At 57.1% G+C, this 49,277-nt stretch carries 51 protein-coding genes; 30 read left to right on the top strand and 21 right to left on the bottom strand.

Going from position 1 to position 49,277, the window contains the following annotated elements; translation table 11 throughout:
* The first annotated feature begins 205 nt into the window (after positions 1–205).
* The 4 genes from Q1B15_RS01385 to Q1B15_RS01370 all read left to right on the top strand — a co-directional run bounded on the left by Q1B15_RS01385 (position 206) and on the right by Q1B15_RS01370 (position 3,050).
* Positions 206–685, top strand: coding sequence for a YbjN domain-containing protein (locus tag Q1B15_RS01385; RefSeq protein ID WP_299749021.1), 480 nt, complete (start codon positions 206–208; stop codon positions 683–685).
* 261 nt (positions 686–946) lie between these two features.
* Positions 947–1,759 (top strand): pyrroline-5-carboxylate reductase, encoded by an 813-nt coding sequence (proC, locus tag Q1B15_RS01380; RefSeq protein WP_299749006.1) that lies wholly within the window; start codon positions 947–949, stop codon positions 1,757–1,759.
* Positions 1,756–2,091: a tRNA-binding protein gene (locus Q1B15_RS01375; protein WP_299749003.1), complete on the top strand. Its 336-nt coding sequence runs from the start codon at positions 1,756–1,758 to the stop codon at positions 2,089–2,091. Before proC ends, Q1B15_RS01375 begins: the two co-directional genes overlap by 4 nt.
* Positions 2,091–3,050 (top strand): D-glycerate dehydrogenase, encoded by a 960-nt coding sequence (locus Q1B15_RS01370; protein ID WP_299749000.1) that lies wholly within the window; start codon positions 2,091–2,093, stop codon positions 3,048–3,050. The genes Q1B15_RS01375 and Q1B15_RS01370 overlap by 1 nt, the downstream gene beginning before the upstream one ends.
* Here Q1B15_RS01370 and Q1B15_RS01365 read toward each other — a convergent pair.
* From Q1B15_RS01365 to carB, 3 genes are all read right to left on the bottom strand, one after another.
* Positions 3,047–3,640, bottom strand: a complete 594-nt coding sequence (locus Q1B15_RS01365; RefSeq protein WP_299748997.1) for a thymidine kinase — start codon at positions 3,638–3,640, stop codon at positions 3,047–3,049. The two genes, Q1B15_RS01370 and Q1B15_RS01365, sit on opposite strands and share 4 nt — an antisense overlap.
* 53 nt (positions 3,641–3,693) lie before the next feature.
* Positions 3,694–4,836 carry a beta-ketoacyl-ACP synthase III gene (locus tag Q1B15_RS01360; RefSeq protein WP_299748994.1) on the bottom strand — a complete coding sequence of 381 codons (1,143 nt, stop codon included), beginning with the start codon at positions 4,834–4,836 and terminating at the stop codon, positions 3,694–3,696.
* A 271-nt stretch (positions 4,837–5,107) separates the two neighbouring features.
* Positions 5,108–8,440: a carbamoyl-phosphate synthase large subunit gene (carB, locus tag Q1B15_RS01355; RefSeq protein WP_299748991.1), complete on the bottom strand. Its 3,333-nt coding sequence runs from the start codon at positions 8,438–8,440 to the stop codon at positions 5,108–5,110.
* Between the two features lie 374 nt (positions 8,441–8,814).
* Between carB and Q1B15_RS01350 the strand changes: the two genes are divergently transcribed.
* The 3 genes from Q1B15_RS01350 (at position 8,815) to Q1B15_RS01340 (ending at position 12,152) form a co-directional block, all read left to right on the top strand.
* Positions 8,815–9,009 carry a hypothetical protein gene (locus Q1B15_RS01350; RefSeq protein ID WP_299748988.1) on the top strand — a complete coding sequence of 65 codons (195 nt, stop codon included), beginning with the start codon at positions 8,815–8,817 and terminating at the stop codon, positions 9,007–9,009.
* Between the two features lie 633 nt (positions 9,010–9,642).
* Positions 9,643–11,421 (top strand): aspartate--tRNA ligase, encoded by a 1,779-nt coding sequence (gene aspS, locus Q1B15_RS01345; protein ID WP_299748985.1) that lies wholly within the window; start codon positions 9,643–9,645, stop codon positions 11,419–11,421.
* A complete protein-coding gene (locus tag Q1B15_RS01340; RefSeq protein ID WP_299748982.1) occupies positions 11,421–12,152 on the top strand; it encodes a BglII/BstYI family type II restriction endonuclease in 732 nt (243 codons plus the stop codon). The genes aspS and Q1B15_RS01340 overlap by 1 nt, the downstream gene beginning before the upstream one ends.
* Here Q1B15_RS01340 and Q1B15_RS01335 read toward each other — a convergent pair whose 3' ends face one another.
* Complete coding sequence (locus Q1B15_RS01335) at positions 12,153–12,785, bottom strand: MT-A70 family methyltransferase (RefSeq protein WP_299749018.1); 633 nt, start codon at positions 12,783–12,785, stop codon at positions 12,153–12,155. It lies immediately after the preceding gene.
* Between the two features lie 119 nt (positions 12,786–12,904).
* Between Q1B15_RS01335 and Q1B15_RS01330 the strand changes: the two genes are divergently transcribed.
* On the top strand, positions 12,905–13,609 hold the full coding sequence (locus Q1B15_RS01330; protein ID WP_299748979.1) for a GNAT family protein: 705 nt from the start codon (positions 12,905–12,907) through the stop codon (positions 13,607–13,609).
* A 19-nt stretch (positions 13,610–13,628) separates the two neighbouring features.
* Here the strand turns inward: Q1B15_RS01330 and Q1B15_RS01325 are convergent, their stop codons facing one another.
* The gene (locus tag Q1B15_RS01325; RefSeq protein WP_299748977.1) at positions 13,629–14,306 is read right to left on the bottom strand and encodes a response regulator; all 678 of its coding nucleotides are present in this window, start codon (positions 14,304–14,306) and stop codon (positions 13,629–13,631) included.
* A gap of 191 nt (positions 14,307–14,497) precedes the next feature.
* On the opposite strand from Q1B15_RS01325, the gene mce reads away from it, so the two are divergent.
* Together mce and Q1B15_RS01315 are read left to right on the top strand one after the other, a co-directional pair.
* Complete coding sequence (gene mce, locus Q1B15_RS01320; RefSeq protein WP_299748974.1) at positions 14,498–14,902, top strand: methylmalonyl-CoA epimerase; 405 nt, start codon at positions 14,498–14,500, stop codon at positions 14,900–14,902.
* On the top strand, positions 14,902–15,183 hold the full coding sequence (locus Q1B15_RS01315) for a DUF1467 family protein (protein WP_299748971.1): 282 nt from the start codon (positions 14,902–14,904) through the stop codon (positions 15,181–15,183). The genes mce and Q1B15_RS01315 overlap by 1 nt, the downstream gene beginning before the upstream one ends.
* Here the strand turns inward: Q1B15_RS01315 and Q1B15_RS01310 are convergent.
* From Q1B15_RS01310 to Q1B15_RS01295, 4 genes are all read right to left on the bottom strand, one after another.
* Positions 15,180–15,866 carry an EI24 domain-containing protein gene (locus Q1B15_RS01310; protein WP_299748968.1) on the bottom strand — a complete coding sequence of 229 codons (687 nt, stop codon included), beginning with the start codon at positions 15,864–15,866 and terminating at the stop codon, positions 15,180–15,182. The genes Q1B15_RS01315 and Q1B15_RS01310 overlap by 4 nt on opposite strands.
* On the bottom strand, positions 15,863–16,435 hold the full coding sequence (locus tag Q1B15_RS01305) for a nitroreductase (RefSeq protein ID WP_299748965.1): 573 nt from the start codon (positions 16,433–16,435) through the stop codon (positions 15,863–15,865). Before Q1B15_RS01305 ends, Q1B15_RS01310 begins: the two co-directional genes overlap by 4 nt.
* Before the next feature lie 70 nt (positions 16,436–16,505).
* Positions 16,506–17,609 (bottom strand): class II histone deacetylase, encoded by a 1,104-nt coding sequence (locus tag Q1B15_RS01300; protein ID WP_299748962.1) that lies wholly within the window; start codon positions 17,607–17,609, stop codon positions 16,506–16,508.
* A gap of 22 nt (positions 17,610–17,631) precedes the next feature.
* Positions 17,632–17,877 (bottom strand): hypothetical protein, encoded by a 246-nt coding sequence (locus Q1B15_RS01295; protein ID WP_299749015.1) that lies wholly within the window; start codon positions 17,875–17,877, stop codon positions 17,632–17,634.
* A gap of 116 nt (positions 17,878–17,993) precedes the next feature.
* Between Q1B15_RS01295 and Q1B15_RS01290 the strand changes: the two genes are divergently transcribed.
* Positions 17,994–18,710: a M48 family metallopeptidase gene (locus Q1B15_RS01290; RefSeq protein ID WP_299748959.1), complete on the top strand. Its 717-nt coding sequence runs from the start codon at positions 17,994–17,996 to the stop codon at positions 18,708–18,710.
* 79 nt (positions 18,711–18,789) lie between these two features.
* On the top strand, positions 18,790–19,044 hold the full coding sequence (locus tag Q1B15_RS01285; protein WP_299748956.1) for a DUF6455 family protein: 255 nt from the start codon (positions 18,790–18,792) through the stop codon (positions 19,042–19,044).
* Between the two features lie 79 nt (positions 19,045–19,123).
* On the opposite strand, the gene rimO is transcribed toward Q1B15_RS01285, so the two are convergent.
* Positions 19,124–20,488 carry a 30S ribosomal protein S12 methylthiotransferase RimO gene (rimO, locus tag Q1B15_RS01280; protein ID WP_299748954.1) on the bottom strand — a complete coding sequence of 455 codons (1,365 nt, stop codon included), beginning with the start codon at positions 20,486–20,488 and terminating at the stop codon, positions 19,124–19,126.
* Positions 20,489–20,560: 72 nt separating this feature from the next.
* Complete coding sequence (locus Q1B15_RS01275; protein WP_299748951.1) at positions 20,561–21,013, bottom strand: DUF302 domain-containing protein; 453 nt, start codon at positions 21,011–21,013, stop codon at positions 20,561–20,563.
* A gap of 177 nt (positions 21,014–21,190) precedes the next feature.
* Between Q1B15_RS01275 and Q1B15_RS01270 the strand changes: the two genes are divergently transcribed.
* Both Q1B15_RS01270 and Q1B15_RS01265 read left to right on the top strand, forming a co-directional pair.
* Positions 21,191–22,291 (top strand): winged helix-turn-helix domain-containing protein, encoded by a 1,101-nt coding sequence (locus Q1B15_RS01270; protein WP_299748948.1) that lies wholly within the window; start codon positions 21,191–21,193, stop codon positions 22,289–22,291.
* 60 nt (positions 22,292–22,351) lie between these two features.
* Positions 22,352–22,615 (top strand): tetratricopeptide repeat protein, encoded by a 264-nt coding sequence (locus tag Q1B15_RS01265; protein WP_299748946.1) that lies wholly within the window; start codon positions 22,352–22,354, stop codon positions 22,613–22,615.
* A gap of 2 nt (positions 22,616–22,617) precedes the next feature.
* On the opposite strand, the gene Q1B15_RS01260 is transcribed toward Q1B15_RS01265, so the two are convergent.
* A complete protein-coding gene (locus Q1B15_RS01260; protein ID WP_299748944.1) occupies positions 22,618–23,169 on the bottom strand; it encodes a GcrA family cell cycle regulator in 552 nt (183 codons plus the stop codon).
* Between the two features lie 345 nt (positions 23,170–23,514).
* Here Q1B15_RS01260 and Q1B15_RS01255 point away from each other — a divergent pair, with 345 nt between their 5' ends.
* A complete protein-coding gene (locus Q1B15_RS01255; protein ID WP_299748941.1) occupies positions 23,515–24,678 on the top strand; it encodes an aspartate aminotransferase family protein in 1,164 nt (387 codons plus the stop codon).
* A gap of 84 nt (positions 24,679–24,762) precedes the next feature.
* Complete coding sequence (gene argF, locus Q1B15_RS01250) at positions 24,763–25,689, top strand: ornithine carbamoyltransferase (RefSeq protein WP_299748938.1); 927 nt, start codon at positions 24,763–24,765, stop codon at positions 25,687–25,689.
* Positions 25,690–25,758: 69 nt separating this feature from the next.
* Here the strand turns inward: argF and Q1B15_RS01245 are convergent, their stop codons facing one another.
* Both Q1B15_RS01245 and Q1B15_RS01240 read right to left on the bottom strand, forming a co-directional pair.
* On the bottom strand, positions 25,759–26,751 hold the full coding sequence (locus Q1B15_RS01245) for a sterol desaturase family protein (RefSeq protein ID WP_299748935.1): 993 nt from the start codon (positions 26,749–26,751) through the stop codon (positions 25,759–25,761).
* Between the two features lie 14 nt (positions 26,752–26,765).
* The gene (locus Q1B15_RS01240) at positions 26,766–27,014 is read right to left on the bottom strand and encodes a ParB N-terminal domain-containing protein (protein ID WP_299748932.1); all 249 of its coding nucleotides are present in this window, start codon (positions 27,012–27,014) and stop codon (positions 26,766–26,768) included.
* A gap of 286 nt (positions 27,015–27,300) precedes the next feature.
* Here Q1B15_RS01240 and Q1B15_RS01235 point away from each other — a divergent pair, with 286 nt between their 5' ends.
* Positions 27,301–27,609, top strand: a complete 309-nt coding sequence (locus tag Q1B15_RS01235; protein WP_299748929.1) for a DUF4389 domain-containing protein — start codon at positions 27,301–27,303, stop codon at positions 27,607–27,609.
* A 192-nt stretch (positions 27,610–27,801) separates the two neighbouring features.
* Positions 27,802–29,118 (top strand): cytochrome c peroxidase, encoded by a 1,317-nt coding sequence (locus Q1B15_RS01230; protein WP_299749012.1) that lies wholly within the window; start codon positions 27,802–27,804, stop codon positions 29,116–29,118.
* On the opposite strand, the gene Q1B15_RS01225 is transcribed toward Q1B15_RS01230, so the two are convergent.
* Both Q1B15_RS01225 and Q1B15_RS01220 read right to left on the bottom strand, forming a co-directional pair.
* Positions 29,115–30,653, bottom strand: a complete 1,539-nt coding sequence (locus Q1B15_RS01225) for a CRTAC1 family protein (protein ID WP_299748927.1) — start codon at positions 30,651–30,653, stop codon at positions 29,115–29,117. The two genes, Q1B15_RS01230 and Q1B15_RS01225, sit on opposite strands and share 4 nt — an antisense overlap.
* Positions 30,650–31,918 carry an ROK family protein gene (locus tag Q1B15_RS01220; protein WP_299748924.1) on the bottom strand — a complete coding sequence of 423 codons (1,269 nt, stop codon included), beginning with the start codon at positions 31,916–31,918 and terminating at the stop codon, positions 30,650–30,652. The genes Q1B15_RS01225 and Q1B15_RS01220 overlap by 4 nt, the downstream gene beginning before the upstream one ends.
* Positions 31,919–32,132: 214 nt before the next feature.
* On the opposite strand from Q1B15_RS01220, the gene Q1B15_RS01215 reads away from it, so the two are divergent.
* The 8 genes from Q1B15_RS01215 to lepA all read left to right on the top strand — a co-directional run bounded on the left by Q1B15_RS01215 (position 32,133) and on the right by lepA (position 41,357).
* Positions 32,133–33,158, top strand: coding sequence for a substrate-binding domain-containing protein (locus Q1B15_RS01215; protein ID WP_299748921.1), 1,026 nt, complete (start codon positions 32,133–32,135; stop codon positions 33,156–33,158).
* A 154-nt stretch (positions 33,159–33,312) separates the two neighbouring features.
* Positions 33,313–34,641, top strand: a complete 1,329-nt coding sequence (locus Q1B15_RS01210) for a sugar ABC transporter permease (RefSeq protein ID WP_299748918.1) — start codon at positions 33,313–33,315, stop codon at positions 34,639–34,641.
* Positions 34,642–34,652: 11 nt separating this feature from the next.
* Positions 34,653–35,411 carry an ATP-binding cassette domain-containing protein gene (locus Q1B15_RS01205; RefSeq protein WP_299748915.1) on the top strand — a complete coding sequence of 253 codons (759 nt, stop codon included), beginning with the start codon at positions 34,653–34,655 and terminating at the stop codon, positions 35,409–35,411.
* A complete protein-coding gene (gene xylB, locus Q1B15_RS01200; RefSeq protein ID WP_299748913.1) occupies positions 35,412–36,851 on the top strand; it encodes a xylulokinase in 1,440 nt (479 codons plus the stop codon).
* Positions 36,848–38,140 carry a xylose isomerase gene (xylA, locus tag Q1B15_RS01195; RefSeq protein WP_299748910.1) on the top strand — a complete coding sequence of 431 codons (1,293 nt, stop codon included), beginning with the start codon at positions 36,848–36,850 and terminating at the stop codon, positions 38,138–38,140. Before xylB ends, xylA begins: the two co-directional genes overlap by 4 nt.
* Before the next feature lie 274 nt (positions 38,141–38,414).
* Entirely contained in the window at positions 38,415–38,936 is a 522-nt protein-coding gene (locus Q1B15_RS01190; protein ID WP_299748907.1) for a hypothetical protein, read from the top strand.
* Positions 38,937–39,078: 142 nt separating this feature from the next.
* A complete protein-coding gene (locus Q1B15_RS01185; RefSeq protein ID WP_299748904.1) occupies positions 39,079–39,342 on the top strand; it encodes a hypothetical protein in 264 nt (87 codons plus the stop codon).
* A gap of 215 nt (positions 39,343–39,557) precedes the next feature.
* Positions 39,558–41,357: a translation elongation factor 4 gene (lepA, locus tag Q1B15_RS01180; protein ID WP_299749009.1), complete on the top strand. Its 1,800-nt coding sequence runs from the start codon at positions 39,558–39,560 to the stop codon at positions 41,355–41,357.
* A gap of 167 nt (positions 41,358–41,524) precedes the next feature.
* Here the strand turns inward: lepA and Q1B15_RS01175 are convergent, their stop codons facing one another.
* From Q1B15_RS01175 to Q1B15_RS01165, 3 genes are all read right to left on the bottom strand, one after another.
* Entirely contained in the window at positions 41,525–42,283 is a 759-nt protein-coding gene (locus Q1B15_RS01175; RefSeq protein WP_299748901.1) for an SDR family oxidoreductase, read from the bottom strand.
* Positions 42,284–42,495: 212 nt separating this feature from the next.
* Complete coding sequence (locus Q1B15_RS01170; RefSeq protein ID WP_299748898.1) at positions 42,496–42,759, bottom strand: hypothetical protein; 264 nt, start codon at positions 42,757–42,759, stop codon at positions 42,496–42,498.
* Between the two features lie 24 nt (positions 42,760–42,783).
* Complete coding sequence (locus tag Q1B15_RS01165; protein ID WP_299748895.1) at positions 42,784–43,419, bottom strand: hypothetical protein; 636 nt, start codon at positions 43,417–43,419, stop codon at positions 42,784–42,786.
* 507 nt (positions 43,420–43,926) lie between these two features.
* On the opposite strand from Q1B15_RS01165, the gene Q1B15_RS01160 reads away from it, so the two are divergent.
* The gene (locus Q1B15_RS01160; RefSeq protein WP_299748893.1) at positions 43,927–44,115 is read left to right on the top strand and encodes a CTP synthetase; all 189 of its coding nucleotides are present in this window, start codon (positions 43,927–43,929) and stop codon (positions 44,113–44,115) included.
* A gap of 595 nt (positions 44,116–44,710) precedes the next feature.
* Entirely contained in the window at positions 44,711–45,064 is a 354-nt protein-coding gene (locus Q1B15_RS01155) for a hypothetical protein (protein ID WP_299748890.1), read from the top strand.
* A gap of 10 nt (positions 45,065–45,074) precedes the next feature.
* Here the strand turns inward: Q1B15_RS01155 and Q1B15_RS01150 are convergent, their stop codons facing one another.
* The gene (locus tag Q1B15_RS01150) at positions 45,075–45,215 is read right to left on the bottom strand and encodes a hypothetical protein (RefSeq protein ID WP_299748887.1); all 141 of its coding nucleotides are present in this window, start codon (positions 45,213–45,215) and stop codon (positions 45,075–45,077) included.
* Between the two features lie 145 nt (positions 45,216–45,360).
* Here Q1B15_RS01150 and Q1B15_RS01145 point away from each other — a divergent pair, with 145 nt between their 5' ends.
* Entirely contained in the window at positions 45,361–46,308 is a 948-nt protein-coding gene (locus Q1B15_RS01145) for a lipid A-modifier LpxR family protein (protein ID WP_299748885.1), read from the top strand.
* Between the two features lie 191 nt (positions 46,309–46,499).
* Positions 46,500–47,120: a 30S ribosomal protein S4 gene (rpsD, locus tag Q1B15_RS01140; protein WP_299748882.1), complete on the top strand. Its 621-nt coding sequence runs from the start codon at positions 46,500–46,502 to the stop codon at positions 47,118–47,120.
* 108 nt (positions 47,121–47,228) lie between these two features.
* Here rpsD and Q1B15_RS01135 read toward each other — a convergent pair.
* Positions 47,229–49,277 (bottom strand): 3-hydroxyacyl-CoA dehydrogenase NAD-binding domain-containing protein (locus tag Q1B15_RS01135; protein ID WP_299748879.1); only part of this gene is annotated, 2,049 nt, incomplete at its 5' end.

The raw sequence follows: 49,277 nt of genomic DNA, 5'->3' as shown, positions 1-49,277 counted from the left end.
GAGACTGATGCGGCAAGTGCCTGGCAAGCTTCCTGAGATAAGTCTCCTCGATTTCAATCTGGTTGGGCGTTTCTGGAAGGCCTGCGCGGACGGGATAGTAACCGTAGTAGGCGGATATCCGATCTGTTCGGAGCAGACTTGTTACGGTTACTTCGTTGTTCTATGGCCGGAGCCTTTCCCTAACCCCTACGCCGACAGACAGCCAATCTGGGGGGATGTGGGATATGAGCATGTTGTCGAGCATCTTGCCGAGCACCACGAATGGGATTTCGACAGGGTCGCTGATGATCAGATCGCGATGGCGGTCGAAGGGCAGTGGCGGACCTATTCCATTACCCTAGCGTGGTCGTCGCATGACGAGACCTTGCGCCTCATTTGCACATTCGAGATGGATCCACCGAAAGAGAAGCTGGGCGCACTCTATGAAACTTTGAACGCCACCAACGATATGTGTTGGGCGGGTGCGTTCTCGTACTGGGCGGCGCAAAAGCTTATGGTTTGGCGATATGGCCTTGTCCTTGCAGGTGGACAGATTGCCGGAGCAGAGCAGATCGATACTATGATCCGGGCGGCTGTCTTGTCGGCAGAACGCTTCTATCCGGCCTTTCAACTTGTTGCTTGGGGCGATGAAACACCCGCCGAAGCGATGAATATGGCAATTGCCGAGGCTTACGGCACGGCTTGAAAAGACCTCAAGGTTAGCTTGATTCTGTGTGTTAATCGGCTGATCCCCCCGGCCAGCAGGTCAAGCAAGAAAACCGGGTCGCCAGTGCGGCCCGGTTTTTTCTTTGGTCTGCGGCGACAGCGACAAGCCTGGATACAAGCCTCCTAATAAATGTGAGCGCGACGTGCGCTTGAGTGGGGCAGCTTGCGCGTCGGAGTTTGAAACGAGGTTGTCCCTACCGGAGCGTTTACCGTATTCAGGGTCAAACGGGAGAATATTGACATGGATTTCGGCGACATACCTCAACGGGGATTGGTTCTGCTAGGTTGCGGCAAGATGGGTGGCGCTATGCTTGAAGGCTGGTTGTCGCAAGGTCTTCCGGCGTCGGCAGTCCATGTAATTGATCCGAATGCGCCGGACTGGGTTGCGGCGCGCGGCGTAAGCGTGAACCACACGCTGCCTTCCAATCCAGCGATTATGGTGGTTGCGGTCAAGCCGCAAATGATGGGCGACGCGCTGCCGTCTATTCAAGGTTATGGGAACGGTGAAACCGTCCTTTTATCAATTGCCGCGGGAACGAAAATAGCTGCTTTTGAAGCAGTCTTTGGCCTAAAGACACCTATCGTACGCGCAATGCCCAATACGCCAGCGGCAATTGCACAAGGGATCACCGCATATTGTCGGAATGCGCATGTCAGTGACGAGCGTCTGGAATTGGCGCGCGCCCTATTGTGCGCCGTAGGCAAAACGGTTGAATTGGAGAGTGAAGCCCAGATCGACGCTGTGACAGGTGTCTCTGGCTCGGGGCCAGCGTACGTCTTTCACATGATCGAATGCATGGCAGATGCTGGTGTTGCGCAAGGTTTACCGCGTGAAATGGCGATGGAATTGGCGGTCGCAACTGTGGCCGGGGCGGGGGCATTGGCGGCTGCGTCCGAGGAGAGCGCCACGCAACTGCGGATCAACGTGACAAGCCCCAATGGCACTACGGGAGCTGCGTTGGAGGTTTTAATGGATGCCGAGAATGGGTTTCCTGCTTTGCTTAATCGTGCAGTGGCCGCGGCGGCAGACCGTAGTCGGGAGCTTGGGGCATGACGCTTGAATTTGAGGACTTCCTGAAGGTCGATATCCGCGTTGGCCAAATCCTTCGCGCCGAGCCGTTCCCCGAGGCGCGCAAGCCTGCAATCAAGTTGTACCTCGATTTCGGGCCAAAGATCGGTGAGCGCAAGAGCTCGGCTCAGATCGTGCGACACTATGATGTTGAAACCCTACCCGGCCGAAAGGTTCTGGCCGTCGTGAACCTTGCGCCGCGCCAGATCGGAAAGTTCAGATCCGAGGTTTTGGTGCTTGGGGTGCCGGACGCGGATGGCGAAGTTGTGTTGCTGAAACCAGATAAGGACGTGCCGCTTGGCGCGCAGATGTTTTGATGCCGAAACTTTTGATCACGCGCCCGCTGCCTGAAGCTGTTCTGCAGGCGGTTGATGCGGGGTTTGATGTTAGCGTGAGGCAAGAAACGCGCCCTCTTCCACCTGCCGAGATGGTCGACGCCTTGGGTCGGTATGATGCTATCTTGCCGACGCTGGGTGATCCGCTTTCAGCGACTGTCATTGGCCAAGCATCTGACATGAAATGCAAAATACTCGCCAATTTTGGTGTGGGCTATAATCATATCGATGTGACTGCCGCGCGCACCTCGGGAATAGCGGTCACCAATACGCCTGGCGCTGTCACAGACGCTACGGCTGATATTGCAATGACGCTTATCTTGATGACCTGTCGACGCGCGGGTGAAGGCGAGCGTGCTGTACGGGCCAGTGCATGGGAAGGGTGGCATCCGACCCAGTTTCTTGGGGTTCATGTCACGGGCAAGACTATTGGCATCATCGGGATGGGGCGGATTGGCAAAGCGATTGCGAAGCGCGCGGGTCTTGGTTTCGATATGAACGTTGTCTTTTACAACCGGTCAAAAGTGAAGGATGCTGGCGTTCCGGCGCGGCAATTGGATACTTTGAGCGAGCTGTGTGCGACGGCGGATATCGTTGTCCTGGCGGTGCCGGCGACCCCGGAAACACATCATCTTATGGGCGCTGACTTGTTGAGAAAGATGCAGCCGCACAGCGTCCTGGTGAACATCGCGCGGGGCGATGTGGTTGACGAGGCTGCTCTCATTTCAGCGTTGCAAGCGGGCCAGATTTCTGGCGCAGGGCTTGATGTTTACGAGCAAGAGCCGATTGTGCCGGAAGCGCTGAAAGCTATGGAAAACGTTACCCTGCTCCCACATCTTGGCACCGCGGCACTTGAAGTTCGGGTTGATATGGGGCTGATGGCGGTGGACAATCTGAACGCTTGGATTGATGGGAAAACACTGCCAAATCCTGTGGGCTAGGGCGTGGGCGGTCGCTCGCCCATTGCTTCGCGCCAATGCCTGCGACACAGGGAAACATAAGCGTCATTGCCGCCGATTTGCACTTGGGCTCCGTCAGCAAGGGGATGGCCGTCTTCGTCCTGGCGGACGACCATCGTCGCCTTCTTGCCGCAAAAACAGATCGTGCGCGCCTCGCGCATTTCGTCGGCCAAAGCAAGAAGTGCCGCCGAGCCGGGGAAAAGCTCTCCCCGAAAATCGACCCGCAGACCGTAACACATCACGGGCAGCTTCAGGTCGTCGACCGCGCGTGCCAATTGCCAAACTTGATCTTTGGTCAGAAACTGCGCTTCGTCGATGAAAACACATGCGATCGGGCCACTTTTCTGACGCCGCTGAAGCATGTCGAACAGGTTCGACTTTGTGTCGTATGTGTCGGCTCTGGCGCTAATTCCTATGCGGCTGCCAATCAGGCCATCGCCAGTGCGCCCATCTATCTCGGCCGTCAAAAGATACGTCTGCATCCCGCGTTCACGATAGTTATACGACGCCTGCAAAAGTAGGGTCGATTTCCCTGCATTCATTGTGGAATAATTAAAATAGAGTTTGGCCATTCATTTTGCCTAGCGCGGGTCAAGCGCTTGAACAAGAGGGCTTGGGCGGCTGTTTACCCATTTTTTGTTAACGGAGTGTGACGTGCGCGCTTCGGAATGGATCCGACCCGCTCCAAGACGGCAGAGCCGACGGAATACCCTGCGCCGAACGAGCAAAGAAGACCGAGATCGCCCGCCTCAAGGTCTTGCGAAAACTTGGAGGATGCGATGATGGAGCCGGTGGACGACGTATTTGCGCAGTCTTGTAGAATATTGGGTTGCTCGCCTTCGGTCGGTTCGCGGCCCAGGACTTTTTTGCCGATATAGTCGTTCATTGTCTTGTTGGCCTGATGTAGCCAAAGGCGCTTGAGGTCATTTGCATCAAGGCTTTCATCGTGGAGATGGCCGGTGATATGGTGGGCTACCATGGGTAGGACTTCTTTGAAAACCTTGCGGCCTTCCTGCATGAACTGCATGTCGCGTCGGTCTTCCATCTGGTCGTGTGCGCGGCGCAAGTAACCGTCATTGTTGCGGATATTGTTTGAAAACTTAGTCGCGCAGCGGGTTGAGAGAACACGAAAACCCGCCATGCCGTCGGCTTCGGGTTCGATCAGAATTGCTGTAGCAACGTCGCCGAAGATGAAATGACAATCGCGATCGCGCCATTCGAGGTGGGCGGAGCAGACCTCTGGGCTGACAACGACGGCGCATTTGACGGACCCTGTACGCACCATGTCGGCGGCGGTTTGCAGTACAAAAGTTGCAGAGGAACAGGCGACGTTCATGTCATAGGCGAAACCGCTCGCGCCCAGAAGCTGCTGCATTTCCACAGCAATTGCGGGGTATGCGCGTTCGTGGTTTGAGGCGGCGCAAAGGATGAGGTCTATACCTGCAGGATCGCGACCAGCTTGTGCCAAGGCTTTGTGAATGGCATCGATGCCCATTTCAGCCTTCAGGGACGGCGCATCATCTGGCCGCGTGTTTAGACGAGGTGTCATGCGGGTAGGGTCAAGAATGCGCTCTTTATCAATCACATAGCGTTGCTCGATCCCGCTGGCATCACGAATGAAATCAGCGTTGGAATGCGTCTTTGCGGCGATGTCGCCTTTGACGATCTCTTCTTCGTGGGCGGCGTTGAAGCTTACGACCAATTCGGCGTTGGTGATGACGTTCTCGGGCGTGAAGACGCCGCTGCCGGTGATGATGGGCGTGTGCATTTGGATCTCGTCATGTGATCGGTTTACGTAACGGGAACAAAAGCTTGAGGGCAAGGGTGACGCTGGGTTGCCGGTATCTTAACGCATGGTCGTGCTGGCGCGCGTCACATGTCGCGGCCAATTCCGAACCAACATGTTAACCCCTTGAAATGGTTGAAGGCGGGACGTCTTTGTCACGTCCCTGCATGCGGTTGCTGTCGCGCGTTCGCACCCCGGACCTGGAGCATTTGTTTCCATGTCTTAACAGCGCAATACGAAAGCCAGGCGCGTTTTAAGCGCCTTGCAAACTGCGAACTTCGATCTCGCCGTCGCGCCGGGCGACCATCGCAAGGGCTGCTGCATGGGCCGCGGCGGCGGTGGTGTAGTAGGGGATTTTGTCCATCAGTGCGACGTTGCGCATTGAGCGCGAGTCCTCGACTGCCTGCGCGCCCTCAGTGGTGTTCATCACCAGCGAAATTTCCCCGTCCTTCATCACATCGACGATTGTGCGTCCGCCTTCATAGGCTTTGTTCACTACGTCGGAAGGGATACCGTTTTCGGTGAGGAAGCTGGCCGTGCCTCGCGTTGCGAGGATGGAGAGACCCAACTCGCGCAGCATGCGAGCCGTTTCAATAAGCTCGTCGGATTTATCGTCGTCCTTGATTGAGAAGAAGACCGTGCCGGACGTTGGAAAGTCAACGCCTGCGCCCATCTGTGCTTTCAGGAATGCGCGGGCGAAAGAGCGATCCCAGCCCATGACTTCGCCGGTTGAGCGCATCTCGGGACCGAGAAGCGTATCGACACCTGGGAAGCGGGCGAAGGGCAGGACGGCTTCCTTGACGGAGAACCATGGCGTGCGGAAATCGGCCAATTGCATCGGGTCGCCCGTTGGGATCACAACATCGTCGGAGACAGGCGCATGGGGCGGCTTCATCGGGAAGGCATCGAGCTTTTCCCCGGCCATGAGACGCGCCGCAATAGAGGCGATGGCGCTGTCAGTGGCTTTGGCGACAAATGGCACGGTGCGCGAAGCGCGGGGATTTACCTCGATAAGGTAAATCTCGTCGTTCTTGATGGCGAACTGGACGTTCATCAGGCCTACGACTTTAAGCTCTTTTGCAAGTGCCACCGTCTGTTCGATCAGGCGTGCGATGATATCATCTGAGAGCGTGTGCGGTGGGAGCGAGCAGGCGCTGTCGCCGGAATGGACGCCGGCTTCCTCGATGTGCTGCATAATGCCGGCGACGTGCACGTTTTCGCCGTCTGCGAGAGCATCCACATCAACTTCGACGGCCCCGCCAAGGTAGCGGTCGAGAAGAACGGGGCTGTCGCCGGAGACGACGACCGCGTCGCGGATGTAGCGTTCAAGTTGCGCTGTGTCGCGCACAATTTCCATGGCCCGGCCACCAAGGACGTAGGACGGACGGATAACCAGAGGAAAGCCGATTTTTTCAGCTGCCAGCATCGCCTGTGCGTCGGTGGAAGCGATAGCGTTAACTGGTTGTTTGAGGTCGAGGCGGTTCACAAGTTCCTGAAAGCGCTCGCGATCTTCGGCGAGATCGATTGCGTCTGGCGTTGTGCCAAGGATAGGGATTCCGGCGTCGTGAAGGGCGTTTGCAAGCTTCAACGGGGTCTGGCCGCCAAACTGGACGATCACGCCGTGAAGCGTGCCGTTATCCTGCTCGACGCGCAGGATTTCCATCACGTGTTCGTAGGTGAGCGGCTCGAAATAGAGGCGGTCCGAGGTGTCGTAATCGGTGGAGACCGTCTCGGGGTTACAGTTGATCATGATGGTTTCGTAGCCCTGATCTGACAGGGCGTAACAGGCGTGGCAGCAGCAGTAGTCGAATTCGATGCCTTGTCCGATGCGGTTCGGACCACCGCCGAGAATAACGACTTTTTTTGCGTTCGAGGGCCGGGCTTCGCATTCGACCTCACCCATGACAGGGGCTTCGTAGGTTGAGTACATGTAAGGTGTTTGCGCCTCGAATTCGGCGGCGCAGGTGTCGATGCGTTTGAAGACAGCTATGACGCCAAGGTTATGGCGGGCGTTGCGGACGTTGGTTTCGGTGCGGCCTGTCAGGATGGCAAGCCGCGCATCGGTGAAGCCAAACATTTTGAGGGCGCGCAATCCGTGTTCGGTGAGGGGCAGGCCGTCTTTGCGAATCCTGGCTTCGGCCTCGATGATCTCGCGGATACGGGCAAGGAACCAAGGGTCGAAGGATGTGACTATTTGGATGTCTTCGTCGGTCAGACCTTCGCGCATGGCTTGGGCGATGACGCGGATACGGTCAGGGGTTCGCTTCGAAAGGGCCGCGGTGATGGCTGCACGATCTGGCGCGCCCGGAATGTCGATTTCATCAAAGCCAGTGAGGCCGGTTTCCAATGAGGCGAGCGCTTTTTGCATCGACTCGTGGAAGGTGCGGCCAATGGCCATGGCTTCGCCAACGGATTTCATCGCGGTGGTAAGGCTGGGTTCAGAGCCTGGAAATTTCTCGAAGGCAAAGCGTGGGATCTTGGTGACCACATAGTCAATGGTTGGCTCGAAGCTTGCTGGGGTGACTTTGGTGATGTCGTTGTCGAGCTCGTCCAGAGTGTAGCCGATGGCAAGTTTCGCCGCAATTTTTGCAATCGGGAAGCCGGTGGCTTTTGAGGCGAGAGCGGACGAACGCGACACGCGCGGGTTCATTTCGATCACGACCATGCGGCCATCAGCAGGGTTCACGGCCCACTGGACGTTCGAGCCTCCGGTTTCTACGCCGATCTCGCGCAGGACCGCAATCGAGGCCGAGCGCATCATTTGGTATTCTTTGTCCGTGAGAGTGAGGGCGGGCGCGACGGTGATCGAGTCGCCGGTATGGACGCCCATTGGATCGACGTTTTCAATGGCGCAGACGATGATGGCGTTGTCGGCTTTGTCGCGGACGACCTCCATCTCGAATTCTTTCCAGCCAAGCAGGCTTTCGTCGATCAGGATTTGCGCGACGGGCGAGGCCTCAAGCCCACGGCGACAAATCTCGAAGTATTCGTCGCGGTTGTAGGCGATGCCGCCGCCGGTACCGCCAAGGGTGAAGGCTGGGCGGATGACGGCGGGCAGGCCCACGTAATCAATGGCGGCCATCGCGTCTTCGAGGCCTTTTGGGACGTCGTAGCGTCCATTTTCGGCTTTCGGGGCGGCGACGATGGTGGCTTTCGGGTTTTCGAGGCCGATGCGCTCCATCGCTTCGCGGAACAGTTTGCGGTCTTCGGCCATTTCGATGGCATCGCGCGTCGCGCCGATCATTTCGACGCCGAACTTTTCGAGGACGCCCATTTCTTCGAGCGCTAGAGATGTGTTCAGGCCGGTTTGGCCGCCCATCGTCGGCAAAAGCGCGTCCGGGCGTTCTTTTTCGATGATTTTGGCGACAACTTCGGGGGTGATGGGTTCGATGTAGGTTGCGTCGGCCAATCCGGGATCGGTCATGATCGTCGCGGGGTTCGAGTTGACGAGGATGACGCGGAAACCTTCCTCGCGCAGGGCTTTGCAGGCCTGGGCGCCGGAGTAGTCAAATTCGCAGGCCTGTCCGATAACGATGGGGCCCGCGCCAATAATCATGATCGACTTGATGTCGGTTCTTTTAGGCATCGGCCATCCCCTAGGTCACGCAAATTGTCGTGGGTTATAGGGGTTGGCTCGTAGTACGCAAGGGCGGTTTCAACGCTGATTGGCGTATGGTCCATAGAAAGACGAGACCCATCCAGACCATAGCCCCGCCCATCACGGGGTATGCGAGAGTTTTTACTGCGGGCAAAGATAGGGTTAGTACAAAGAACGCGGAGCTGGTGACGAGCGCGGGAACTGACATTGCGTAGATGCCGCGTTTCCATCCAAGGCGCGCAACAAGCGCCGGAAGGAAGGCAAAAGCCGTTAGATAATGATAAAGCCAACTTAACGGCAGGACTCAGGCCAATGCGACGAAGATGGCGGGCCAGACCAATGGGTCGGCAAGGCGGTTTCGGATGGCGAAAACGGTCAAAAGCGAAATGGGCGTGAGTTGTACAATGACGTTCATCCCCTGCCAAAGCGCGGGCTTTGCGAAGATACGCCATGACGTTTCGCCACCTGTTGCTTTTGTTGTGATGCGTTCTGTGCTGGCAGGACCAAGAACGAAACGATTATCCGTGGCTGATTTTCGTTTAACGGAAGTTTTATGACGAGACAGCCCAAAACAAAGACAAGAAACAGCGTCACTGCCATGAATGCCATTCGTGTCATCATACCCCGCGCCATTTTTGACGCCAGATAGAAGCACCCGCACATCATCAGTGCGTACACAATTGCCATGATGCCACGAAATTTGTCCACGTCACAACGTGGTGCCTGATCCATGCCCAAAGCGGCGGATAGATGAAGGGGTAGGCCGTGCGCTCGACGCCCTCGTTCAGAAAGGGGATTATCCAAGAGTCCGGAGGCACCATGCGACAGTAATCCCCAGAGGACGCATAGATCGAGCCTGCCTCGCCGTCAAAAAAAGACCTGCCATCCAAAGCGCCCGCAGGTCGTCGGATGGCGGCAAAGGGTTCTCTAGACGGATCGGCACAAAAAACAGCGCAAGGAGAACTATTTATATCAGTCGGCCTTGGGTCTCTGACAGTTTTGGCATCAAGGTCCCGAATTCACTTTGAGACAACGTCTTAGAAATGGCTTGGCGGATACAAGCGATTAGAAAAAAGGCCGTCTTTTTGGATTGTAGTGGCGGTTGTGCGACAGGCTCGGCGCTTGACTTCCGCGCCCTCAGGATGTGTATCGGCCCGAACCGGAAAACCCGTTGCCAAAGGGGCAAACACATGCACGCCTATCGCAGCCATACCTGCGCCGAACTGAATGCCTCGAACGTGGGCGAGACCGTCCGACTTTCCGGGTGGGTCCATCGTATCCGTGACCACGGCGGTATTTTGTTTGTCGACCTTCGCGACCACTATGGCATCACGCAGGTGCTTTGTGATCCCGACAGTCCGGTTTTCAAAGAGATGGAAAAGGTGCGGTCGGAGTGGTGCATCCGTATTGACGGTAATGTTAAGGCGCGCGATGCGTCGCTGGTGAACTCGAAAATCCCGACCGGCGAGGTCGAGGTTTTTGTGCGTGCTCTTGAGGTTCTGGGATCGTCTGAAGAGCTGCCCTTGATCGTTTTCGGCGATCAGGAGTATCCCGAAGAGACGCGTCTAAAATACCGTTTTCTTGATCTGCGTCGTGAGGCGATGCAGGACAATATGAAGATGCGGTCGGACGTGGTGTCGTCGATCCGCAAGCGCATGTGGGGGTTGAATTTCCGCGAATTCCAAACGCCTATTCTCACGGCGTCCTCGCCCGAAGGCGCGCGTGACTTTCTTGTGCCGTCGCGCCTGCATCCCGGCAAATTCTACGCGCTTCCGCAGGCCCCGCAACAATTTAAGCAGTTGTTGATGGTTTCGGGGTTCGACAAGTATTTCCAAATAGCGCCGTGTTTTCGCGATGAAGACCCGCGCGCGGATCGCTCGCCGACGGATTTCTATCAGCTTGATCTGGAGATGTCTTTCGTCAGCCAGCAGGACGTATTCGATACAATCCAGCCGGTTTTGCAGGGTGTGTTCGAGGAATTTGGTGGCGGGCGTAAAGTTGATGCGGAGTGGCCGCAGATTTCGTATCGTGATGCTGCTCTTTGGTATGGTTCGGACAAGCCGGACCTTCGCAACCCGATCAAGATGCAGGATGTGTCCGAGCATTTCCGCGGCTCGGGTTTTGCGATCTTTGCGAAAATTCTGGAGCAGGACAGCACTGAAGTTCGCGCCATTCCGGCACCAAATGGTGGCTCGCGCAAGTTCTGTGACCGGATGAATGCGTTTGCTCAGAAGGAGGGTCTGCCGGGGATGGGGTATATCTTCTGGCGCGATCAGGGTGAGGGCATGGAAGCGGCCGGACCTTTGGCGAAAAACATCGGCCCGGAGCGTACTGAGGCAATCCGTCAACAGTTGGACCTTGGCGTCGGAGACGCGGCGTTCTTCCTTGGTGGCAGAGCGAAGGCGTTTGAAACCGTGGCCGGCAAGGCGCGCGTTGCGATCGGTGACGAATTGGGTTTGACCGACAAGGACCGCTTTGCGTTCGCCTGGATCGTGGACTTCCCGATCTACGAGAAGGACGAGGAAACCGGGGCAATTGATTTCGAGCATAACCCGTTTTCGATGCCGCAAGGTGGGATGGAGGCGCTGAATGGCGATCCATTGGACGTGCTGGGGTATCAGTACGATCTGGCCTGTAACGGCTATGAATTGGTGTCGGGCGCGATCCGGAACCACCGGCCTGAGATCATGTTCAAGGCGTTCGAGATTGCCGGATATGGCGAGGACGAGGTGAAGAAGCGTTTTGGCGGGATGGTGAATGCGTTCCGATATGGCGCTCCGCCGCACGGGGGCTGTGCTGCTGGGATCGACCGAATTGTGATGCTTTTGGCGGACGAACAAAACATCCGCGAAGTGATCTTGTTCCCGATGAATCAGCGCGCTGAAGATCTGATGATGGATGCGCCAAGCGCGCCGACCAACGAGCAGCTGCGCGATTTGCATTTGCGGATACTACCGTCGGAGGACTGATGCTGGAGACGCTTGTCTCTAAGGGGTTTGATGTCAGAACGCGCAACCATGCGAGCGCGATCCTATCGGTCGATTTCCCGGATGAGACGGCGGAACTGGTCGCAGCTTTGGCTGATTTTCAGATCGAGATCACCGAGCTGATAGGCGGCGGTGGCGGCGAGGCGGTATTCACGCAGCGGCTGCGTCGCAGATTGTACGATCTGGGCTGGCCGAAGCACACCTTTCGCGTGGCCACATCCGTTGATGGCGTGCAGCGAATAGGCATTGGCCACGAGGTTGATCACGTGATGCGGGCGGAAGCCGGGACATTGGCTTTGGAGATTGAATGGAACAACAAGGATCCGTTTTACGATCGGGATCTTGAGAGCTTTCAACGGCTTCACGTGCAATCCGCTGTGAGTGTCGGGATCATTGTGACGCGGGGCGCGTCGCTGCAATCGGCGTTTGTGCGGCGGATCGGGGATCGGCTTTATCGGGATGGCGTGACGTCGGAAGCGGATTTTGTGGCCTATGGCGTGACAGAGCGGACGGCGGCCCAACGTCGGTCGGTCGCAACCATGATGGAAAACGGCGCGTCTTTTATCGAGGCGTTCACACAGACGTTTGTTGCCAGCAAATACGGGCAATCCACGACGCATTGGCGCAAGCTTGAAGAACGGCTTGAGCGAGGGGTGGGCAACCCCTGTCCATTGTTGTTGATCGGTTTGCCGGAGAGCTGTCTGACGGGCTGATTATTCGGCCGCGACGCCGGAATTGTAGGCGTAGGTCTTCCATCCCGGTTTGTAGTCGGCATCGGCCTGATTGCCCCAAACGGTCCAGCCTTCGCGCACACCACGTCCGAACAATTCCAGATATGGCCCCCACGAGCAGCCTTCAATCAAATCGTATTGTTCGTCGGGTTTGCGCGAATGCTCGCGTTTGCGGGTTTGCATCATGTTCACCTGACGCCGTCCCGGCGCAAGGGTGCGCGCGTTTTTCCCGCGTGTGCCGAAAAGCAGGACCTCAGTCACATTGCGGAAATAGAAGCCGACACCGCGTCCGTCTGACCCGCCGTCTTTGCGAATTTTATGCCAAATGATGTTGGATTTATACTCGAATCCCCAGGCATTCAGAACGCGCAATCCATCGGGCAACAACGCGTTTGGCACCCACATGTAACAATGTGCGCGGTCTTCCATATGGGCAGCCACCGGAAGGGCGCAGATCTCGTCCAACGTCATGGTGGGATAGCGCGACAGGCGCTTGTGTTCGGGTGCAACTTTGCCTGTGCGATTGGTGAATCGCCACGGCGGATCGGCCATCACGCAGCCGAATCGATCATCGCCCAAAAAGTTGGACAGGTCTTGTGTCGGAGAGCTTCTCATGGCCAACATTGTGCGATGACCTCCCATGATTTGCAATGTGCGATGTGGCACGCAGGCCTAAGAACATTCGTAGAACAAGATTGACAAAACCTGAACCAAAAAAATGAAAGACGGGCCCGATGAATGAACGATCTCTTGTTGACTGGGCCCCACCTGGTTTGCCAGCTCGCGCTGTTCTTGAAGGGCGTTATGCGCGGCTTGAGCCATTGTCACGGGCACACATCGCGGGCTTGCGCGACGCTCATCGCGAGGATCAGAGCGGCGCCATATGGACCTACCTGCCAGTAGGTCCGTTTGACGACGCGGGGTATGCGGCCTGGGTAGACGCCAGCCGTGTGCTTCATGATCCGCTTCATTTTGCGGTGCGGATGGCGGATGGACGGCTTGGGGGCACGCTTAGCCTCATGCGGATGGCACCATTGGCGGGCACGATTGAAACGGGGTGGCTGACCTTTGCGCCACGGCTTCAGCGAAGCCGTGAGGCGACGGAAGCGGTGTATTTATTGATGAAATGGGCGTTCGAGGTGGGGTATCGGCGATTTGAATGGAAATGCGATGCCGCAAACCGGAAATCCCGGCAGGCAGCTGAACGGTTTGGGTTCAGCTTTGAAGGGGTTTTTAGGCAAGCCAGCATCGTGAAGGGGCGCAATCGCGACACCGCTTGGTTTGCGGCGATTGACGGGGAATGGCCCGCGTTGCGCGCGGCGTTTGAGACGTGGTTGGCGCCAGAAAACTTTGATGTCGATGGCCAGCAGAAATACCGATTGGGTGATTTGACGCGGCCTGTTCTTGCCGCTCGCGATCCAGCTTTATCCGAAAACTAGGCGGATTGGTCCAGCCGGATTAGACCATCTGCTCTGTCTCGAGGCGGTCTTCGATTGCGGTTCTGAGCCTTTGGAGGCGGTCGGCTGATGGCGGGCCGTTGCTACAGGCGCGTTCCACATCTCGGGCGACATCCGCGAGCCCCGGATCATCTGCTCTATTGGCCAGACCAATCAAAAAGTCGGTGACGTCGTTGAGCGTGTCTACGTCCGCATCGGATGCAAGAAGGTCTGCGGCAAGCGAAAGGTCGTCGCGATAGGTGATGCGGTCAGGAACAATGGCGTCGCCGGAAGCCGGGCGCACCCTTGCAGGGCGCGCGTCTTTTGGTAGTTCGGCGAGACGTGTTGCCTGAAACGCCGAGACGGATTTGATCGGTTTGGCGATGAAGGTATCTGCGCCTGCGGCCAAGGCAACATCTGCGAAAGTGTCTTCGCCGGACATGGCGCGAACGACGCCTATGCGCGCTTCGGAACGTGACAACTCGCGGATCAAGGCAAGAGTTGACCCATCGGGCAGCCCGACGTCAATTAAAACGATGCCCGGTCGGAAGGTGCGCAAATGGCGTGCCGCAAATTCCAGGCTGTCGGCCCGTCTGAGGCGCGCGCCCGATCGTTGGCACATGATGCGAAGTGCTTCGCATGCAAAGCGGCTATCTTCCACTGCCAGGAAGGTCTGCCCACTCAGCGGCCTCTTGGCCATGGGGCGCGTGTATTAGAAAATCTTCAAGAGATTCTGGCATCGCGTGACCTCCCGGTTGCTTCAATCGACCTGAGCTTTCTATTAAGATCTTGACCTAAATAGCATTTATTGCCTGCGAGATGCGTCGGACTGTCTTCTTGTGGCGGGGGGGCGAAAAGCTGATAACGCGTCTTGAAACAACGGAGCGGACAATGATTGGACGTTTGAACCATGTGGCGATCGCGGTGCCAAATCTTGGGGTAGCCTCTGCACAGTACCGCGATATGTTGGGTGCTGATGTGGGCGCGCCGCAGGACGAGCCTGATCACGGCGTAACAGTGGTGTTTATTGAGCTGCCCAATACCAAGATCGAACTGCTGTCTCCTTTGGGCGAGGGATCGCCGATAAATGGATTTCTTGAGAAAAATCCGTCTGGCGGCATTCACCATGTTTGCTACGAGGTCGACGACATTTATGCAGCCTCGGCGCAGCTTGTTGAGAAAGGGGCACGAGTGTTGGGCGGGGGCGAACCGAAAATAGGGGCGCATGGCAAGCCGGTGTTGTTCCTTCATCCCAAAGACTTCAACGGCACCCTGATCGAGCTGGAGCAGGTCTGATGTCGATTGTTTCGGGGATCGTTTTGTTTGCAGTTATTTGGTTCATGGTGTTGTTCATCATTCTGCCAATCCGGGTTCAGTCACAGGCAGAGGCCGGCGAGCGGGTCGCGGGGACTCCGGCCGGTGCGCCATCGTCCGCTTTTTCGATGAAGCGCAAATGCGTGACGACCACGTGGATTTCGGCGATCACTTTTGCGGTGATTGTTTCGGTGATCATTTGGGGCGGGATCACGGTTGAGGATCTAGATTTCTTTAACCGTTTGGAGCGGCGTGAGGGCTAAGCTTTCGCGTCCAGCCGGTGATAGAGGTGGGTGAAAGCCGCAGCGCCGACGACGGGCACCAGCAGGTTCAGAACCGGGATTGTCAAAGGCACAGCCATTAGCGCGCCGGCCGACCAGATCGTGAGAAGATTGGCACGGAAGGCTTTCTTTGCGGCGGTGCGACCAATCCGGCGGACAGCGATGAGCCGGAAATATTCACGCCCCAGAAGGAAGCCGTTCAGGCCGTAGAAGACGAACGGAGCGAGCGGTGTAAAGTACAAAACAAGCGCTGCAATATTGGCGAGGATCAGAACTAGTAGGAAGGCGAGGCCTTCTCGCAGCCCCTCGGACAGGCCGATGCGTGGCGCTGCGGCAAGATGCGGGTAGTGACGGTCTTCTACGGCGTCAGCGACGTCATCAAGGAACAGGCCCGTAAACGCTGATGCGACGGGGACCATCAAGAAGACCGACAGGATCAGCATCAAAAGCACGGAGGCCCAGGACAAGAGGGTTTCGACGAAGGTGATTTCCCCGATGAACGGAAGCGAAATGCTATCTGGGAGAAGCCATTGGATGCCAAAGAAAATTACGGCGTAGGCCCCGATGAGTAAGCCGAGTGTCAGGCCGACGCCTTTGACCAGGACGCTGCGGAAACGCGCGTCGGACAGTTGCGCAATTGCGTCTGCGATGGCAGAAAAGATCATGTCTCGACCCAGGTGACGATGCTTGAAAGGTCGGGGCGGGGGCGTTCTGGTGGGGTCATTCGTTCGGTGCCGATATGGATGAAGCCTGCGATCCACTCGGTTGGAGCGAGCCCAAGGGTGTCTTCACGCCATTTCCGGTCGTGACTGATCCAGCCGGACAGCCAGTTCGCGCCCCATCCCGCCGCAAGTGCTGCCGACAGAAGGTTCATTGCGACGGCCCCGGCAGACAGAGTTTGTTCGATTTCGGGGATTTTGTCGGATGGCTTTGGGCTTGCTATCACGGCTACCGCGAGATCAGCGTTGGCAAACTGCGCGACCAGTTTTGCGGTTTTTTCCGGGTCAATGTCCCTGCAATACATTGGAATGGTATCGGCCAGCCGTTTCAGCGCGGCAGTTTCGAGGACGATAAAGCGCCATGGTTCAAGTTTGCCGTGGTCGGGGGTGCGGGCTGCGACGGTCAGCAGATCCTCAAGGACCGCGCGATCTGGGACCGGAGTCGTCAGTGTTTTTGCGGGCCGCGAGCGGCGGCTTGCGAGGAATGACAACGCAGCTGGGTTTGCCTCGGGCATTGGATCGGCTCCTTATTTGCCCAGCACAGGTATTCGTGCGCGCCGGGAATTTCCAGAGGGGCACGCGGGATCAGGGGAGCGCCTCGGCCATTTCGCCGATAAGACCGCTGGCAAAGCCTTCGAAAGCTGCGCCGGGTTGGCGGATCTGGAGGGCTGCGGCAAAGGGATCGGGGGCGTCGATGGACGACCCTGCCATCTCCTGCAGCGTTGCGTGGCCGCAAAACGGCACATACATTTCAGAATAGCCACCTTCGTGCGCCATGACGAGCCGTCCGGCGCATGTGATGTCAGCGAGATCAAGCACGCGGCGGGTCATCTGGCGGAAAGTGTCGGCAGAACAAAGCATCCGCCCCAACGGATCAAACGCAGCGGCGTCAAAGCCACAGGCGATCACGATGACGTCTGGTTTGAACGATTGGATCGCAGGGATCGCAAGGCGGTCGAGGGCTTCCAGCCAAGTGTTGTGGCCCGCACCGGGGGGCAGGGGGATGTTCAGGTTGGTTCCGTAGCCCTGGCCTTCGCCACGGTCTGAAAAATCTCCTTTATCCAGAGGGTAGTTGTGTTCCTGATGCATCGAGATCGTCAGCACTTCGGCGCGGTCATAGAATATCGCTTCCGTGCCATTGCCGTGGTGGACGTCCCAATCAAGGACGGCGACACGGTCTGCTTTGCCTTCGGCGAGGGCTGCTTCGACCGCAATGGCGATGTTGGCGAGAAGGCAAAAGCCGTTCTGCCAGTCGCGCAGGCAATGGTGTCCGGGCGGCCGGGTGAGGGCGTAGGCATTTCGGTATTGCCCGTCCAGAACGGAAAAGAGCGCGCTTTTGGCCTGACCGGCGGAGAGGGCAGCAAGTTCGTATCCGCCCGGACCATAGGGCGCGCGCAGTCCGGTTTCGCCGCCGCCTGCGTCCGACGTGGTTTTGAAGGTGGTGAGGAAGTCACCAGTGTGGACTCGGATCAGGTCAATCTGTGACGCCGGTTCGGCGCGCACGACGCTGAGGTCGTCCATCAAACGCGTAACATTCATCAGATTCACAAGACGACGCTTGGTTTCGGGGTTTTCTGGCAAGCCGCCGGTTGCGGCCGGCTGTACGAAACCTCCGACTGGGGCCATGAAGGAGTAGTTCCCGCCTGAATGCCAGAAGCTTTGCTCGTCGTAGAAAAACGCTGTGGTCATTGGATGTGCTCGTCTGAATGGATCACGACGGGGTGTCGGGGTGATTGCGGAGGTAGACGCCTTCGGGGAGGTTCAGGGACGCTGTCAGGTCGGCAAGTTGTGCGAGCGACAGCGTTATTTTCTGAACCCGGTCCTGCCGGGCATCGAGTTGTTCTATCGTCACACAATCATCGAAAGCTGTGATGGTGATGTCGTCTTGACGGTGCGCTGCGGCATCATCGACAAGGGTGACGACGGTTGCGTCAAATTCGTGCTCGATCGTAAACATGTGTGCCAGCGTGACCGCATCGGCGGGTCTTCGCAAGGGCGTCTGCTTGAGAGTGGCGGCCTTTTCGCTATCGTGCCAAACAACGGTGACTTGGAATTTATCTGGGAGTGTTGGCGGTGCGTTCAGTTTGTTTGTCTCTTGTGGCCGTTTTAGGGTTATCGGCTTGCGATGTGCAGGTCGGTGCGCAGCGGTCACCCGGAGCGTCCTCGCAGGTGTTGCCGCCTGTTTCACAGTCGCGGACCGGTGGTCCTCAGTCGTTGGCCGATTTCCGGGCGGTTGTTCAGCGGGTCGAGCCGATTGCCGAGCGCACTTGTAGGGAGATACGACCAGGCCTGAATTGTGATTTCCGGATTTTCATCGACGACCGACAAGGCCTGCCACCGAATGCGTATCAGACGTTGGACAAGAACGGGCGGCCGCTGATCGGCTTCACGCCCGCGTTGTTTGAAGAAATGCGCAACCGGGACGAATTGGCGTTCGCCCTGGCGCATGAAGCCGCGCATCACATTGAAGGACATATTCCGCAGACACAGAACTCGGCGACGGCGGGGGCCATTTTGGGGTCCCTCATTGGCTCGCTTGCAGGACTGGATGCGGCTGGCGTTGAAACTGCACAGAACATTGGCGGTACCATTGGCGCACGTCGCTACTCAAAGGGGTTCGAGCTTGAGGCAGACTCGCTTGGGGCGCGGATTACGCAACGATCCGGATATGATCCTTTGCGCGGCGTGCTGTACTTCTCGCGCGCATCTGACCCGGGCGATCAGTTTCTGGGCACTCACCCGCCGAATGCCGACAGAATCACCACAGTGCGGCGCGCAATCGGCGGCTAAGGCGGAAAATTGATCTGGATCAGAGCTTGGGTTGGCGCCGTTGGGCAATGATGTGCTTATCGTACAGGAGGTACTGACGATGAGTATGACGTCCAAGAGCTCTCACCGCGAGGTGCTGATGGATCGCATGGCCACCCGGAATGGCGCAGATTTAGATCTGGCGCGGCAATCCGGGGTTGTGAGCGGCACCGAGATGGTCGAAGCATTGGTGTCTTGTCTGGGCTGTAGCGACGCTGGTGATTGCGAGGCGCGGCTTGATAGCGACACTGAAGGTCTGCCTGACTATTGCCGCAATGGGTTGCTTATTGCGCGGGTTAAAGCGCTGACGCTTTAGACCGATTTACCTGTCAGGGTTGGTAAGCCGAAGGGGGCTCCCCTCCGGATTTTTCTGTGATGTTTCTCCCACGCCGGGTTTAGGGCCGTATTTGGCCCCAGAGATCGTATTCGCTGGCCTCGTCAACATCGACGTTGACGATATCGCCTGTTGCGAGAGCCTCGGTGCCTTCGTCAATAAACAGATTGCCATCGATTTCGGGCGCGTCGGCCGTTGTGCGGCATGTGGCGATGCCGTCTTCGTCAATATCGTCAACGATCACCGGCAGTGTGGTGCCGACTTTGGCGGCGAGTTTGGCTGCCGAGATGCTTTGCGCTTTTTCCATGAAGCGGTTCCAGCGATCTTGTTTTATTTCGTAAGGGATGTGGTCTGGAAGCACGTTTGAGCGTGCGCCTTTGACGTTTTCATATTTGAAGCAGCCGATGCGGTCGAGCTGCGCTTCGTCCATCCAGTCGAGAAGAGTTTGGAATTCGGCTTCGGTTTCACCGGGGTAGCCGACGATGAACGTTGAGCGCAGAGTGATATCCGGACAGATGTCGCGCCAGGCTTCAATTTCGTCCAGCGTGCGGGCTGAGGCTGCGGGGCGGGCCATGCGTTTCAGCACGTCAGGGTGCGCATGTTGAAAGGGGATATCGAGATAGGGCAGGATTTTACCCTCGGCCATCAGCGGGATGAGGTCGCGTACGTGGGGGTAGGGGTAAACATAGTGGAAGCGGACCCAGGCCCCTAGCGTGCCAAGTTCGCGGGCAAGATCGAGGATTGGCGCTTTGGATCCGCGATCTTTCCAGTCGGTGCCATAGGCCGAGGTGTCCTGGCTGATAACGAGGAGTTCTTTAACGCCGTTTTCGACCAGCTTTTCAGCTTCACGCATCACGGCTTTCAAAGGGCGGGAGGCGAGGCGGCCTCGCATGTCGGGGATGATGCAGAACTTGCATTTATGGTTACAGCCCTCGGAAATCTTCAGGTAGCTGTAGTGGCGCGGGGTGAGTTTGACGCCTTGTGCAGGCATTAAGTCGATGAATGGATCGGGGCTTGGCGGGACGGCGATGTGGACCGCGTCGAGCACCTGTTCGTATTGGTGCGGCCCGGTGACGGCGAGCACTTTGGGATGTGCACCAGTGATGTATTCCGGGTCGGCGCCTAAACATCCCGTCACGATCACGCGGCCGTTTTCTGTTAGCGCTTCGCCTATTGCGTCGAGGCTTTCGGCCTTGGCGCTGTCGAGGAAGCCGCAGGTGTTAACGATGACCGCATCCGCGCCGCTGTAGTCAGGGCTAATCGCGTAGCCTTCGGCGCGCAGGCGCGTCAGAATGCGTTCGCTGTCGACCAAGGCTTTGGGGCAGCCAAGCGACACCATACCAATAGTTGGCTGACCGGGACGTGCGGCGTCGGGGACGCGTGCGCGGGCAAGGTCGGGGCGAAGGTTTGGTGGGTTCTGGGTCATGGGCCGGGGCTATAGCTGGTTCGGGGGGGATGGGAAAGCACGACGAATGCTCCGCCTGCCGAATTTGGGCGCCTACTGACCGGTTGCGATCGTCGCGAAGCGATCAAGTGCACCCTGCATCTGCAAGATGGCCCGGTTGTTCGCAGCTAGGCCATGGGAGGGCGCGACGCTCGCTGGATCGTTGTATGTGGCCCAAGTCTGACCGTTTTTGTCCTCGAAGAACAGGATGCGCAGCGGCAGAAAGAGCGCCATGGTCTGGCCTTCCTGTAGGGCGGTTGAGCCGATCTTGGGGGTGCCGAAAATAACGACGGTTGTTGGGCGCAGATCTTCACCGACCGATTTTGCACCTTGTTGAAAGTCGACGGTGGTAAACACGCGCGCACCAGCGGCTTTAACTGCGTTTGTGAGGCGCTCGACCGAGGTCGCCACTGAGGCATTGCTGGTCATGTTGATACGTTCTGCCATGGCTGCACCTGCTGTAAAGGTGATGACGAGGGCGGATGCCAATAAGTTGAAGGGTTTCATGTTGTCCTCTTGGTTGGGTTTACCCCTTGGTCTTTGCAAACGGCGGCTTCTGATGCTTGAGTGTTTTTGGGGGATCGTGTGGATGGCAGACCGGCGGGACGAGCTGATTGCGGTGTGGAGGTTCGGGGAATTCTTACTGGATATGCGTTCCCTTGAACTGACGCGTGGCAACACGCGGTGCGTATCGAGCCTCAAAGCCTCAAAATTCTTGAATTTCTGCTGCAATCGCGTGACCGCGTGGTGTCCAAAGACGACCTTGTGGCGCACATCTGGGAGGGCCGCGCAGTTAGTGACTGGACGGTTTCCAGCGCGATAAAGGCTTTGCGTGCTGCTCTGGGGGACGTTGGGCGCACGCGATCTTTTGTTCAGACGCTTCACGGGCGCGGATATCGGTTTGTGCAAGCGGTGTCCGAAGTGCTGGATGATCGTGACCTCGATCTGGTCGAGGCGCCTCCCTTCGTGCTTGTGCGCGTGTTTCGGGCGAATCCAGATGGCAAAAACCTGACTTATCTGGCGGACGGGCTGAGCGAAGATTTAATCACTCATCTGTCGCGCCAGTCTGATATTTCGGCGCTGTCCTACACCGCGAGCCAGGCCTTGAGCACAAGAGCCCCGCCGCCAGAATTGAATGTGACACGTATTGTTGACGGCAGTATTCGCGATCTGGGTGGTGCGTTTCGGATCACCGCGGCTGTTCTGGATGCCAATGCTCAGCAACAGCTATGGGCCGAGCGATTTGATATTGCGAAGGACAGCTTACTTTCTGGGCTGGATCAGGTCTGCGGACGTATTGCGGATGCGCTCGCGCCGGGTCGCCTTCATAGCCCGGCGGCGCGGATCGGGACATCGGTTCCAGCGGCCTACGAGATGTATCTGAGGGGCCGACATGCCTATTATCGGTATGAACCGGCGGCGTTTGCGCAGGCGCTTGCAAGCTTTGAACAGGCGGCAGCTTTGGACACTGACTTTGCCGAGGCTTTTGCGCAGCAAGCCTACTGTCGCACGACGCTTTATGTGTTCGGCGTAGCCGGGAGTGATAGGACACTTGATCGGGCCGAGGCATTGGCGCGGCGAGCGATTGCTCTGAATGCGACCTCTGCTTTGGGTCATGCCCGGCTCGGATGGGTTTTGGGGTATACGGGACGCGCAGACGAAACGGTGGCGGCTTTTGAGGCGGCACTGGTACGCGATGAGCAAAACTCAGAAGTGCTGCTTGCCTATGGTGAGACGATGAACCGGCTGGCCGAGCCTAGGCGTGCCGATCAATTGCTGACGTGAGCCTTTGGGGCGGAGGCTTTTCACCCCCCGAGTTGGGACTTTGCGCGTGGACATTCAGCCGTGTTGCGTCGCGATTATGACACCGCTATCCGCCATTTCACTGCTGTTCTTGAACGGGTTGGTGGGTTCGTGCCCGCAGCGGTCCAGCTTGCCCGTGCGTATTGGGAAACTGGCGATCCTGATGCTGCTCGCCAGACGCGCGCTCTCATTGGTCGCATTGCGCCGAAGTATAGCCTTGGCCATGCGGTGCGTATGTTTCCCTACCCCTCAACGAAAGAGCGCGCCCGATTATCGGACGCGCTGCAGGGGTCAGGACTGGCCTAAGCTTAGCGACGGCGGTCGCGACGGCTGCTCATTGGCTGGAAGGCAACGGTGACGTGCGCTTCGCAATAGGGCTTGCCCTGCTGCACCGACAGTCCACAAAACCAGAAGTCCTCGGTCGCTGGGTCCCCGATTGGCCATTTGCAGGTCCGTTCGGTCAGATCCATCAAGCCAATGCGCTTTGCCGTCTTTTCAACTTCACGCACATTGGCGAGGGCTTCCTGGCTGATCTCGTTCGCAGACGGCTGCGGTGGGAGAGGCTGCCCGGCTGGTACAATCGGCTTGCGCGGTGTCACCGTGACGGAGATGACCTTGTCTTGCGGCGCGACCTTTGCGGCTGGCTTCGGGGCAGGTGACGCACCGTCCGCCTTGGCAGTTTTACGCTCCGGCGCGGGTGTCGATGAAGCGCCAGCACGGTTTGACAGACCTAGCCGATGCACCTTGCCTATGACAGCATTTCGGGTCACGCCGCCAAGCTCTTTGGCAATCTGGCTGGCCGACTGGCCCTCGCCCCACATTTTTTTGAGGGTATCTACCCGCTCGTCGGTCCACGACATGCTCTGTTCCTCGGCCTCGAATGTTGAAGGCATATACTATGCATGCCGGCACCCGGTCACAAGACGCGTGGACGATGAAATGTCGGGGTTCTGCGTTTAAAAGCGGGTCATGACGCAGAGATGCACCGGTTTTGGACTTGTGTGGGCGACATCCCTCTCGACAAATCGTCGTGGCTCCCCTAGTCGAGCGTCATGACGAACTACGGACATATGGCGCTTCGACGCCGACGCTGACAGTTTCCAGCCCCGCACGCGCTTGTGCGTCCTTTCGTTATGCTTTCCAAAATGTTGACACGCCCGCGCGCCACTGGCACGTCTCAGGCTTCTGAAAAAAGGTTTAGTCCGATGATCCCATCGATCCTGCCCACCTATAACCGCGCGCCCATGTCTTTTGTGGCCGGGGAAGGCGCTTGGCTGATCGAGGAAGACGGGCGCCGATACCTCGACTTTGGGGCGGGGATTGCGGTGAACGTGCTGGGGCATGCGAACCCCGCTCTTGTGGACGCACTGACTGAACAGGCGGGCAAGCTTTGGCATACGTCGAACCTGTACGGTATTCCTGGACAACAGGAATTGGCGGACAGGCTTGTCGATGCGACCTTTGCGGACACGGCGTTTTTCACGAACTCGGGAACCGAAGCTTGTGAGCTTGCAGTGAAGATGGCGCGTAAATACTGGTATGAGAAGGGCGAGGATCGCTCGGAGATCATTGCGTTCACCGGCTCGTTTCACGGCCGGTCATCTGCAGGCATTGCCGCGGCTGGGTCGGACAAAATGACCCTGGGGTTCGGCCCGCTTCTGCCGGGCTTTACGCATGTGGCGTTCGCCGATCACGAAGCGTTGGCGGCGGCTTTGTCAGACAAGACAGCGGCCGTTATGATCGAGCCGATTCAAGGCGAGGGTGGAATTATTCCAGTCCCGGATCAGTGCCTTAAGGGACTGCGTGATGCTTGCGATGAGGTCGGCGCCTTGCTTATCTTTGACGAGGTCCAGTGCGGTGTCGGGCGCACGGGAAAGCTATTTGCCCATGAATGGTCCGGGATCACGCCGGACATCATGATGGTTGCCAAGGGCATTGGCGGTGGCTTCCCTCTTGGAGCGGTTCTTGCGACGGAAGCTGCGGCAGTCGGCATGACGGCGGGCAGTCACGGAACGACCTATGGCGGTAATCCTTTGGCGATGGCGGTTGGCAATGCCGTGATGAAGATCGTGGCAACCGACGATTTTCTTACTGAGGTCAGCCGTAAGGCGGGCGCTTTGCGGCAAGGTCTTGAGGGGCTGGTGGCAAGCCATCCGGATGTCTTTGAAAGCGTGCGGGGAACTGGATTGATGCTGGGCCTGAAGTGCAGGGCTCTTAACGCTGATGTTGTGAAGGCCGGATATGACGCGCTTCTTCTGACTGTCCCTGCGGCGGACAACGTAGTGCGCATCCTGCCACCTTTGAATATCAGCGATGAGGAGATTTCCGAGGCCGTGCGTCGGCTTGATCAGGCGGCGGTGAGCCTCTGATTTCTTTTTGGCAAAAATACTCCGGGGAGCGCGCAAAGCGAGCGGGACACAGCCCCCAATCCCGGCATCGAAAGTGACACTGACATGACCCATTTCCTAGATATCCACAAAACCGACCCGGTCGCGCTGCGTTCTATTCTGACATCAGCGGCCGATATGAAGTCTGCACGCGTTGGCCGCACGCGCGGGGCGAAAGACGACGATCTTGCCCTGGATGGCCGGATAGTGGCCTTGATATTCGAAAAACCGTCGACGCGGACGCGTGTTTCGTTTGACGTTGGTGTGCGCCAGATGGGCGGCGACGTATTGGTTCTGTCGGGTAAGGAAATGCAACTAGGCAGTGGCGAGACGATTGCCGATACCGCGCGCGTTCTGAGCCGATATGTCGATTTGATTATGATCCGGACGTTTGAAGAAGAAGCCCTGTTGGAGCTTGCCGAACATGCCAACGTCCCGGTTATCAACGGTTTAACGAACCGTACCCATCCGTGCCAGATCATGGCGGATGTCCTTACATTTGAAGAACATCGCGGGCCGATAAAGGGTCGGAAAGTCACTTGGGTCGGAGATGGCAACAACGTGAGCGCAAGCCTTGCCCACGCGGCTGGGCAGTTTGGGTTTGATCTGACGTTTACCGGGCCGCCGACGCTTGATCCGGAGCCTGAATTCCTCGCGCTAGCACGCTCGCAAGGTGTGAGTGTTGAAATCGTGCGCGACCCGGTCGCGGCGGTGGCCGGCGCCGATCTGGTTGTGACGGACACTTGGGTGTCGATGCATGACAGTCAGACCACAAAAGAACGCCGGCATAACCAATTGCGTCCCTACCAGGTCAACGAAGCGCTGATGTCGCACGCCAAAAGCGATGCGTTGTTCATGCATTGCTTGCCCGCGCATCGCGACGATGAAGTCACAAGTGCCGTGATGGATGGCCCACATTCCGTGATCTTCGATGAAGCCGAGAATCGGCTTCATGCGCAAAAGGCAATCATGCGTTGGTGTTTGGGAGTCTAGGCCTTAGTCCCGGGTCAGGGGCTGGCCGTCTTTGAAGGCGGCCAGCGCATTCCAAACGACGGAGTTGCTCTACGCGCGGTCGCGGCTTCTGCGGGTGCGGAAGTGCGAGTCGGCTTCTGGGGTGCCATCGTGGAAACTGCCGAACCATTTGTCCAGCGGGACCGCGCTCTCGCCGAAGTTGACCGTGTGGTAACGGTGGTGGAGATAGTGCATCAGCTTTTCTTTCTTCAGGGCAGTCTCATCCCCGAAGACAAGCTCGTCAAAACCGGAATGGCTGACACCGGGGCCAAGTGCTGTGGTGAGGCCGTTGAACATCATGTGCAGCGGGTGAGACGGCACGACAAGATGGATCAGCATGCAGCTGAAATAAAGGATGTGTTCGATTGGATGCATCGCCATCCCTGACCAGGGTCCGACGTTGACGTTCTTGTGATGCAGATAATGGATGGTCCGGTAAAGCGGTGGCCAGTGGATCAGGCGGTGGATCCAGTAAAAATGGAAGTTCCGCCAGAATGGCATAAGGATCATCCACAGCACGAACCAGACCGGGTTGGCGCTGTAGGGCAGAACGCCGTTGGCGTAGCCCCACCAGAGGCCGATTTCATAGAGCGACCAGACAAGCGTGCCGATCATGCTCCAGACTACGTTGTCGAAGACCTGGTTGTGGAACAGGAAGCGGCGGTCGTTTTTGGCCATCCAGTTGCCGTTGTACTTGGTCTTTCGCCCCTGCCCGCGGACCCGGTAAAGCCAAAGGTGTAAGCCGCCGGTGAAGATCGTTATCAGGGCGATATTTCGCAGCAATATCAGAAGTACCCACTCCAGCGCGAGCGTCTCCATCCGCGTTAATTCTGGAGTGAACACGAAATAGGCGAGGCAGGTCAGAGCCACGTAGACGGCGTACCAAGGCGCGAAGAAGCCGGGAACGCCGAAGAACCATTTGGCAACGGCGGCGGGCCTTTGCGGCCAGTCAAGCAACGGCATGAAGCCGGCAGGTTTTTTGGGGCGCCATTCACCGCGCCGGTCCCGTGCTTGTCCGTGTTCGTCTGTTTGGGCGCTGCTCATATCGTTGGCTTGTATCAGTGCAGGCGGGCGTGGACGATGTAGGCGTCTACGGTGTCTTCGCCCAGGGCGCGCAGGGCTTCGAGACGGTGATACCCTTCGATCAGGACGAAGCGTTCGCCGTCTTTTCTGACCCGAATTGCAGTCATCTGACCGTTCTCAAGGATGTCGTTGGCGATGGTCTCGACCTTTTCGGGGTCGAGGGTTTTTGCACGCTTTACAGGTACGTGGATGGCGTCGATCGCGAGGGATTCTTTCTTCAACATAGACGGAACGCTAGCATGAAGTTACGACGGTGTAATGAATTTTAGCAACGTGCGGTTGCGGGGGGTGCTTCGCCACGAAAACGCAAGGGTTAACGCATGAAATCCAGAGGTTTTGTGGTGAATTGGCGCGTCGGTTTCGCGTCGGTGCACGGTGTGGTGTGCGGCGGTCGGACGACGAGATATGGTGCGTCCGTTAAGAGAGATGAACGATTGTGCCCTGCAGGGGTGTCGACCTTTGCCACGGAAAGGTTCTATGCTTGGGCCAACATCAGGACGAAGGTGCGATATGGCGAATTCAGACGACGATAAAATCGAGGGCCGTTTGAGCGGCGAGCAGATTGAGCCGAAGGAAGAGGACAACTTGTTCCTGCGACTGGTCTATATGATCATAATTGCCATCATGATTTCAATTGCGCAGACTGTGCTTGGATTTATGACGGTGGTGCAGTTCGTGGTCATGTTGATTAACAACAAAGAGCCAAACGAGCGGATTGCCGAGTTTGGCACCGACCTTGGTATCTGGATTGCCAAGGCCGCGCGGTTCCAAACCGCCGCAAGTCAGGTGAAGCCATGGCCCTGGACAGAGCTCGACTGATTTAGGTTGTGCTTGATGCGCGGTGACGGCTGTGTGGGTTCTGCAGTGAGGCGACATGAACGCTGGACTGTTGGATTTGCATACTGACCGGGAGCAGATCAATCTTTGAAAGCGTGCATCGTAGAACCCAAGGCCGCGATTTTCCGTTTGTATGGGGGAGCGAGTTCGCACAATAACAGCTGCATGGGAAAACTGAAATTCTTTAGTGTCGCCTTTGCATTGCTGTTTGCGTTACCTGCTCTTGGGGAAATTCCGCAGCCCGTCCGCGATGATGACTATTCCCCCATCAACATGGCAGAAGCAAAACTCGGCCAGCTCTTGTTTTGGGATCCGGTCCTGTCGGGTAACCGCAATATATCCTGCGCGACCTGTCATCATCCGCGCTTCGCCACCGGCGATGGCGTGGCGCTCGCTTTGGGTGAGGGTGGTATTGGTCTGGGCCCGGATCGCAAACCTGATCCGTCAAACATGCCCGAACAGCGCATTCCCCGTAACGCGCCGGCATTATTCAATTTGGGCGCGCGCGAGTTTACCACCCTGTTTCACGATGGCCGGATTGAAGTTGATGCAACCCGCCCTTCTGGCCTGCGCACGCCGCTGGACGAAGATATGATGACGGGGTTCGCATCGGTGTTGTCTGCGCAAACCATGTTTCCGGTGCTGAGCGGCGACGAAATGGCTGGGCACTATAGTGAAAATGATGTCTCCAAAGCGGTGCGCCGTGGCATCATCACTGGACCGGGTGGGGCATGGGATATCATCGCGAAACGGGTTTCGGATATTCCAGCCTACGATGAAAATTTTGGCTCGGTTTACCCCGAGATTGCTGCGGGGCGTGAGATTGCATTTACAGATATTTCTAACGCCATAGCGGCGTTCGTTGCGTTTGAATGGCGTTCTGATGACAGTAGGTTTGATCAGCACTTGCGCGGCGAAGAGCCATTGAATGGGGATGCGCTGGACGGGATGATGCTGTTTTATGGCGACGGTGGCTGTTCCACATGTCACTCCGGGCCATTCCAGACGGATCACGATTTTCACGCAATGGGCGTGCCGCAAATCGGTCCCGGCAAGGCGGCAAGATTTGAAGCTGGCGCAAGTGACGAGGGGCGTAGGCGGGTCACCGGGCGCGCAGAGGATGCATACGCATTTCGCACCCCAAGTCTGAGGAACGTAACGGCGACGGGGCCGTATGGTCACGATGGGGCCTATGCAAGTCTGGTTGCGTTTTTGGCGTCGCACGTCGCGCCTGCACGCGCGCTTGAAGACTATGACCGTGCTCAGGTTGACTTGATCGACCTCGCTGGGGCTGCCGATTGGATTGCACTGGATGATCCAATCGAAGTTGCGGCCATCTCGCAGGCCGTTACAACGCAGCCTGTTTCGCTGTCAGATGTGGATCTGGCGAAGATATTGGCGTTCTTGCAAAACCTGACGGATGGGGTGGCGGTGGCGGGTCGTCTGGGTATTCCTCAATCGGTGCCAAGCGGGCTATCAATTGATCGCTAGTTGTCGCTGAGCGACAATTTGGTGCCGTCGCGCCATACATCCAGATACTGATTGCCGGGGATATCCACCCAATCGGACGCTACACCATCGGGCCAGATTACACGAATTTCTGCCGCGTCGGCTTTTCCCAAACCGAAATGTACTGGCCCGAGTTGTCCGCCCGCATGACCACCGCCGATCGTGAGTTCTTTCACTACAATCGTTTCATTGGTCTTTCGCAATTCGATCCAGCTGCCGATTGCAAATCCATTCACCGCCTTCTGGTGCAGTGTCACACCCACCCAATTACCAGTCGCAGCGCTGACATTGCGGTAAAGTTCTATTGGTGCTCGGCGGTTCACGACCACCAGGTCAAGTAGTCCATCGCGATCAAAATCAGCCAGCGCGGCGCCGCGCGAGCGTTCCAGGGTTGCAACGCCTGCCACATCGGCTACTTCCCGAAAGGTGCCATCAGCGGATTGCATCAGCAGGTTGTTGGGGTCTTTCATCGCACTTCCCGGCATTTGATCGACATTGCCTTTGGCGATGAATAAATCTGCCAGCCCGTCGTTGTCCACGTCACCGAATTCAGCGTGCCATCCCGTTGACGGGCGTCCATCATCACCAATGAACGGGCGATGCGCATAGGTCCCAATGCCAAACGGCGCGGCCTGATACCCATCCGGTGTGGCGATCTGCATCAATTGATCGCCCATAGATGTCAGCACGACGTCAGGACGTCGATCGCCTGTGATGTCCTGACTGGCTATGCCCATTCCCCAGATTGAGATGAGGGTCCAGCCATCTTCTGGACCGAGCAGGCGAAGCTGTTCGATATCCCACATCTGTTCTGAGCCGCCGCGCACGTAATAGTGGCGGTCATTGGAGACACGCAGACCGGCCTGACCTGAACCTTGCCAATCCGAAAATAGCATCGACAGGGCGCAATAACCGGGCGTTAGGAGCTTGGCGGGCATGTAGGTTTTGCCATTGGGGCGGTAGAGCTGATTCTCGTCACAGGCTTCAAACGGTCCCTCGGGATCAGATCGGTCGACATAGTTGCCGATGGCCATGGTGGGCAGTTGGTTGGCGCCCTCCCAAGTGGCCGAAAACGCGGTGGACCAGCGGTTATCTGAGGTGAATTCAAGCGCGCTGTCGAAGTCTTCAAACCGGCAATCGCCCGTCCCACGCAACAGTCGGTTTTCGCCGACGCGCAGCAGCATGAGATCGATGATCCCGTCGCCGTCTACGTCCAAGGGGTAGGCCCCGCTAACGCCCGTAATCGGTTCGATCGGACCGCGTGAAAATGCCCACCCGTCAAGTCCGATCTGATTGACCCACAGTGATGCCGGGTTCTGACCACCAGCCGCGAAAATATCGGGACGGTCGTCGCCATTGCAATCGAAAACCGCCGTGCCGCCACCGACATAAAACTCCCAGTCGCCGCCATAAATATGTGTGCCGGGCAGAGTGGCGGACTGATCAAGGAAGCGCGGTTCGCCGGCGTTCAACAGCATCGGAAACGCCGCCGCCAATATTGCCAGGCTCCGTATCATCCGCCGCTTCTGGCCATCGCGACATCCGTCGCGACTTGTAGCGCCAACGCGGCGGCCCCTTGCGCCCATAGCAAATCGCCCCAGGCGTGGATCTCGACTTTTGGCGGTTTGCGCCCTGACAGCAGAGTCAGATTTGCCATTTCGTTCAATACCTCTTCAGCATATAGGTAGTCGTATTGCATCCTCTCGCCAGACAGCAAGATGAGCGAGGGGTCAAACAGGTTCACTATATTGGCCAGACCCAGCGCCAGATAGCGCCCTGCGCGGTGAAAGATCGTTTGCGCCGCGATATTTCCGGCCTTTGCATGATCATAAAGGCTTTCCAGTATAATATGCGGTTCAGTCGCGCGCTGGCGATCCCAGTTCAGCGCGGTCGAAGCCTCGCGTACCAACGCGTAGTCAGCCACGTAAGCCTCCAGGCAGCCGCGTTGCCCGCAACGGCACAGCGCGCCGTCCAACTGCACTTTGGTATGGCCGATTTCCGTTCCCAGCCCCTGTGAGCCGCGATAGAGGCGGTGGTTCAGAACCAGCCCCATACCGATGCCGTGTTCAATAGTAACAACCACGAAGTCAGAAAGGGCCCGGCCCGCGCCGAACCACATTTCGGCGAGTGTCACCAAATTGGCGTCGTTATCAATTGCAACTGGTCGGCCGATGCGTTCCTGAAGGGCGGCCTGCATTGGAAAGTCTCTTTCTGACACAAGCGGTGACCACAGGACGATACCGGTTTCGTTATCGACCACGCCGGGCATGCCAAGGCCTACGTAATTCAGATCAGTCAGGCTTAGCCCGGATCGCTCCAGTGCATTCATCAACACTGCTTCTGAGGCATCTACGGTTTGGGCGAAGCTTTGATGCACGATTTTTCTGGGCATGACCGCATCTGCAACGCGGTTGCCTGCAAAATCCAATATGACGGCAGCATGGGCCTGATCGGAGAGCTTGATCCCGGCAACGTACCCGGCCTCTGGGCGCACACCAAGTGCGACGGGCGGGCGTCCCCGGCTGCTGTCGGCGTCGCGTCGGGGGGCAGTGGATTCCTGAATGAACCCTTCGCCTATCAGTTCGGCGGTCAATGCGGTTACTGATCCGGGGCTTATTGCAAGGTCTTTAGCCACATCTACGCGGGCAATTAGCCCTGTGGCGCGCACGTATTCAAATATCTGTTGACGCAACGAACGGACATTCACTCCACCCGGCGGGCGAAGCGGGCCACATCCCAGCGATTCTGCCTGGTTGGCGTCTAAGTTTTCAACCAAAGTCAATTAATTTACCTTCTGAATTAAATTGGATCCAATTGGTTGCCTTTTCGGAGTCCATTCGTGCATGCTAACCCCAGATCGACAAAAAACTAGCCATTTTTTGTCTCAAAGGCAAAATTAAATTTGACAGATGAATTTAATGTGTCAAAATCCCACTGTTCCGGCGGATACCGCCGAGCACCCCGCGTTGGGGTAAAAAAATTTGGGAGGATACAATATGCGTAATGCAATTCTGTTGGCGATTATCGCCGCCACTGGATTTTCTTCAGCGGCCATCGCTGAGGGCAAAAAAATCGGTGTTTCCTGGGCCAGCTTTCAGGAAGAGCGCTGGAAAATCGACGAAGCGGCTATGGTCGCAGCGATCGAAGCCGCAGGTGATACATATATTTCGGCTGACGCGCAGTCGTCTTCAGCAAAGCAGCTGACAGACATCGAAGCGCTGATCACACAAGGCGCTGATGCACTTATCATCAACGCTTGGGACAAAGACGCCATCGGCCCAGCAATCGAAAAAGCTGCAAACGAAGGCATCCCGGTTATTGGCTATGACCGTCTGATCGAAGATGCGCGCACATTTTACCTGACATTTGACAACAAAGGCGTGGGCAGCATCATCGCTGAAACCGTGGTTGGCGTTCAGGGTGGCGGTAATTACGCGATCATCAAAGGCGATCCTGGTGATCCAAACGCAGCATTCCTGCTGGAAGGCATGATGGAAGTCATCGGTGACGACGTTGCATCTGGCAAAATCAAAATCGTTGGCGAAGCATTCTCCGACGGTTGGAAGCCAGAAAATGCTCAGAAAAACATGGAGCAAATCCTGACTGCAAACAACAACAACGTTGATGCTGTACTGTCTGAAAATGACGGCATGGCTGGTGGTGTTGTGGCTGCTTTGGCGGCGCAGGGTCTTGTGATCCCAGTGGGTGGCCAAGATGGCGACCATGCCGCGATCAACCGTGTTGCGCGTGGAACGCAAACCGTTTCGGTTTGGAAAGATGCGCGTCAACTGGGTAAAGCAGCCGGTGAAATCGCAGCGGCCCTTGCGGCAGGTACCGACATGGGTGCAATCGAAGGCGCGTCGATTTTTGATGGTGGAGCAAACGGCGTTGAAATGAACGCTATCCTGCTTTCACCGACACCAATCACACGCGAAACACTGAATGTTGCAATCGATGCGGGCCACATCTCGAAAGAGGCGGCATGTGCAGGCGCAATAGCAGGCGTTGCTGCTTGCGAATAATCGCTTGACGATTTCCGGCGTCAGCAATCGCGCTGACGCCGGAGATTTTCTGATCACTTAGTTGCTTGTTGCAGCACGAACCAAGGTTTCCTTTGGCTTCCGGCTCTTCACAGCGCCAAGCCCCACACAATCAACAACTCAGGCTGGATAGATTATGGCTGACGCACCGCCCACCACCTCCGACACCCCTAGCGAAGATCAGAACCTAAGTCCGATCGCCCGATTCCTGCGCGGGACTGAAATTGACACCCGCCTTCTTGGCATGATCGGTGCGCTGATGCTGATCTGGTTTGGGTTTCATTTTTATGGAGTCCTTGTGAATGGGGAGGGGTTCTTTCTGACACCGCGAAACTTGTGGAATTTGTCAGTCCAGACATCTTCTATTGGGATTATGGCGACTGGCATGGTTCTTGTGATTGTGACGCGGAACATTGATCTGTCGGTCGGCGCGCTTGTCGGTGTGACGGCGATGGTTATGGGGATTTTGCAGGTCGAAATTCTGCCTCAGTACTTAGGCCTTGGTCACGGTGCAATCTGGATTGTCACAGTGATTGTTGGGATGACGCTGGGGGCCTGTATCGGAGCGTTTCACGGCTGGTTGATTGCCTATCGCGGCATCCCGGCCTTTATCGTCACGCTTGGTGGTTTGCTGATCTGGCGCGGAAGCGCATTTTTGGCGGCTGGTGGTAAGACGATATCCCCGGTTGATCCGACCTTCGCCCTTCTTGGTGGCGGACCCTACGGAGCCATCGGAGCGACAGGCAGCTGGATCGTTGGAATTCTCGCGTGTGCGGGTGTGATGTGGTTGCTTTACTCAGGTCGAAAAAACCGACGCCACCATGATTTCAAGCTGCGGCCAATGTGGGCTGAAACGTTTCTTGGGGCGCTTGGGTGTGGCGTGATCCTCGGCGCGGTTCTTTTGGTGAACGCTTATCCCTGGCCGAGAGGCATCATCAAGCAATATGCGGCAAAGAATAACATCGAAGTTCCGGCAGAGGGCATGTTCATCAGCCACGGCTTTGCAATTCCGGTATTGATCTTGATCGTCGTTGGTATCCTGATGACAATCCTGATGACGCGTACGCGGTTTGGGCGCTACGTTTTTGCCATCGGGGGCAATCCCGAGGCGGCAGCACTGGCCGGGATCAACACCCGCTGGATGGTCCTTAAGATTTTCGCACTGATGGGGATGCTGGCCGGCCTGGCCGGTGTCGTTGCCTCAGCGCGACTGAATTCCGCAACCAATGCACTCGGTCTGCTAGACGAGCTTTATGTGATTGCGGCAGCGGTCATTGGCGGCACGTCGTTGGCGGGCGGGGTTGGAACGATCTACGGAGCCATTCTTGGCGCGCTGGTGATGCAGAGTTTGCAGTCCGGCATGGTCTTGATTGGGTTTGACACTGCAATCCAGCAGATCGTTGTAGGTATGGTTCTGGTTTTTGCCGTCTACCTCGACAATCTTTATCGCAGCAAATCGAAGTGAAGGGGAACACCATGAGCAATACAGGAACACCTTTGGTCGAAATGCGCAATTTTTCGATCTCTTTCGGCGGCATCAAAGCCGTGGACCACGTAACCGTCGATCTACATGCCGGTGAAGTTGTGGGCCTTCTGGGCCACAACGGGGCTGGAAAATCGACCCTGATCAAGTGCCTTTCAGGCGCCTATCAGGCCGATGCTGGCGAAGTTTTTATCAACGGCGAAAAGGTTGAGATTAAAAACCCGCGAGACGCACGTGCACAAAACATCGAGACGATCTATCAGACCCTCGCGTTAGCCGATAACCTTGATGCGGCATCAAACCTGTTTCTTGGGCGTGAACTGGTCAATTCAATGGGGTTCGTGGACGAGTCCAAGATGGAGGCCGAGACCCGTAAGATCATGCATCGCCTCAATCCGAACTTTCAAAAGTTCAATGTGCCGGTCTCCGCGCTTTCTGGTGGGCAACGGCAATCAGTTGCGATTGCTCGAGCGGTTTATTTCAATGCCAAAATCTTGATCATGGACGAGCCTACGGCGGCACTTGGTCCACAGGAGACGCAAATGGTGGCCGAGCTGATTGAAGAGCTGAAAAAGCAGGGGCTTGGTATTTTCCTGATCGAGCATGACATTCACAATGTGATGAAACTTTGCGATCGTGCGTCAGTTATGAAGAACGGCAAATTGGTTGGCACCGTCAACGTCGACGAGGTCACTGACGAGGAAATCCTTGGCATGATCATTCTTGGGAAGCCGTCAGCAAAGGCTGCCTAAATGTACGTCGGACTAGATCTGGGAACCTCTGGCCTGAAGGGGATCCTGATTGACGATGATCAGGAGATCCTGGCTGAAGCAAGCGCGCCGCTGAATACATCTCGTCTCCATAGCGGCTGGAGCGAACAGGCCCCTTCCGACTGGCTTGGGGCCTGCGAAGCTGTATTGGGGGCACTCGCTGAAGGGGGCAGGCTTGGCGCGGTTAGAGGCATCGGGCTATCGGGCCACATGCACGGCGCGACGTTGTTGGATGGTGCTGATCAGGTGTTGCGACCCTGTATTTTGTGGAATGACACCCGCAGCCATATCGAAGCTGCCCGGCTTGACAGCGATCCTCAGTTTAGGGCCATCACTGGGAATATTGTGTTCCCGGGCTTCACGGCCCCCAAAGTTGATTGGGTGAGGGAGCACGAAGCCTCAATTTTTGCAAAAATGCGGAAGGTTCTATTGCCTAAGGACTATCTGCGACTTTGGCTGACGGGCGAGCATGTGGCTGAGATGTCGGATGCGGCCGGGACGAGCTGGTTGGATACAGGAAAGCGTGATTGGTCTGACGCATTGCTTGCGGCGACTGAAATGTCGCGCGATCACATGCCACGCCTTGTCGAAGGGTCTCAGGTGTCTGGCACACTGCGTGATGAACTGGCGATGCGATGGGGGCTGCCAAAAGGTGTCGTCGTTGCAGGCGGCGGTGGAGATAATGCCGCATCCGCAATTGGTGTTGGGGTCGTGAAGGCTGGGCAGGCGTTTGTCTCGCTCGGCACATCTGGGGTCTTGTTCGCGGCCAACGACCGATATCAGCCTGACCCGGCGACGGCTGTGCATACATTCTGTCACGCATTGCCGGATACATGGCATCAGATGGGTGTAATCCTTGCTGCCACAGATGCGCTGAATTGGTTTGCGGGCCTGACCGGAAAATCGAGCGCTGATCTGACAAGCGGGCTTGGGGCGCTGAAACCTCCGGGGAAAACCCGGTTCCTGCCCTACCTTGGCGGTGAACGCACGCCCCTGAATGACGCGGCCATTCGTGGCGCCTTTATCGGGCTTGAGCATTCGACTGACACCGAAGCGGCCACGCGAGCTGTCCTTGAGGGCGTTGCATTTGCATTTCGCGATTGCCGGGACGCATTGGCTGCAACAGGAACCCAAATCGAACAGCTGCTTGCCGTCGGTGGTGGGAGTAATTCTGCGTATTGGCTGTCTGCGATAGCGACAGCGCTTGATAGGCCAATCGATTTGCCAATTGCGCGCGACTTCGGCGGTGCGTTTGGGGCTGCAAGGCTGGGCATGATGGCGGCAACCGGAGCCGGCGCAGAAATTGCCGGCCAACCAAAAATAGCGCGGACGATTGAGCCTGATACAGCCTTCACTGAGGCGTTTGATGCTGGCCACCGTGCCTATACCGAGGCTCGAGATGCGATTAGGGGACTGACATGACTGACTTTTTCAAAGGTATTTCGAAGCTAAAATTTGCGGATTTGGAGACAGACGATGAGTTTTGTTTTCATCACTACGACGCCGATGAAATGGTCGCGGGCAAGCGGATGGAGGATCATCTTCGATTTTCCGTGGCTTACTGGCATTCGTTTGCCTGGCCCGGAGGGGACCCTTTTGGTGGGCAAACTTTCGAGCGACCCTGGTTTTCCGATGACATGGCGGGCGCGCGGTTAAAGGCGGACGTCGCGTTCGAGATGTTCGAGATACTCGGCACACCCTATTTTTGTTTTCACGATGCTGATGTGCGCCCAGAGGGTTCGAATTTTGCGGAAAGTGAAGACCGGCTGAAAGAGATCACGGACATCTTCGCGGCGAAAATGGAGGCGACGGGGGTAAAGCTTCTTTGGGGGACGGCGAACCTGTTTTCAAACAGGCGCTTCATGTCTGGGGCGGCGACGAACCCGGATCCGGACATCTATGCCTATTCGGCGGCGACGGTAAAATCCTGCATGGATGCGACCAAGGCGCTGGGCGGCGAAAATTATGTCCTTTGGGGCGGTCGTGAGGGATATGAGACGCTGCTGAATACGGATTTGGCGCAAGAGCGGGCGCAGGCTGGCGCGTTTCTAAGCCGTGTCGTCGAATACAAGCACAAGATCGGTTTTAAGGGCGCAATATTGATTGAACCAAAGCCGCAGGAGCCGACAAAGCATCAATACGATTACGATGTGGCCACGGTTTATGGGTTCCTGAAAGAGTACGGGCTGGAAAAGGAAGTTCAGGTTAACCTTGAGCAGGGGCATGCGATTTTGGCGGGGCACAGTTTTGAGCACGAGCTTGCGATGGCGTCGGCTTTGGGGATCTTCGGGTCGATTGACATGAACCGCAATGACTATCAGTCGGGATGGGATACGGATCAGTTCCCTGATAATCCGCGTGAGGTTGCGCTGGCGTACTACGAGGTTTTGCGTGCCGGTGGGTTCACGACAGGTGGAACGAACTTTGATGCGAAGTTGCGGCGCCAGTCGCTTGATCCTGAAGATCTGATCCTGTCGCATGTTGGCGCGATGGATGTGTGCGCGCGTGGTTTCAAGGCGGCTCATGCAATGTTGGAAGACGGTGGTCTCGAAAACGCACGGAGCGCGCGTTATGCTGGTTGGCACGGCAATGATTTAGCATCACGTGACTTGGGGAGCATCCACAGTGAGGTACGCGGGCAAGCCGTTCCGCCGGGGCCGAAGTCCGGACGACAGGAACGGTTGGAGAACTATGTGAGCCGGTTTACTTGAGCCGTTAGACCACGAAAGAAAAGGATCGTAGGGGGATTTAGCTGGAGGGGTTCACTTGAGCCCTTTGCTTGGGTTTTTCGGGCAATTGTGTGGGCTTTCTAGGGCGTCAGTAAGCGTGTTAATCGGGCGTCTGGGCCATTGGGGTTGTTGTAGGTCGCATTTCTCGCGGCTTCGGGCGAGCCAAGCGCACGCCTCATCCATTTCACGGTAGACGAGACGCAAGCGGTCGGGCCTTTGCTGCCCGGTTTTGCGCTTCCCCCCGGTATGGTCGGGCATGGGGCAAGGGGACGATGGCACGGTTTATATTGCCGTTTCTAACCATGATGAGGTTGCGGGAAATGTTGCAATTTTCGCGCTGGATCCGGGTACAGACCGGATACGGCTTTTGGGGGATCTGAAGTTGGTTTCTACGGCCGCCGGCAATTGGCGGAACGGCGAGAGCCACTACAAAGTCCACACTTTCCTGCAAAAGGCTTCGGATGGACTGATCTACTTTGCGACCATGGGGTCGGGCCGACCAAAGAGAGATCGCGGCGCCCACGTTTATGCGCTTGATCCGAGGATCGAAGAAATTCCCGACGTACGTTTGGCCGCGCCGTTTTCGATTGCGAGCACCCGCAAGGTCGGTCCGGGCAGCGGCGTTGTGGTCCAACAGCTTGGGATCAAAGGAATGGGGCTGCAGCCTGACTTTGCAGACGTGTTGTACCTGATGACCTGGGGGGCATGGCGGACTGCTTCGGTACGACTTGCGCATGGGATTTTTCACGGCATGGGCCATTCGGCGCGTGTTCCTTAGGTATTTCACGTGGATGGAGAGGGGGGATGTTTATTCCCCTGGCGGTCCACCGAACGAACCGCAGCCTTTCCTTTTCTACGATGTACAGACGGGAGAGGCCTCCGCTCTGGTATAGGGATTTGCCGAAGACGAAGAGGTTGGGATGATTGCGCCGACGGCCAATCCCGATATGCTTCTGGTGCTTCTGGTGCTTCTGGTGCTTCTGGTGCTTCTGGTGCTTCTGGTGAAGTCGAAAGATGTGTTTCTGATCCACACTGTGAACGAACGTCGATTGTGTGGCGGGACGTCGTGCGGTCAAGACTGTTGGCGGTTGTTCAATATGGCGGTGTCGCCTGATGGCACGGGTGTGTTTTTGTGTCGAGCTACAGCCACTCGGCGTTCTGGAGCGCGCCGGTGGGCGGCGTAAAGTGCATCGACGTGCTTGATATGGACAGCTTTCTTGATACGCGAAACGTTGCATTTGGCGGGTAGAACATCTGGGTTCGACAGAGGTTTTACCCGCCGGTCTGCACCCATGAGGGGAGCAATGACCTTGCGATTCCAGAGGTGACGGTGACGTAGGCGACGGCGGGCCAAATGCCGCTACTTGCCAACCTCATCAAACCCCTACATATCAGCGTTATGACCGATCTCGCACATATCCGTAACTTCTCGATCGTGGCCCATATTGACCACGGAAAATCCACTTTGGCGGACCGGCTTATCCAGCTGACGGGCACTGTCGCGCAACGCGATATGAAAGCTCAGATGCTTGATAGCATGGACATCGAGCGCGAGCGTGGGATCACGATCAAGGCGAACACCGTGCGGATCGAGTATCCGGCGAAGGATGGTATCACCTATATCTTGAACCTGATCGACACGCCGGGGCACGTGGACTTTGCCTATGAAGTGTCGCGGTCGATGCAGGCGGTTGAGGGGTCTTTGCTTGTGGTTGATGCCTCTCAGGGGTTCGAGGCGCAGACGCTGGCGAATGTGTATCAGGCGATTGATGCAGGCCACGAGATCGTGCCGGTTCTCAATAAGATCGACCTGCCTGCGGCGGATGTTGATCGCGTGTCGGAGCAGATTGAGGACGTGATCGGGATTGATGCATCGAATGCAGTGCAAATCTCGGCAAAGACGGGCGTCGGTATCCCGGAAGTGCTTGAGGCGATTGTGGCGCGGCTTCCGGCCCCGAAGGGCGACCGCGATGCGCCTTTGAAGGCGATGCTGGTCGATAGCTGGTATGACGCCTATCTGGGCGTTGTGGTGATGATCCGGGTGATTGACGGATTGGTCCGCAAAGGCGATCAGATCAAGATGATGCAGACCGGCGCGAAATACGGGATCGACAAGCTGTCGGTGCTGAAGCCGCAGATGGTTGACATCGCAGAGCTTGGACCGGGCGAGATCGGGATTTTCACCGCGTCGATCAAGCAGGTGCGCGACACCAAGGTTGGCGATACGATCACCCACGAGAAAAAGCCAACGGCCGAGGCTTTGCCGGGCTTTGCGCCGTCGGTGCCGGTGGTGTTCTGTGGGTTGTTCCCGGTGGATACGAACGACTTCGAGGACCTGCGCGACGCGATTGATAAGCTTGCGCTGAATGACGCGTCGTTCACGTTTGAGATGGAAACGTCTGCGGCTCTTGGCTTTGGCTTTCGGTGCGGATTCCTGGGACTTTTGCACCTTGAGGTGATCCGCGACCGGATCGAGCGGGAGTATGACATTGACCTGATCACCACGGCGCCAAGCGTGATTTACAACGTCTTCATGCGCGACGGCACGATGGTTGAGCTGCATAACCCTGCCGATATGCCGGATATGACCTACGTTGAGCACATCGAGGAGCCTCGCATTAAGGCGACGATTTTGGTGCCGGACGAATACCTTGGGGACATTCTGAAGCTGTGTCAGGATCGGCGCGGGGTTCAGATGGATCTGACCTATGCGGGCAGCCGTGCGATGGTGGTGTATGATCTGCCGCTCAACGAGGTGGTGTTTGATTTCTATGACCGGCTGAAGTCTGTGACGAAGGGCTATGCGTCGTTTGACTACCAGATGCTTGGCTATACCGAGGACGCTTTGGTGAAGATGTCGATCCTTGTGAACGACGAGCCTGTGGATGCGCTTTCGATGATGGTGCACCGGGACCGGGCGGATATGCGGGGCCGGGCGATGGTGGAAAAGTTGAAAGAGCTGATCCCCCGCCACATGTTCAAAATCCCAATCCAGGCGGCGATTGGTGGCCGGGTGATTGCCCGCGAAACGCTTTCAGCGATGCGCAAAGACGTAACGGCGAAGTGTTACGGTGGCGATGCATCGCGTAAGCGGAAGCTGCTGGATAAGCAGAAGGCTGGTAAGAAGAAGATGCGGCAATTCGGAAAAGTGGAGATCCCGCAGGAAGCATTTATCAATGCGCTGAAGATGGATGGCTAGAGCACGCGACGCGACGCGCTGGACTGGTTCAGAAGTTCTTTTGCAACGTCCAGACTGCGCTCAAAGCGCAGATGGCTGGCGAGGATAGGCCTTGGTCTACGCTCCATCTTTCCTAAAAGACTAAAGTGTTGCGTTGATCCGTTGAGACTTTCGCCAATAGCGGGTGTTCAGATTGATCCAGCCTCGACCATGTAGTTGTTTGCAGAGCACATTGCAGCATCGGCCGATGCAAGAAAGAGCACCATGCGGGCAACGTAGACCGGATCGATCAGGTCGGGCAGACATTGACGGTCTTGATGTTTTTCCAGCGCTTCCGGTGTCGCCCAGAGTGTCTTTTGACGCTCGGTCATGATCCAACCAGGGACCACGGTATTCACGCGGATACGGTGTTGGCCCAGATCGCGCGCCATTGTGCGGGTCAGCCCGTGGACCGCAGCTTTGGCAGTCGCATATGCAGGAAACCCGCCACCGGCCTCCCACCAGGAATTTGAACCCATGTTGATGATTGAACCGCCGCCGGCTGCTATCATATCGGGCGCCACCGCCTGAATCGAAAAGAACATGTGCCGAAGGTTGGTATGCATCCGCTCGTCCCAAATGTCGGGCGTCACATCAGCCCAGTCATGGCGATCGTCACGGGCGGCGTTGTTGATAAGGACGGAAGCAGGGCCGATCCGCGATTTAAGATTGCCGAGGCCGGAGCGCAGCGCATCAACATCCTTGAGATCGCATATCTCGTAAGTGATATCGCCGGGGGTTGCGTCCGTAAGCGCGGCGCTGGCCTTTTGGTCTATATCCAGGAAGCCAACCCGGCTTCCTTGCGAAGCGAAGGCCGCAACTATTTCTGCCCCAATCCCAGAGGCACCGCCAGAAATGAACACTGTTTTTCCCGAAAGACTGGGATAGCTCGCGAAGTCTTGGCGCATGTCTTTGACTCTTCAAATTGTTGTCTTTGTTTTTGAAAACCGGTTTTGCCGGAGCGGGGCGTCTTCATAGGGTCCGCATATGACTAAACACAGCCCTTAGAGATACCTCAAGGCTCGCCCGACATCATTCTACTTTGACCAGTCAATCAAGACTACCCGAAAATGGTGTGCAGGATGTCGGCTTGGAGCCTCTTTTGGTCAGGGCCTGCCACTCACCCAATCGCAATGACTTCGATGCTCGTTAGTTCAGGTTCACCGCCCCTAGCGCCGCTGCCTGCCGCGATCCATAATTTTCCATCATGCACGCAGCAATTGGTGCCATGTCGCGCGCGATTGAGCGGCGCTCCCATCGACCATTTACCCGCTGTTGGCTCAAAGATTTGCATCTCACTAAAGGCTTCCATCCGGCCCGCTTCGCCGCCCACGTAATGGATCTTTCCGTTTAAGACGCCGGTTCCGCCTGCTGCAGTCTGCACAGGCAATTGCTCGGCATGGACTGACTATTCCTTTGTGGCGAAATTGAACACATCAACATCCCCGATCGTAGCAAAAAACAGTGCGTTGTAATCCGTACCGTTGTGGCGGCCTGTCTCGCGCCCTCCGAAGAAAAAAAGATTGTCGCCGACAATCGCGCAGGGCGCATGGTCGCGCTTTTTGGGCGCGTCTGGCAAGATTTGCCACTCGCCGGTCTCGGGATTAATCCGGTCAAACCAGGCTTGGGTGTCTGCGTGATGCCCGTCCACAATGCCACCTACGACATAAATCCAGCCATCACTATGCAGGGCACAGCCCGATGCACCGCGCCGTCGCGCCTGTGGTATTTCAGGCCCCTCTAGCCAGCGATCGGCCTCGGGGTCATAGATGTAAACGGTCTCCAGAGGTGTTTCCCGCGGAAACAACCCTGTCATTGTGCCTAGGAGCCAAATTTGATGACCCACGATTACTGGCTGAAAGTGATGAATTTCGATCGGTGGCGGCGCGCCATGTGTCCAGGTGTTGGTTTCGGGATCGAATATATCCACCGGTTGGATCCGTCTTCCCCCAAACAGATAAAATTTGCCGGCATAGCAAGCGAAGCCGTTTTCATGACGGCAATGCGGTGTGCCATTGCAATCAAGCGTGACCCATCCGGGCATACAATTATCCTTAGCCTATTTTCGAAGACAGCCAGTTGACGCCAAGAAGTGCTGAGGAGCAATCTGGAATTTACGCCCCTTCCACCACAAGAAATGGCTTGGGAGGTCAGGCGAAAGAGTTCTGATACATCTGGTATCGGAAAAATCGCCGGCCATCACTTATGGTGCCGAACTCGCTTTGCCACGTATCAAACATGGGATCGCAGGATACGACGAAAATATCTACTAAAACGGGTTAAATGTAGATGGTTAGGCTTAATATTCGGGAAATAGGGCCGTGCCATACTCGATAGTGACTGTTCATGACGTGATCGAACGTCCCGACGCTTAGTTATCCCGATGGAAAGCAAGCGTTTTGTGAGTTCACCCAACTCGCCTGAGCCGCGCTTAAGGGTCGGGTGCCAGCCACTAGGTATCCGCCCAAAGACAACCCAAACCTGGCATGCATCAAGGCCCTACCTCTCAAACTCAGGAACTCTCCCGATACCCCATCCTATGGCGGCCCGAATGCTCTTTCTTACGCTCGCCATTCATATCTTCGTCGGCACCACACTTGCTGGGTCCGCTAGTATTGCGGCTTTGACGCTTGGGTTTGACACGGCCCAGGCGCTTGTCATCTCGGGCGCCGTTGGCTTTCTCGCCGCGCTCCCTCTTTCTTGGTACATTGCGAAGGAAACCCAGACGGGGGTGAAATAGAGGCCTGGGCGTCGCAATGGTACATGCGTCGGGGCCCCTTTCGCAGAGGGCCGCGGCGGCGCGCATTCGTCTCACACCACATTCCCGCCACAGTCTCGCGTTAGAGATTACCAGACCTGACATGAAAGAGATCTTGATATGACTGCTCTTATGAATACCTTTTCGACCAGCTCTGGCATCGCGGTAGCGGGCGTTCTGTGTGGCGTTGCACTATTATATCTTGTGGTGTCGCGCACTCTGAAAAAACGGAGCGACGAGAGCTAAGCGTGCGTGGTGTGAGCGGAGAATAGAACCAACCCCATTCTCCCCACACTTCCGTCAAATCCTGACCACAATCCTCGGCCACACAATCTCCGAACATCGTTTTTAGGGATGATATTATGGAAGTTGTTATGAGCCTTACGACCGCCGGATGGGCGGTTTTGGTCCTTGGTTACACCTCGGGCGTAATTTTGTTGTATAAGCTGATGGTGCGCACGCTGCGTCGCAATCGCAGCACGGATGCCTGACGCCTAAGGCCGCCAAGCAACGCTAACATAGACAGCGGCGGGAAAACTCCGCACAGTCCCCTCAAAACAGGAAGGGGATGTTTGCCATGTCACCAGAGCTTCGCCAGACGATCGTTCACGCACGCACTGCTGAGTATTCCGGTATTATGCGTACTGTCATATTTGCTTTCGCGGTGATCGGAGCGGCGCTTCATTTCGGACCGGGTGATTACTCCGCACCGCTTATGGTGCTGACGCTGACGGTGACCGCCTATGGTGTATTGGCGGGCGGATCGGCGCTTGATGACATTCACGCCCTGAAATCTGATATGACCGATGACTTTAAAGCGACGACTTATGGCGCGGGCGTTCTGGCGCGCGATATCTTGAAGCTGAAGCTGGCGTCTTCGGTGATGCTTGGGCTGACCGGGCTGGCTGTGGTGCTGGCTATTTTATTGTAAGGGCTTGGCCTTAAAACAGGTCGTTGCCGCGATCTTCAGCGATTGAGTCTGCGGCGACGGCTCCGACTGCGCCGATGGCGACGGGGACACAGCCCGAAAGCGCTGTGGCGCCGAGGATCAGGGCACAGATGCGTGTAAGATTTCTGGACATGCTTGGTCTCCTTTGAAGAGGAATTTGGCGGTCGCGTGGACGGTCGGCAAGGATAAATTGCGCGATGTCAGCGATTGATGTGGATTTCTCCGGGGTTGATGGAGTGGGATTGGCGTGATTCTATTGCGGCGGACAGCCTGCGGGTGTGACGCGCGGGCGCCGCAAAGGAGGCGTGGGTCTTGGCAATCTCTGGCGATTGAGTGCGGCGGCGGCAGCGGTGGTCTTGGGCATCGGGGTGGCTGAGGCGGGCGAGCGGGAGCGGCTCGGCTGGTCTTTGGCGATTTCTAACGATTCCATCGGGGAATTTCTGGACCGGTGGCAAAGCGCGTCGGTGCAGTATGGCGCGTTTTATGGGTCTTCTTGGGAGGGGGCGGCTCCGACGAGGTTCGGAGAGTTGTTGGAGTTTCGGTTTCGCACGGACATTTTGACGCCCTCGGACTTGGAAGCGCCTGACCCCAGCGATCGGCGGCATGCAGGCGTTTTGGCGTTTGGCGTGCATTCCCATAGCGCGCCAAGTGGTTTTGAGGTGCGCGGCGGCCTTGATCTGGTGGTTGTGGGGCCGCAGACGGGACTGCTTGATTTGCAGCAGGAGTTGCACAAGGCGTTGGGGTTTACGGTGCCGACGTTGGAGGATTTCCAGATCGAAGATACGGCGCGGCTTAATCTGAGCGGTGAGATTGGTCGGGTCTGGGATGTTGGCGCGGCGCGCGTGCGGCCATTTGTTGAGGCGCAAATCGGGATGGAGGACTTTCTGCGGGCCGGGCTTGATGTGACGTTCGGGCGCCTGGGGCGTGGTGATCAAATGGTGCGTGCCGTGACCACCGGACACCGGGTGCCGGTCGGGCTTGGGGGCGGTGATGCCGGCTTTAATGTGGTGATTGGTGCGGATGTGGCGCGGGTGGTGGACAGTATTTATCTGCCCAAGGCGCTTGGCTATGAGCTGACGCAGGTGCGCGCGCGGGTGCGCGCGGGCGTGCATTACGGGGCCTATCCATGGGATGTGTTTTACGGTTTTGCCTGGCTTGGCGAAGAGTTTGAGGCGCAGACCGAGGGGCAGGTTGTGGGGACGTTTCAGGTGGCCTGGCCGTTCTGACGCGACACCTTTTTTCTATGAGCATTGACAGGGGTGTGGTGCCGCTTTAAGCAGCGGACTTCATTGGTGTTGGTGGCCCTCGCAAGAGGTTCCCTGTCAGGCACAAGCGGTTCGCAAAAAACTGCCGGATGCCAGAGGACAACGCCCTTCATAGTCCCTTGTATGGGGACGCTCTAAGAAGGAGATCAGCCGTGACCAAACGCACGTCTGCCAAGTACAAAATTGACCGTCGGATGGGTGAAAACATCTGGGGTCGTCCGAAATCCCCAGTTAACCGTCGCGAGTATGGCCCGGGCCAGCACGGTCAGCGCCGCAAGGGCAAACTGTCCGACTTTGGTTTGCAGCTGCGCGCGAAGCAGAAGCTGAAGGGCTATTACGGCGATCTGACTGAAAAGCAATTCAAGCGTATCTTCACCGAGGCTGCGCGTGTGCGGGGCGACACGGGCGAAAATCTAATCGGTCTTCTTGAGCGCCGTCTGGATGCGGTTGTGTACCGTGCGAAGTTCGTGCCGACTGTGTTTGCAGCCCGTCAGTTCGTGAACCACGGTCATGTTCTGGTGAACGGCAAGCGCGTCAATATACCGTCCTACCGCGTGAAGGAAGGTGATGTGATTGAAGTGCGTGAGCGTTCCAAGCAAATGGCATTGGTTCTGGAGGCCGCTGGTCTGCCCGAGCGTGATGTTCCGGATTATCTTGAAGTGGATCACTCGAAAATGACAGCGTCGTTCGTGCGCACACCGGGTCTTGGCGATGTGCCTTACCCAGTGTTGATGGAACCGAACCTGGTGATCGAATATTACGCTCAGAACTAAGGTTCTTCAGAGCGTTAAGACGAAGGAAGGCCGCCCAACCGGGCGGCCTTTTGTTTTATTTTCTGCCTCCCGCAGAGGTATTTTTGACGCGGTGAAGGGCTTGAACCCTCAGGCAGCTTTTGGTGAGGTTCCGCCACCGTAGCGGCCGTAGAAGGTGTCGCCTGCTTTCGCGATCTCGCGCAGGAGCGCTGGGGTTTTGAAGCGTGGGCCGTGGGTTGCTTCAAGCGCGTCACAGATCTCGACGGCTTTGGCAGCACCGATCATGTCGAGCCAAGAGAACGGGCCGCCAGACCAAGGGGCAAAGCCCCAGCCGAGGATCGCGCCGACGTCGCCTTCGCGGATGTCGGTGAGGACGCCATCCTCGAAGGATCGGACGGCTTCGAGCACTTGTGCCATCATCAAACGGTGCTGGACGTCGGCGAGATCGGGTTGATCGTTAAGAAGCGGGTATTTTTCGTGGAGACCATCCCATGTGCCTGCACGTCGGCCAGCCGCGTCATAGGCATAAAACCCGCCCTTGGCTTTGCGGCCCAGACGGCCTTCGGCTTCGAGCCAGAAGAGGACCTCGTCGGTGGTCTGGTCCGCGTAGGCGTCGCCGATCGCGGCCTTGGTGGCGCGGGCGATGGAAGCGTTGAGGGTGATTGTGGTGTCGTCGGTCAATTGCAGCGGCCCAAGGGGGAAGCCGAGCAGTTTGGCTGCATTTTCGATAAGCGCTGGTTCGACGCCTTCAGCCACCATGCGGATGCCTTCCTTGCCGTAGGGCAGGATGCAGCGGTTGGCGTAAAAGAAGCGAGCGTCGTTGACCACGATCGGGGTTTTGCGAATTTGGCGCACGAAATCGAGCGCTTTGGCGACGGCGCGATCACCGGTGCGCGCGCCCTTGATGATCTCGACCAACAGCATCTTGTCGACCGGCGAGAAAAAGTGGATGCCGATGAATTGCTCTGGTCGTGCGCTGGCCTTGGCCAACTCGGTGATCGGCAGGGTCGATGTGTTGGTGGCGAAGATCGCTGTGTCGCCGATGATCGGTTCGACCTTTTTGGTCATTTCGGCTTTGACGCGCGGATCCTCGAAGACGGCCTCGACGACCAGATCGCAGCCTTTCAGTGCTTGCAGATCGGTTGTCGATGTTATGCGGCCCAAGACCTGTACCTTCTTGTCCTCGGTGACTTTGCGGAGCTGGATGCCTTTGTCGAGGATGCCTTCTGCATAGCCCTTTCCGCGGTCGGCGGCGTCCTGTTCGCGGTCGATCAGTACGACGTCGATGCCGGCATTGGCCGAGACATAGGCGATGCCTGCACCCATCATGCCTGCGCCGAGAATACCGACCTTCTGTACTTTTTCATCCTCCACATCGGGGCGGTTTGCGCCTTTTTCCAGCGCCTCTTTGTTGAGGAAGAGGGAGCGGATCATGGCCGAAGATGTCGGGTCCATCAGGATCGAGGTGAACCAGCGGGCTTCGATTTTCAGGGCGGTGTCAAAGGGCACAAGCGCGCCTTCGTAGATTGATGACAGCAGGGCTTTTGCGGCGGGGTAGACGCCTTTGGTTTTGCCGTTGATCATCGCTGACGCGCCGACGAAGGTCATGAAACCTGCGGGGTGGTATGGTGCGCCGCCGGGCATTTTCCAGCCCTTTTGGTCCCAGGGTTTAACGATCTCGCCATTGGTCGCCGACAGAACCCAGGCTTTGGCACTTGCAAGGAGGTCTTCGGCGGGGACGACCTCGTCAATCAGTTGCGCGGATTTGGCTTTTTTGGGGTCGAGCATTTTGCCTTCGAGGAGGACAGGGGCCGCATTCATTGCGCCAACCATGCGGGAATAGCGTGTGGTGCCACCCGCGCCCGGGAAGAGTCCAACAAGGATTTCAGGCAGGCCGATTTTGCCTTTCGGAGTGTCGGCCATGAAGCGGCGATGGCACGCCAGCGCGATCTCGGTGCCGATCCCGGCGCAGAGGCCCGCAATAGCGCACGCTATTGGCTTGCCACCCTTATTGGTCTTCGGCTCCATCCCAGCGCGTTCAATTTTGCGCAGGATGCGGTGGCCGTTCATGATGAAGTCAAACAGGGCAGGTGCGGGGGTGTCGCCGCCTTCGGCTTTGATTGTGGCAAGCGTTTTGAGGTCCATTCCACCGGCGAATGTGTCCTTGCCTGAGGTAAT

The organism is uncultured Boseongicola sp. (assembly GCF_937988555.1).
Classification (GTDB): domain Bacteria; phylum Pseudomonadota; class Alphaproteobacteria; order Rhodobacterales; family Rhodobacteraceae; genus Boseongicola.
Note: the sequence above shows the minus strand (reverse complement) of the source record. Positions and strands in the feature narration are given on the sequence as shown.

Excerpts from the sequence above, each read along its gene's own strand:
- proC (WP_299749006.1), top strand. The coding sequence starts at position 947 with ATGGATTTCGGCGACATACCTCAACGGGGATTGGTTCTGCTAGGTTGC.
- Q1B15_RS01375 (WP_299749003.1), top strand. The coding sequence starts at position 1,756 with ATGACGCTTGAATTTGAGGACTTCCTGAAGGTCGATATCCGCGTTGGC.
- Q1B15_RS01370 (WP_299749000.1), top strand. The coding sequence starts at position 2,091 with ATGCCGAAACTTTTGATCACGCGCCCGCTGCCTGAAGCTGTTCTGCAG.
- Q1B15_RS01365 (WP_299748997.1), bottom strand. The coding sequence starts at position 3,640 with ATGGCCAAACTCTATTTTAATTATTCCACAATGAATGCAGGGAAATCG.
- Q1B15_RS01360 (WP_299748994.1), bottom strand. The coding sequence starts at position 4,836 with ATGCACACGCCCATCATCACCGGCAGCGGCGTCTTCACGCCCGAGAAC.
- carB (WP_299748991.1), bottom strand. The coding sequence starts at position 8,440 with ATGCCTAAAAGAACCGACATCAAGTCGATCATGATTATTGGCGCGGGC.
- Q1B15_RS01350 (WP_299748988.1), top strand. The coding sequence starts at position 8,815 with ATGGCGAAAACGGTCAAAAGCGAAATGGGCGTGAGTTGTACAATGACG.
- aspS (WP_299748985.1), top strand. The coding sequence starts at position 9,643 with ATGCACGCCTATCGCAGCCATACCTGCGCCGAACTGAATGCCTCGAAC.
- Q1B15_RS01340 (WP_299748982.1), top strand. The coding sequence starts at position 11,421 with ATGCTGGAGACGCTTGTCTCTAAGGGGTTTGATGTCAGAACGCGCAAC.
- Q1B15_RS01335 (WP_299749018.1), bottom strand. The coding sequence starts at position 12,785 with ATGAGAAGCTCTCCGACACAAGACCTGTCCAACTTTTTGGGCGATGAT.
- Q1B15_RS01330 (WP_299748979.1), top strand. The coding sequence starts at position 12,905 with ATGAATGAACGATCTCTTGTTGACTGGGCCCCACCTGGTTTGCCAGCT.
- Q1B15_RS01325 (WP_299748977.1), bottom strand. The coding sequence starts at position 14,306 with ATGGCCAAGAGGCCGCTGAGTGGGCAGACCTTCCTGGCAGTGGAAGAT.
- mce (WP_299748974.1), top strand. The coding sequence starts at position 14,498 with ATGATTGGACGTTTGAACCATGTGGCGATCGCGGTGCCAAATCTTGGG.
- Q1B15_RS01315 (WP_299748971.1), top strand. The coding sequence starts at position 14,902 with ATGTCGATTGTTTCGGGGATCGTTTTGTTTGCAGTTATTTGGTTCATG.
- Q1B15_RS01310 (WP_299748968.1), bottom strand. The coding sequence starts at position 15,866 with ATGATCTTTTCTGCCATCGCAGACGCAATTGCGCAACTGTCCGACGCG.
- Q1B15_RS01305 (WP_299748965.1), bottom strand. The coding sequence starts at position 16,435 with ATGCCCGAGGCAAACCCAGCTGCGTTGTCATTCCTCGCAAGCCGCCGC.
- Q1B15_RS01300 (WP_299748962.1), bottom strand. The coding sequence starts at position 17,609 with ATGACCACAGCGTTTTTCTACGACGAGCAAAGCTTCTGGCATTCAGGC.
- Q1B15_RS01295 (WP_299749015.1), bottom strand. The coding sequence starts at position 17,877 with ATGTTTACGATCGAGCACGAATTTGACGCAACCGTCGTCACCCTTGTC.
- Q1B15_RS01285 (WP_299748956.1), top strand. The coding sequence starts at position 18,790 with ATGAGTATGACGTCCAAGAGCTCTCACCGCGAGGTGCTGATGGATCGC.
- rimO (WP_299748954.1), bottom strand. The coding sequence starts at position 20,488 with ATGACCCAGAACCCACCAAACCTTCGCCCCGACCTTGCCCGCGCACGC.
- Q1B15_RS01275 (WP_299748951.1), bottom strand. The coding sequence starts at position 21,013 with ATGAAACCCTTCAACTTATTGGCATCCGCCCTCGTCATCACCTTTACA.
- Q1B15_RS01260 (WP_299748944.1), bottom strand. The coding sequence starts at position 23,169 with ATGTCGTGGACCGACGAGCGGGTAGATACCCTCAAAAAAATGTGGGGC.
- Q1B15_RS01255 (WP_299748941.1), top strand. The coding sequence starts at position 23,515 with ATGATCCCATCGATCCTGCCCACCTATAACCGCGCGCCCATGTCTTTT.
- argF (WP_299748938.1), top strand. The coding sequence starts at position 24,763 with ATGACCCATTTCCTAGATATCCACAAAACCGACCCGGTCGCGCTGCGT.
- Q1B15_RS01245 (WP_299748935.1), bottom strand. The coding sequence starts at position 26,751 with ATGAGCAGCGCCCAAACAGACGAACACGGACAAGCACGGGACCGGCGC.
- Q1B15_RS01240 (WP_299748932.1), bottom strand. The coding sequence starts at position 27,014 with ATGTTGAAGAAAGAATCCCTCGCGATCGACGCCATCCACGTACCTGTA.
- Q1B15_RS01235 (WP_299748929.1), top strand. The coding sequence starts at position 27,301 with ATGGCGAATTCAGACGACGATAAAATCGAGGGCCGTTTGAGCGGCGAG.
- Q1B15_RS01225 (WP_299748927.1), bottom strand. The coding sequence starts at position 30,653 with ATGATACGGAGCCTGGCAATATTGGCGGCGGCGTTTCCGATGCTGTTG.
- Q1B15_RS01215 (WP_299748921.1), top strand. The coding sequence starts at position 32,133 with ATGCGTAATGCAATTCTGTTGGCGATTATCGCCGCCACTGGATTTTCT.
- Q1B15_RS01210 (WP_299748918.1), top strand. The coding sequence starts at position 33,313 with ATGGCTGACGCACCGCCCACCACCTCCGACACCCCTAGCGAAGATCAG.
- Q1B15_RS01205 (WP_299748915.1), top strand. The coding sequence starts at position 34,653 with ATGAGCAATACAGGAACACCTTTGGTCGAAATGCGCAATTTTTCGATC.
- xylB (WP_299748913.1), top strand. The coding sequence starts at position 35,412 with ATGTACGTCGGACTAGATCTGGGAACCTCTGGCCTGAAGGGGATCCTG.
- xylA (WP_299748910.1), top strand. The coding sequence starts at position 36,848 with ATGACTGACTTTTTCAAAGGTATTTCGAAGCTAAAATTTGCGGATTTG.
- Q1B15_RS01190 (WP_299748907.1), top strand. The coding sequence starts at position 38,415 with ATGGGGCAAGGGGACGATGGCACGGTTTATATTGCCGTTTCTAACCAT.
- Q1B15_RS01185 (WP_299748904.1), top strand. The coding sequence starts at position 39,079 with ATGATTGCGCCGACGGCCAATCCCGATATGCTTCTGGTGCTTCTGGTG.
- lepA (WP_299749009.1), top strand. The coding sequence starts at position 39,558 with ATGACCGATCTCGCACATATCCGTAACTTCTCGATCGTGGCCCATATT.
- Q1B15_RS01175 (WP_299748901.1), bottom strand. The coding sequence starts at position 42,283 with ATGCGCCAAGACTTCGCGAGCTATCCCAGTCTTTCGGGAAAAACAGTG.
- Q1B15_RS01165 (WP_299748895.1), bottom strand. The coding sequence starts at position 43,419 with ATGCCCGGATGGGTCACGCTTGATTGCAATGGCACACCGCATTGCCGT.
- Q1B15_RS01160 (WP_299748893.1), top strand. The coding sequence starts at position 43,927 with ATGCTCTTTCTTACGCTCGCCATTCATATCTTCGTCGGCACCACACTT.
- Q1B15_RS01155 (WP_299748890.1), top strand. The coding sequence starts at position 44,711 with ATGTCACCAGAGCTTCGCCAGACGATCGTTCACGCACGCACTGCTGAG.
- Q1B15_RS01150 (WP_299748887.1), bottom strand. The coding sequence starts at position 45,215 with ATGTCCAGAAATCTTACACGCATCTGTGCCCTGATCCTCGGCGCCACA.